Raw genomic sequence first — 57,671 nt, forward strand, 5'->3', positions numbered from 1 at the left:
TAATGCTAGCGATCCTTCTTTATAAAAGAAGAAATCTTTATTTCATCATCCATTTGTTCAGTTTTCAAAGAACTTGTCTGTTCTCGTTCGTTCAACGAGTCAGGAATTAGATCATACCATGTGAGTTGCTTTCTTGTCAAATCTTTTTTTGATTATCTTTTCAGCAACCTCGCTTCAAGAAATGTTATTCTCAAAGCAACGTCTAATAATATATCATGCCTAAAGTTATTTAGCAAGCATTTATTTATATCTATTTTATTTCCTACGATACAACAGATAATAAGGCAGCCACCCCGCCCCAGAGCGGAATGACTGCACTCATTGCAAAACTATTTATTCTTGTTCCAGCAGTCTGATAAATTCATCCTCATCTTCTATGGTGTCAATTCCGAGCTGTTGGGCCTTAGCCAGCTTACTCCCAGCCTTTTCACCAGCTATGACTAGATCCGTCTTTTTCGATACAGACCCCGCAACTTTGGCTCCAAGCGCCTCCAGCTTGGATACAGCTTCTTCACGCGTAAGCTGATGCAAGGTACCTGTAAGCACGACCGTTTTGCTACTGAAAAAGCTGTCTGTCTTCTTCTCCTGTGGAGCTTCAGGGGCTTGAGCTTTCACCCCTAGAGACAGCATCTTTTCAATTCCCGCCTGAGTAAATGGATCGGCAAAGAAAGCCACAATGCTTTCGGCTACAATCCCGCCTACATCCGGTAGTTCTATCAGTTCTTCCACCGTAGCGGACATCGTCTTGTGCAAATCACGGTAATGTTCAGCCAACATACGTGTTGTCGCTTTACCGGTATTCGGTATACCCAGAGCATAAAGGAAAGAAGCCAAATCTCTCTCTTTACTCTTTTCTAGTGCCGCCAAGAGGTTACTGGCCTTTTTCTCACCAAACCGCTCCAGCTTCACAAGATCATCATATTGGAGTGTATACAGATCCGCAGGCTCGCGCACTTCCAGTTCGTCATGTAGCTGTATGGCCGTTTTGTCACTGAATGTCTCAATATCCATAGCATCACGTGAAGCAAAATGGGAAATACGAGCCACAATTTGTGGTTTACACCCCAGCTTATTGTCGCAAAACAAATGGGCACCTCGCTGCTGCAACGGAAACCCGCAGGCTGGACAATGATCTGGTACGACAATTTCCTCACCGTCGTTCTCAGACGTTACCTTTCCTAATATCTCCGGAATGACATCGTTTGAGCGACGGATAAACACACGTGCCCCCAAAGCAAACTTCAGGTTTTTGCGCTCAATGTCACCAGCATTGTTCAGTGTACAATTTTGTACAGTGACTCCCGCCAGCTCTACCGGCTCTACCCTTGCAAGTGGGGTGATTTTACCGGTTCGTCCTACATTCCACTCAACCGAGTTAAGCACCGTTGTCGTTTCCTCAGCTTCGAACTTATATGCCACCGCCCAGCGTGGGAATTTATCGGTATACCCGAGAGCCTCACGTGTGCGCATATCTGTAATTTTCAATACTGCCCCATCAATGAGATAATCCAATCCGGCACGAGATTCTTCAATCTCAATCAGTTGCTCCATTACATCTTCAAAATTATCAAAGTAAGTCAGGTAAGGGTTTACCTTAAAATGATTTTCACGCAGGAAAGTCATCATTTCCTGGTGGCTGTCAAATTGGATACGGTCTGCATATCCCACATTGTAGAAAAATGCATTCAATCGTCGTTCAGCTGTCACTTTGGGATTCAAGTTACGCAAAGCGCCAGCTGCGGCGTTGCGTGCATTTTTAAGAGGGTCCACGGCAGTCTCATTATATTTGGACAATACAGAGAGATTCATTATCCCTTCTCCCTGTACTTCAATTGTTCCATTTCGAAAAGGAATTGTAAGTGGTACGGATTTAATCGTCTTCACCTGTGCCAGTATTCCCTCACCCACAACGCCATTACCGCGGGTGGAAGCCTGTACCAGCTGTCCATCTGTATACGTCAGGTTCAGCGTCAGTCCATCAAATTTAAGTTCTATTGCATAGCCTGGAGATGGCAAAGGTTGCTCCGGGTTCTTGGTATTGTAATCATTGACCAGTTTAACAACACGCGCGTTCCATGCACGCAGCTGTTCCATATTCTGAGCTTTATCAAGGCTCCATAATGGGGCAAGGTGGCGATGCGGTGTGAAACCTTTGAGTAACTCCCCACCCACACGCTGTGTCGGCGAATCCGGCAGCACAAGACCGCTCGTCTGTTCAAGCGCTACCAGCTCGTCATAAAGCACATCATATTCTTTGTCGCTGATCTTGGGTTCATCCAGTGTGTAGTAATGATAGTTATATGTGTTCAGTTCAGCAACAAGCTGCTCCATCCTGTGCATTGGGTTCATGCAGGCGTATCCCTCCGGGAACTTCATCAGGGCAGAGGCCTAAGCCAAGCTGCCACTCATGAGGTTCGAGATTTAATGATGTTTGAGATTTATTCTACTTTTGTAATTGGTGCAAAGCCAGCCAGCAGTCGTTTAACCCCTACTGGAGCCGGGAAAGCAATTTGAAGCTCCATATCATTACCCGTCCCTTTTACAGCGACAATGGTTCCAATCCCCCATTTGCCATGCTGTACCTTGTCTCCAGCCGCAAAAATGGAGGGGCCTCCTGCCGAAGCAGCCGGAGTTGCTTTCGCAGATGAAGATGTCGTTACTGTTACGCGGGGTGACGCGGAAGCGGACGAACCACTGCGGCTCATCGTATCAAACGAGCGTTCTCCACCAAAGTTGCTGCCACTACCTTTATTCAGTCCGCGCCCACCATAAGATCCGCCTACATTGCCTGAACGGCGGTAGCGGTCACGTTTAATGATCGTATCCTCTTTTAACTCGTCCGGAATCTCTTCGAGAAAGCGGGAAGGCGGGTTAGCTGTGGTGCGGCCAAACAGAGTGCGCATCTGTGCGCATGTAAGGAACAGTTGCTCCTCTGCACGGGTAATCCCGACATACGCCAATCTGCGCTCTTCCTCCAGCTCTTCGTTATCCAGAAAAGCACGACTATGAGGGAATACTCCCTCCTCCATACCGACAATAAATACGATAGGAAACTCCAGTCCTTTGGCGCTATGCATGGTCATCAATACAACCGCATCGCTTTGCTCTTCTTCATCGTCATTCATGGAATCAATATCGGCAATCAGAGCAAGGTCGGTCAGGAAGGAGACGAGTGACTTGTCTTCCGCTCCTTTTTCAAATTCCATGGTTACCGACAGGAACTCATCAATATTCTCCAAACGCGAGCGTGACTCAAGTGTATTCTCGTTTTGCAGTTCCAATCGATATTGGGTGGTTTCCAACATTTTTTCTGTTAACTCGGTAACCGACAGGTAGTCTACCATCCGACTTAAACCTTCGATCATATCGTAAAACTCTACCAACGCATTGCGCGTACGTCCTGCAAAGCCCAAATCGTCTACAACTTGAAGGACACGGAAAATCGAAACTCCACGTTCCGCTGCAGCTGCCTGCAATTTACCGACGGTCGTGTCTCCGATGCTTCGTTTTGGCACATTAATGATTCGGATCAAGCTGATGTCGTCGTCAGGATTGGAGAGTAGGCGAAGATACGCCAGCAAATCCTTAATTTCTTTACGATCATAGAACTTGATACCGCCCACGATCTGGTAAGGAATATCCGATTTAATCAAAATTTCCTCGACAACCCGAGACTGAGCATTCGTACGGTATAAAATGGCATGATGGCTATAGGTTTTGCCCGCATTAATATTCTTATGAATTTCTGAGGCGATAAAGTAGCCCTCATCATGCTCGGAGTCAGCACGGTAAACTTTAATCTTGGCTCCGCCTTCTTTGTCAGTCCATAGTTTCTTCGGCTTGCGGCCTGTATTTTGACCAATAACTTCGTTGGCAGCATTGAGAATATTTGAGGTGGACCGGTAGTTCTGCTCCAGCAAAATGGTGCGCGCTTCCGGGTAGTCCTCTTCAAAATTCAAAATGTTGCTAATATCCGCCCCCCGCCACCGATAGATGGATTGGTCACTGTCACCTACTACGCAAATCCGGTGATGCTTGTCGGCCAGCATTTTGCACAGCATGTACTGCGCACGGTTCGTATCCTGATATTCATCAACATGAATGTATTGAAATTTCTTCTGGTAGAAATCCAGTACCTCAGGTACTTCTTTAAATAGCTGAATCGTTGCCATGATCAAATCATCAAAATCAAGAGAGTTGTTGTTTTTGAGCCGTTGTTGGTACTTGGTATATACCTTCGCCACAATCCCCTCAAAATAGTCACCAATCTTGCGCTCATACATTTCGGGAGTGACCAGTTCATTTTTAGCCGTACTCATCATAGACTGAACCGCTTTGGGTTCAAACTTTTTGGTGTCTATATTCAGATCCTTCATGCAGCTCCGAATGACAGACAATTGATCCGTAGAATCCAAAATGCTGAAATTGGAGGTGAAGCCAATCCGCTCGATATCCCGACGTAAAATACGCACACACATCGAGTGGAAGGTGGATACCCAAACATCTCTTCCCTGTGGGCCAATCAGCTTGGATACGCGATCTTGCATTTCACGTGCAGCCTTGTTCGTAAAGGTAATCGCCAAAATGCCCCATGGAGCCGTCTTGCGGGTCGCGATGAGGTAAGCTATTCGGTGCGTGAGCACCCGTGTTTTACCACTGCCTGCGCCAGCCATAATCAGCAGCGGACCATCTACCGCCTCCACAGCCTGACGCTGAGGCGGATTAAGGCGAGCTACCGCCTCATGTATATCTATTGATTGCATGCGTGCATGCTCCTTTCCCTGAGCTTCCATAAATTCACGTTCTATACTTCCAATTTCACAGCTATCGTCTCCAGCGCCTTCGCCAAGTCACGATAAATGATGTTACCTACTACAATGGTGTCACAAACCGCAGCCGCTTGTAACGCGGTAGATTTATCCACGATTCCTCCCCCGTATAGGACACGAGAGCGCTCCGTACTGCGATGTATTTTTTGCACCAGCTCCATATCCCCAAAAGCACCGCTATATTCCACATATACAATCGGCAGATGCATGAGCTTGTCAGCAATCTGTGCATATGAGGCGGCAGATGAAGCACCCAGCGAAGCATCTGCTCCGGTAAGCTTAGCGACCGTGGAATCACCGTTCAAAACAATATATCCTTCCGCCACAAGCAAATCCCACGGGATCACATAACCAAGCTGTTCAATCGCACGTTGGTGCTGCCCTAGAATCCAATTACTGTCAGTGGTATTCAGTACCATGGGAATCATATATAGATCAAACCCTGGCACTACAGCCTCCAGATCGGACACCTCAAGCACACACGGCACCTCATAACGCCGAACCCGTGACAGCAAATCCACCGTATTTTCATAGGTTACACCCGATGAACCTCCTACCATAATGGCGTCCGTACCAGACATACACACGGCGTCAAGTGCCTCATCATCCAGTTCCTTGTCAGGATCAAGCTTAAACACATGCTTCCATGATTGAATTGAATCTGCCAACACACATTCCTCCATCATCCATTGCTTTTGTCATGATCCAGTCGAGCCGAATTCCAATATCCAAAAGCGTTCTATGCTAAGTCTATGACAGTGCTTAAAAGGTGTCAATGTTCGTATCAAATGGGAACACCCCGTTCAGACAGCTCATGGTCGTAGCGCATACAACCAACTGCGTTTACTAAGTTCTTTTTCCGTTAAAATATCTGTATAGAAACCTCGCACACCCATCTGTTCATACTCAGCCGCATCCTTCAACACATTAATGGTATTCACGTAGCACACTGCTCCTGCCTGGCGCAAACTTTCCACTAAAGCACCACTCACCCGATTCTCTGGTAAAGTTACTGCCGTTATATCATTTTGCTGTACAAATCGAATGATCTGGTCATCTTTATCCTCTGTGGCGTAGAGCGTATAAATAACGGATGGATAGGGATAAATACTCCGCAACGTTTGCAGCATTTCTTCATTGTAAATTTGAGGAACAATACGGGACAAAAGCTCGGGGTTTTTCTCCTGTGCCTGACGGGTCAGTTGTGCAAACAACTGTTTGATTTGGGCAGGGTCCTGTTCTTTCGTATCGGTCACAATATAAGCATCCGGGTATGTTTCCAATAGATCCAATACATCCTTCCAATCTACTGGAGTATAGGAACCGTGTATGGGTGTGTTTTTAAATTGATGATAGCTCCAAGGTTTTCCGCCCTGTTCTGTAGCAACTGCGTGTTCCTGTTGCATTTGCTCTGTAAAGGATTCTGTCCATTCATGGCGCGCCACCAAATGTCCGTCCGAAGTAAACATCAGGTCGACCTCGAATACGCGGCTGCCTTTTTTATAATTTTCCACAAACGCTTCACGCGCATTAGTATAGGCCAAACCATCAACGGCTCCCATGGCATGCGAAATCACACGGTGCGTGGTAAAGCCAGTATGTTCTTCTGTAGATTGCCCTTTGTAAGCCAGTAAAAATGTGCCGATTAACATTAAAAGAATGACCGTAGCAATCAATCGTTTCATAGGGTGTCACATCCTTTTCGTACAGGTCAATACCCCACATACGCATACTCAAAACAACTGCCAGACGCAAAAACACCCTCCGGCTAAACCGAAGGGTGACTCTGGATTAATACGCGTTCTTGAAACCATTGCGAATCGTACGGAAAATAATTTTAATATCGAATAAGAGCGACCAGTTCTCAATATAGAAAATGTCATGCTTAATCCGTTCCTCAATAGATGTATCTCCACGCAACCCGTTGCTCTGTGCCCAGCCTGTGATTCCAGGACGAACATGATGCTTCACCATGTATTTTGGAATTTCCTCACGGAACTGATCCACATAATAGGGTCGTTCTGGGCGTGGACCAACGACACTCATATCACCCAGCAGAACGTTGAAAAATTGCGGCAACTCGTCGAGACTCGTTTTACGAATAAAAGTACCAAAACGTGTGCGTCTTGGGTCATTAGCAGTCGTCCAGCCCGTATCTTCAGTTCCAGGGGGCAGCACCTTCATCGAACGAAATTTGTACATTCGGAAGGTGCGACGGTTCAAGCCTACCCGCTCCTGCTTAAAAATGATTGGCCCTCTGGATGTAATCATCACACCAATCGCCACCCCTAGCATGATCGGAGAGGTCAGGAGAATCGCGAATAAAGAGAATAAAATATCGAACAGACGCTTAAACAATCGATTCCCCGCCACATCCAGTGGAATATCCCGTACATTGATCATCGGCATACCTGCAAAGTTGTCAAAGTACGGGCGAGCCGGCAAATAATCGAAAAAGTCGGGGATTATAAGCGTGCGCACTCCAGCTTTTTCACACATGTTGATAATCTTGGGGTACTTATCATGAGCATCCAGCGGCAGCGCCAGAATGACCTCGTCAATCATCAGACGCGACAGCGTAGCCTCCAATTGATCTAAGCCTCCAAGAATCGGGCGAAAATGTGCCTCTTCCTCTTCACTCCAATGCCGCTTATCATCCAGAAAACCCACTACCTCGTATCCCAGATCAGGATACTGTCCAAGGTTATGATAAAATCGTTGGCCTAGAGTACCCGCCCCGAGAATAAGCATGAATTGCTTGTTGTACCCTTTTTGACGGAGAGCTTTAAGAACTTGCTTCAAAAAAAATCGGTAAAACAAAATAAGCAGCACGTTTCCAACCATATAGATTGCCAAATAGGACCGCGAAATGTCGATTTGCTTCACGAAGAACATCACACTCAATAGCACGAACAGGCCAACGATATGAATCTGGGTGACGCGGAATACGTCGTCTGCAAACCGTTTTTTGCGTTTGGGCGAATAGAGCGAAAATAACATCCCCAACACTACAGCAATCAGGCCGTAGATTAAGCTCCAGCCTCCATATACTTGAATAGGAAGCGGTTCTTTATAGGTGATCCATTCACTTTCAAATTTGAAAAACCAAGCGATCAGAAAGGACAACTGAATGACCGCGAAATCCGCCACAATATATAATTGGGTTAGAAAACGCTGATTTCTGCGTATCATGCTTTCACCTCAGTACGAGATTGTTCCCCGCCGTCTGGCTTGACCGGTGCGGACAACTTATTTTTTAGAAAGGCCATTCCAAATTTCACGGTAATTCCCGCATATACAGCCATATTGGTGATCCAACTGTATTGCTGTTTATAATGCTTACGATGAAATACCCACATTGCTCTATGAAACTCATAAATAATTTTCAAAGGACGACGGCGCGCGCTGCCCCCTTTGATATGAATAATATATGTGCGCGGGTAGTAGTAAATGCCCCACCCAGCTTGCTTAATCCGGTAACACCAGTCAATATCCTCACCATACATAAAAAAGGTTTCGTCCAAACCCCCGACCTGGTCAATCGTCTCCCGGCGCACCAGCATAAAAGCACCTACCAGTACATCTACAGGATACTCATCGTCCGGGCTTAGATGCCCAAGTTGATATTGATTGTACTTCGGGTTATCCGGGTAACGCTTCGACCAGCCGAAAGCGTAGTAAAAAGAAGCTGACGGCGTTGGAAATCCTCGCTTACAAGCCTTGTCTAATGATCCATCCGGCAAGATGACCTTGCAACCCGATGCCCCCATCTCCGGATGCGTATCCATAAACTGAATCATTGTATCCAGCGTGTCCGGTTGCACCAACGTATCGGAGTTCAATAACAATACATAACGCCCGCTGGCTACTTCCATCCCCTGGTTGTTCGCCTTGGCAAAACCTGTATTATTCTTATTGGCTATCAACGTAATCTCCGGGTATGCAGCACGAATAGCCTCAACAGATCCGTCACTGGAGTGATTATCAATAACAATCACTTCATATCGGTACTGCGACTTTGACGCATACACCGATTGCAAACAATCCAGCGTCAATTGACACGTATTATAGTTGACGACCAGTATGCTTACATCCATATTTAAAACGCTCCTGACAAATTCAGTAATCTATTCTACTATCGCCTATTATAGCATACCGCGCAGACCACGGGGCGCAAAAAAGCACATAACTTGTAACCTTACATAGTTAGTAGAATTTCACAAAATTCGATTCCTGTCGCTCCAAAGTGCAAATATAGACAAACGAAACCATTTCGATCTATATATTGTTCATTGGGAGTCGTTTATTAGATTTTTGTAAAATCCTCGGTTGAGGTCTAAAATTCATCGTGGTAAGATATACATGGAAAAAGGGCTGGTGCCAGCCAGCCCCTGCGCAACCAACGCTCCAAGAGCGGACGGTTTTGGAACAATCAGGCCGAAAATAGACCCTTCCTTGCGGGGGCGGTCTATTTTCGTTTGTTAAACTCTAACAGTGTGACGATTAACGCCCCGAACGTCAGCATTAAACTGAGCGCCTCAAACACTGTCACAGGCTTCACCCCCCTCCTCGGGAGAGTTAGCCGACCGCCCTTGCCAGCTCTATCGGTTGCACGTTTCAATTATACTATATTTTTCCATAAAGGAACACGCATTCGATGGTATTTTATCTAGTATTCATTTGCACCTTTGACTATTTGACGCTCATATATGGAAAAAAGTTTCAATATTTTTCTTTCCATACCTCTATAACTTCCTCATTATGAAAACCAACTTATAAATCCAGTTGTCCAACCGTGACTGCCTATAAAATGGAGACTGCCAAATATATTTCATACGAGAAAATACGCTCTTTTGGTAGCTGTCCAGGAATTGATCCATATCTTTATACATTTGAGGAGACATGTCTTGTCCATAAAGTTGAATAAATTGCTGGGCTTGTTTGCTTAAAATATAGCGATTTTTTCCTTTTATAAATCTACTTAGTCTTTTCCTCCACTTGCTAACCCAGCCATCGGTAGAACCTCCTAGCACATTGTTTTGATGCTGCCGATACCAAATGGACGGCTCGGGGTCAAAAACAACCTCACCAAAAGAGGAGGTGCATAAATAAATCCACCAGTCATGCATAATAATGTTATCCAAAGAAGTCGGAATTCTTTTTTTCACGAGCTTGAGTGTTTCTGTATTGATCACCATGGTACAACCTACACACACATTCTCAATGAGAGCATTATAGAAGGATACAGGTCGTGGGATGTCAGCTGGCCATACTTTAAGTGGTTCCAATGATTGAGAGACCATTTGTGTAGCAGAACAGTACATCAGCGGCCGGCTTCCATCCTGATCCCTCAGATGAGCCGCAGCCTGAGCAAGTTTGTTCGGCATCCACACATCATCCTGATCACAAAAAGCGTAATAGTCGAATGCCTCAGACGATCTTTGAATCAAATCAAAAAAGCTTTTAATAACCCCTACATTGCTCTCGAGGCATAAAATAATCTGTTGAGGATAACGTTGCTTCAGCACTCTCAACTTGGCAACCGTATCATCTGTCGAGCCATCATCACGAATTAGAATCTGAACTTCTACGTCTTTTTGATTGATGAGACTTTCTATTTGCTCATCTAAATAAGCTGCTCCATTATATGTAGACAATAAAATTTGTATGTTAGGTCTGTTCAGAGTAATGACCTCCTTCTTTTAAAATGTGTAATAGAGGGACAATAGGTTCCATCTGCTTATACATTATAATGCTCAGCGTCCTTAATCAACATAGGCTTTAATATAATAAAATCTCCCAATCATGAACTGATGGGAGATTGTTGATATTTATAATAAGGTTTTTAATTACTCGGATTTACTAAGACACTCCTGCAAAAAATCACGCAATCCCTCACGCCAGTCGCGCAAATCATTTAACCCGTTGGTTCGGATCGCTATATGCTCCATAACAGAGTTGCGTGGCCGCGCTGCCGGTCTGGGGAATTGCTCTGTGCTGCACGGCTCCAATTTCGCTGTGATCTTGGCATCTAATATTTCCGCCGCATCCTGTAAAATAGCTTGCGTAAATTCATACCAGGTACAGGAGCCACTATTGGATGCATGGTATACGCCATACTTCTCCGTTTGAATCAATTCCGTCAAGAAACGTGCCAAATCCACTGTATAGGTAGGTGAACCCTTCTGATCATTCACCACCTGCAGGAGCGGCTTCTCCTGACCAAGCTTCAGCATCGTTTTGACAAAATTGTTCCCGTGCAATCCATAAACCCAAGATGTACGAACAATAAAATACCTAGAGGAAAGTGTTTGGGTCAATACCTCTCCCGCCCGTTTGGACTTTCCGTAGATACTCTGCGGATTGGTATTATCGTACTCATGATATGGCTGCTTTGCCTTTCCATCGAAAACATAATCTGTGCTGATATAAACCAGCTTGGCTCCAACCTTTTCCGTAGCCAGTGCCATATTACGTGTACCTGCCGCGTTGACTTGATAAGCCCCGTCTACATCAGTCTCTGCTGCATCCACAGCTGTATACGCTGCACAGTGGATTACGGCGTCAGGTTGATATTGTCCTACAACCTTCACGGTCTGCTGCAAATCCGTGATATCCAATTGTTCCCGATCGTAACCCAGGACATCATGTCCTTGCTCCTGAAAAACCTTTACTACGTCTTTACCAAGTTGGCCGGATGCTCCAGTAACCAATACCTTCATTCTACGCATCCCCCAAGCGGGAACCGTACTGCTTTGCATAGTATTGTTGGTATTCGCCAGATTGAATGCGAGTCCACCATTCTTCGTTGTCTAAATACCAGCGAATCGTTTCCTTAATGCCGGTTTCAAAAGAGTGCTTTGGCTTCCAGCCCAACTCATTCATCGTCTTCGTTGGATCAATGCCATAACGGCGGTCATGACCTGGACGATCCTGCACATACGAAATCAGAGATTCTGGCTTGCCCAGCTCCTCCAATACCGTTTTGACGATATGCACATTTGTCCGCTCGTTATTTCCCCCGATATTGTATACTTCACCCAGTTTACCCTGATGAATGACCAGATCAATTGCACTGCAATGATCCTCTACATACAACCAGTCGCGAATGTTCAAGCCATCCCCGTATACAGGTAGCTGTTGATCGCTCAGTGCACGTGAGATCATTAGCGGGATCAATTTTTCAGGAAACTGGTATGGACCATAGTTGTTAGAACAACGCGTGATATTCACTGGTAAACCGAAGGTTTCATGATATGCACGAACTAGCAGATCGCCACCTGCCTTGGATGCAGAATAAGGACTATTAGGCTGCAACGGAGTTTCCTCCGTAAACAATCCTGTTTCTCCCAGAGAACCGTACACCTCATCTGTTGATACCTGTACAAACTTGGTCACGTTATATTTCTTGGCTGCGTCCAGTAGCACTTGCGTACCCAATACGTTTGTTTTCACAAACACTTCCGGTTCCAAAATACTCCGATCCACATGTGACTCCGCTGCAAAATTAACTACCACATCGATTCCCTGCTCCATCAACTGATCAATCGCTTGTGCGTCGGTAATATCTATTTTGATGAAGCTATGTTTGGGATTATTTTCAATGGATTTCAAATTTTCCAGGTTACCTGCATAGGTAAGAGCATCTATATTTACAATTTCGTAATCTGGATGGTGTTTTAGCATATACAATACAAAGTTACTGCCTATAAATCCGGCCCCGCCGGTGACAAGAAGTTTCATACAGACCTCCTAAATCTTATTATTCCTCTAATCAAAATTAATGTCTGCGTCAGCCAGTGCTGGATGCTTCTGATCCTTCTCCGAAAGAATAGCATGAGAAGTTGGCCAATCAATCCCTAGTGCAGGATCATTCCACATAATTCCACGATCATTTTTAGGTGAATAATACTCGTCTACCTTATACAGCACTTGCGTATTAGGAACAAGCGTACAGAACCCATGAGCAAACCCCTTAGGCACCAGTAGCTGACGTCTATTATGCTCGCTTAAGATGACTCCGACCCATTGACCGAACGTCGGAGAACTTTTACGAATATCCAAAATCACATCGTAGATAGCTCCAGAAAGCACACGAATGAGTTTGGTCTGCGCTTTAGGATTAAGTTGGTAATGCAAGCCACGAATCACACCGGCTTCTGCAGACAAGGATTGGTTATCCTGAATAAAAGCATGATCTATTCCGTTTTCTTTCATGATCTGTTCATTGTAACTTTCCATAAAAAAACCACGGTGATCACCATGAACCACGGGTTCAATGATTTTTGCACCTGAAAGTACTTCCTTTATTATCATTCACGAAACCTCCAACATCTTGAGTATATACTTTCATTTATGATTACTATAAGATTAATAAGCACACTATATTGGGAGGGAATATGCTTTTGAATTTATCGAGAGTTAATAAAAATTTTGTTTGGTCCTATTTGGTTTTGATGTGGCTACTTATCCCGATTCTAATACTGTTTAAAGTCGATTCTTACTATATTTCCATATTATTCGGTCTAAATATTGCGCAGTCGTTTGTCATAGGTGCTACATACATTTTACACATTAGTGGTATCTTAACATATGCCAAGAAAGAAATAATGGTGCAATACCTAGCTTTTGGCGGTTATCTAGTTGGGATAATATTCATTTACGCATTCCTTCAAAGGGAGCATTTCATTTATTATTGGGACTTTTCAGCCTATTGGAATACGTCCATACAATTTAATAACCTTTTAAGTACAGATTTTATAGCAGCATCTAAACAAATCTATGCAAGCATTTTAAGAGACGATTATTCCGTTTTCCCAACAGTCTTTCTCTCTTTACCATTAAAGTTCTTAGGTACAAGCTACATGAGCTATGTCTTGGCAATCTATACCTGCTTCTTGTATCCTTCTTGTTTGATACTTTTCTTATTATGTATCAAGATTGCTGATCAAATCCAGTTAAACACAAAGTTGAACGTTTTTATGATCTTTGTACTTACATTTACCTTTCCAATTATGATAGCTCCTATGTTAGGTGGATATCTGGATTCTATAGGACTCATTTTTATTTGCTTGTCCCTTGTTATCTTATTTAATAATGATTTTGAACGCTTAAATTTAAAAGCAGTTTTACTCTTAGCAGCTTGCTTGGTATTACTAACATTCACAAGAAGATGGTATGGGTTTTGGATCGTATCTCTTTTTGGCTCGATCAGTATCGCTTTTTTGTTCAAATGGATTCTAGAAAAAGAGTTTCGCTTCAAACAGCTCTTGCAGGTTATTTTAAATTTTTTCATTATAGGATCTTCAAGCGCGTTATTTCTTATTATATTCTTCAATGAATTTATTCAAAGAGCCCTAACCAATAACTTCAAAAACGCCTACTCAGCTTATTATTTTGGTGACGTCTTAAGTAACTTACAGAATTTATTTTATCATTATGGTGCCTTCATTTTTCTGATAGCTCTTGTTGGTTGCATAGGCTTGTTATTTATTAGTACAACTAGGTATATATCAATCTTTCTAGTTACGAACTTATTTATTACGTACTTTCTTTTTACAAGAATTCAAAGCTTAGCTTCTCAGCATTATTATCTTCTTACAGTGAACGTATTAATTCTATTTATTTGTGGCGTTATTCTTATTCTAAACTATTTGTCCAAGATAAAGTATGCAAAAAGTGTTTTCTTAGTTATTATAGTTTATTTAGTCGCTTGTAATTTCTTGGTAACGTTCACTAATGTAAATGCACGACCTGTTACCTATTTTTCTTCTTTATTCAGTGACTTTAAACAAACACCTAGAGTAAGAACGGATATACCTGTTTTAAAACAATTAACGGCTTATCTTAAGGAAATCTCATCAGAGCAGCATAAAGTATATGTTCTGTCTAGCTCTGGAATTCTTAATGATGACATACTCAGACAGATTGAAATGCCTGACAATAGCAACGCTCTTCCATTTATGAATCTGACCCATCACGTTGATTTAAGAGATGGCTTTCCAGTGTCGTTTTTTGAGTCCGATTATGTCGTGATCGCATCACCTACACAATACCATTTAGGTGAAAGTGGTCAAAAAGTTGTAGGTATTCTCGCAGAAGAGGTAATGAACGGATCTCTTAAAAATAATTATATACCTTTAAAGAGCTATACTCTTGATAATAACGTAAAAACCATAGTCTTGAAAAAGACATCATCCATCACGAAAGAAAAAATTGAACTTATACGTTCACAATTCAAAAAAATATACCCTGATAATCCAGATCTATTCTAATTCAATACAGATGTCGATGCATACACAAAAGCCCTCGAAAAAAATCGGGGGCTTTTGTGTAAAGCAGTTTGCCGATTAGCTGGGGTAAAATCAGTTAATGCGAGCAAAATAAAATTTATTAAACTGATTCTAATGTTCAGTACTTAGATATAAGATGTCGCTAGTTCTATGATAATACTAAGAAAAAAGCTCATAATTCATTTCACTTACTAATTTGTTAGCAAGCATCAATGAACTATGTGTTCCCGCATCAGTCCACCAATTCTCTAAAATATCAAATGTAAGTTGGTTTCGTTGAATATAAGCGTTATTAACATCTGTTATTTCATATTCTCCTCTTGCTGAAGGAGTCAAGGTCTTGATGATATTGAATACCGAGTGGTTGAACATATAAATGCCCGTAACTGCATAATCACTCTTAGGAATCTCCGGCTTTTCTTCAATATTTACAATGTTATCGCCTTGTAATTCTGGTACCCCATAGCGGTTAGCATCAGGCACTTTATGAAGTAGTAATTTCGCTCCTGATTCTTGAAGTTTGAATTTTTCAACAAAAGATGATATATCATCTTTAAAAACATTGTCCCCCAAAATAACAACCATCTTGTCATTGCCAACAAAGTGCTCAGCTAAAAGCAAAGCCTGGGCAATCCCCCCGGCTTCATCTTGCACTTTGTAAGTCAGAGTAACTCCAAGGTCGACACCACTTCCTAAGAGATTAACTACATCTCCCATATGTTCTTTTCCGGTAACGATTAAAATATCATTTATATTCGCCTTTTTGAGCTTATCAATAGAGTAATATATCATCGGATATTTACCAATTGGCAATAAATGTTTGTTTGTAACTTTAGTAAGGGGGTATAATCTAGATCCAGTCCCTCCAGCTAGTATAATCCCTTTCATATCTAAGTTCCTCCTATTGAAGCTCTTTTATAAGCAGCTCCATAATGGTTTTTGCACGAGCTTCCCAATTATTATGGACTACGAAGTCCTCCAGTTGCTCTTGATCATAAAAAGGGCGTTGCAGGGTATCTATATCCTTTAGATATTTTCTTATTTCCTCTAAACTATTATATAGATAAATCCCTTCCTGATTTAAAAGCCTTGTTTCTTCGCTATCCACCGCTAATATCACTTTATTAAAACTCAAATACTCATAAACTTTTACTGGATTGATCGTATCAATTCTATCCGAATTCCTCAAAAAGGGGTATAAACAAATATCAAAAGCATCAATAATCGCACCAATTTCTGATTTAGGGACAGTCTCATAATATTTAATCCTATTATGCTGTTCAAAATTATAATTCAGGTTATTTCTCCCAACCAAACATACAACAAATTTCTCATCAAATTCAGTAATAGCCCTAACCGCTTCCACATCAAACCAGTGGTCAATCGCCCCTACATATCCAAAAATGTAGTAGCCTTCGTGCTTTAACCATTTTAACTCGCTAACAACCAAGCTAGCTACATTTATATTTAGTATAGCTGTATCAACAGCATTTTTCACCAAATAAGATTGTCTACACAATGTTTGAGAATGCTTATGCAAATGGTTACTTGTAGAAATAACAAGATCCGCCTTGGCAAGTAATTCAAGTTCCCACTTTTCGAGTAATTTCTTCATCAATGCATTGTTAGTTAGAAATACATAGTCGTCCATTCGATCAAACACAATCTTCTTATTATTATTTGATTTAATAAGAGGATAAAAGACTGGACTTCCCAACCAAATGATATCTGCACTGGAAACTAAATCTTCCAACTGTCTCTTTTCAAACCATTGATTCATATGAAATACGTCTAAGCTTTCAAAGCTTCGGGGTAATCTCAGACTGCCCGAAGGCCTGAATATTTGAAGGCTATCATTTATGGTTTGATTTCTTTTTTTATAATCTGAGTTCTGCCTTACAATACTATTAAGTATACTAATGGATGGTTCTACAAAGGTGATGTGAACCCCCGGCATTTTAGCAAACTCTTCGGCCAAATGTTGCGGACGTTGTTTTAAATCATCCCAATAGATCGGGGAGAAATATAAAATTTTCAATTTAACCGCTCCATACTAATAAAGGCGCCCCTTATTTTTATAAAAGAGGCGCCTTTAAAGTTTTATTAATTATCTATACGATCCTGCCAACTGTTTTCGCGAATTCATATCGTTTTCCTTCATTTGTATTAACTCTTCATACGCTTCAACTGTGTATTGTTTATACAGAATATCAATTTCAACGTCTCGATTTTTAGTCGGAATCTTCTGCAAATGATCTAATTCAGCTTTAACAATTTCGAGGTGATTCTTATCTGCCTCAATATCCGATTCCATCGGCGCATACAGATCCTTTTGCAATTGGTAATTGGTTAAAATACTGTTTCGCATTGTCTTTCTGACATGCTCAACAGTATATCGGGAGGTGTCCACATCATGAATGACCTTCATCTTAGGATTAAGACCAACCTTATAGCCGATTTCTCTCATAGCAAAAGATACAACAATTTCTTCTCCTCCAGCGTAATTGTTTCCTTTACGCCCATAGGCGCTTCTAAAGCCCCCAATTCGCATTAGCGCAGCATGTCTAACCGCAAAGTTGGCTCCATAAGGGAACTCCCACTGAAAATTAGAATCGATAATTTCGTCGCCTTCCACAATAAGCTGACTCCAGTATGCTTCAGTACCTGGTTTAACCACTTCAGGCCGTTCCTCGTGTAAATTGAGTATGATATTCCCACCCATGACCCCGATATCGGGACGATCTGAGAATCCTCTGATGGTTTCCTCAAGCAAGTTGGAGTTTGCGATAGCGTCATCATCAATATAGAGTATGACCTCCCCCTCTGCCCCAAATAAACCAACATTACGTGCAAAGGAAAGACCTTTTAATGGAGCCTCCATATATCGCAGGAAGGATTGGTCAATATTATAGGTTGCTCTGAACTCACGAACCAAATAATGAATCTCCTCATTCAGATAATCATTATTTACAACAATAATTTCATAGTCCGCTTTATCCAACGACTGTTCTATGACAGATTTAATCGCATTTGAAAGTTTCTCGCTCCGCTGGTACGTGCAAATAATAACGGATAATCCCTTATTATAAACGGGTTCACTTTCAATTACCGCCTCAATACGGTACAAGTGATCGTTCTTAACCTTCGTATTTATAAGAGAGAACAGAACTTCCGTATCCTGCGCAAAAAAGTCATAGTTGCTATCTGTTTCACTATTCATTTTATCTTTTATTTTCAGATCCCAAGGATAGTCAGCTACAAATGTATCTGTTGTATGCTCTGATTTATCTATAAGCAGTGCATACGTAGACGTTGAAGCATTAAAATCAATAAATTCAAAATCATGGACTTCACCTGTTTTTATATACAAATAGCAAATAGGCGTTGCCAAATTAAGACCAACAATCGTATTCACTTCATCTCTTCCAACCACAGTATGTCCTTTAGTCAGAACATAGTTCTTAAACTCACCAGTTTCAGTAGCATCTCCCTCAATGATCCACACTAATGGGGTCAGATAAAAATCTCTTCTAAAATCATCAAGTACCATGAGTTTATATCTGTTAGAGGTGATGCCCAGTTCTTGATCTAAAGCGGTCAGTGACTTATCGTGCCAGCGATAATCATATATAGGCTCATCGAACGTCACATGTTTGAGCTCAAATAGAGAGTTCACTCTCATCCAGTAATCATAATCTTCAAGGGTATGCTTATAACTAGAATAGTCACCCAATAACTGGGTTACCTTGGCCCTATACATAAAAGCTGCACCAATCGTATTGTTAGGATATACGTTTAACTCCAATGCAGACTTAGGCAGCATAACATTGCCACTGAACTGTGGTTCTTCATACCAGCCATGGTTGGAAATCACTTGACCGGCAGAGTCGATTAACCTCATGTTCGCATACACCATACCAATATTTTCATCACGTTTAAGATCAGCTACCATCTTCTCCAGGAAATTTTCAGGGAGGATATTATCTGCACTTGTCCACGTATGATATTCACCCTTGGCTAGCTTAAAACCTCTAGATAATGTTCTTGGTATCTTACGATTTTCCTGATGAACTACTCTGATACGATGATCTGCTTTAGCATACTTATCAATAATTTCTGCCGTTGAGTCTTTTGAACCATCGTTAATAATAATGAGTTCAAAATACTTGTAAGATTGCTGCAGAATACTATCAATAGCTTTTGATACATAATCCTCACCGTTATATACAGGAAGGACAACCGATATAAGATCCTTCTCAAACTCAATCTCGAACTTATCAAGAGCCAGAGAAAATGAGTTGTCTTTAGATACTTTATAATTGTAAAATTTATACTCATACCAGGTTAATAACTGATTGTAATTCCCTTCATCTTTGCGTAGATCAATCGGCTGATCCCCCGCGTTAGTTCTTTTAAGCTTATGCGACACTTTAGATTTTATCTTTTTCAGTAAAATAGTGGTGCCATAACTTTTCCATACTCTATATCCCTTAAGAACATATATCATTTTGGACTTGTGTAAGATATGTTTAAGTTTATTCGCCATTTTCCACCTTTTAGAGTTATAAATATTATGAATCTCTGTAGACAGTCTTCCATTATATTCTTCCAACTCACTGAACTGGGTGTTCAGTTCATTATATTGACCAAATAGTTGTCTATATTGATGATTTAATATATCCAAGTTGTTTTTTTCATTATTATAATCCTGTGTAAGTTGAACATATTGCTGTTCTAATTCATCTTTCTTTTCAGACAGAGATTTAAAATCTGCTGACATGCTGCTTATTACATTTTCCTGATGATCTCGTGTTTGAATCAATGTGTTAATCTGATCCATATGCTCAACAATGTGTTGTTTTTGCTGCTCTATTTCTTGGCTTTGAGTTTGATTATGAGTTTGTAATTCATTAAATTCATTTTTCAGGCGTGTATGCCCTGCTCTATAAGCATGGTCCACGTCATCTTTTAGAAATCTGTTAATTACATCCATACACTTATCTATCGTCTCTCTTCCTTTAACCGGAAACATCTCTAGAGTAAATTTCCTTCTTTGTTGTATTAGTTGTTCATCTAAGATTGCATTAAGTAAAGTTTGTTTAATATTGCCGTTATCGCTCACAAAAGGAACAATGTTTTGCTGAACTATTTGCTCTTCCAAAGGTAAAATCCCCTCGAAAGATTCTGTTTGGGGATGTTGGAATATTACAATTGGAGTGTCCGTAAACAGCGCATCAAATATAGCTCCAGAGCCGTCAGACAATATCACATCAGCTTCCTCTATTAAATGAACAAGAGAAGCCTTGTGATCAAGCACATCAGGGATATGCGACTTAACTAGACTAACCCGTTCATGCTCCAAAAAAGAAGTGCCATGATGCAATTTCACCTTCATATTAAAGGTATCTGACATTTCTTCAATATGGTTCATAACAAGCTCAATAGACGACTCATTCCCATACGTAGGCAAATAAAGCAAATTATATTTATCCGTTTCGCGCTTCTTCCTTTGAAATTTGGCGTATTTAATCATTCCTACGATTTCTGTCTGAGTGTACGCTGCCAGAACCGAGGAATCATACAGCCCATTACAAAAGATAAAATCGAAATTCCGACTCCATGTATCTAAATTCCAGTTTGGTTTAGCCATTCCATACTGGTATCTAAACTTATAATCGGACTTAACTTCCAAATAATAAGGGAGATAAGGATAGAAAGCTATTTTATATGCCTTGTCAGGTACAGAGCTTGTTAGAGTCACTTTTATACCGTTGTTCTTCAAATAATGATAGGTATCTAAGGACATGTCGCCCCAATCTTCTTCTTCAATGTGAGGGACATAAATATCACAAACGATCTGCTTTCTTTCACACTCCTCAATTAAAGGCTTAATCGTTTCATATAAAACTAGATTGTGAATGACAAAAGCTATAGATCTGTTCATATTCACTGCAAAACCTCTTCCTTTCAGGCAAAAATCTTATACTTATTTTCTTAATTTCAGTAATGTCTCATTCAGTAAAGTCGATGATGTACTCTTCGTATAGGGAAAATATATAATTTTCACTCCAACTTCCTTAAACTGCAACTCATACTGGTCCCAACGTTCATTTTGAAACCAATCATCACCAACGAACATTACGTCATATTTTAATTTTTGCCAAACCTCAAATTTATCCATGGAGTCCTGAGGAATTACAGTATCAACAAAGCTGATGTTTCTGACAATCTCAATTCTTTCCTCAAAAGGAATTACTGCTTTTTTGTACTTATATGAAACTAACTCATCTGTTGTCACACCAACAATGAGTTTATCACAGAGTGATTTAGCATTTCTCAGCAAATTCAAATGCCCAATATGAAATAAATCGAAGACTCCGGAAGTATAGCCGATAATCATAAGATTTCTCCTAACGTAGTTAAATTGAAGTTAAACCATTTGTCGAATGTCGTCTTCCCTTCAATTTTCTCAGAAGATAGGACTCTTTCAAGTTGAACAGGAAAACCCACCTTTTTTCTGTTTACAATCTCTGCAGGGACAATATCTTTAAAAATTCTCTTGAGAGGAGCCTTAACAACCCCATCCTTCATTTTGTACAGAGAGTCTACACCTGCAAGCCTTTCAATTAATCTATAGTCCAAGAAAGGAGATCTTGCTTCTACGGAATTTAACATTGAGGCACTATCCAGCCTTTTAAGTAACCCTCTCAAATGGGCTTGCTGGAAGAATGCAGCTACGATTTTTTGAGGTGACTTTAACTTCATGAAAGGTGCCAAAGCGTCTTCTACAATCTCTATATCATCTTCAGATCCGTAGGTGTAGAGTTCACTAAAGGCTCGGATATCAAAGTCTGTAGCGCTACTAGCCCATCTGAAAATACGGTCATACCCAAAAAAAAGCTCATCAGCGCCTTCTCCGCTTAATATGACTGTATTTTTAGCAGATGCTTGCTGAGTCATATGATACAGTAACACTTCGTTGGGCACAGACAGAGGCTCTTTTTTTACAGTTATAAGCTCTCGAGCTAATGATAAAAAGTGATCAGGTTCAAACAATATCGGATGATGAATGGTATTGTATCTTGTTGCTGCGATTTCAGACCACTGAAACTCATTATAATCTTCAAAACCAACAGTCCAAGTATGCTCTACTTTGGCAAGTGCAGTAATAATCGTGCTGTCCAATCCCCCGCTTAGGTAACTTCCAATTTCAACATCTGCGATCTTACGGTACTCTACTGCAGAGCGAATTAGAAACTCAAGTTCCTCATCGGAAGGAGGTTCTTTTTCAGAGTAATCAATTTCCCAATATTTAATAAATTCGCCATTCTCGTAATAATATCCTGGTGGAAACTCTTTTATTTCATTATAGATAGTACGATCATTAAAAAAGCATCTCATCTTTTTATATTGTCTTACGGCTTCTTGATCTATAGAAATGTTGTGGACTAATGGGAGCAATGGAGCAATTTCAGAACTGAAAATGAACTCTTCCCCATATCTGTTGTAATAAAGCGGTTTTACTCCCATACGATCTCGTGCTACAAAAAATGATTTCTGCTGGACGTCTAAAACAATAAAACTGAACATTCCATTAAGCCAATTCAACATTTGGGGACCATATTGAATATAAAGCTTCAATAAAAGTTCAGTATCTGAGTTTGTTCTCATTTGAATTGAATAATTGGAGGCTAATTCTTTATAATTATAAATCTCTCCGTTAAATATAATCACATATCTTCCGTCATCAGAGAAAAAAGGCTGATCACTTCTCCGATCCAAATCTAAGATACTTAATCTGTTATGCCCCAGCATAAAGTTTTCACTCTGATATACACAAAGTGGGGCCGTAGGCCCCCGGTGTTTCATTATATTTAATGAATTAAGAAATACTTCTTTATTTATGGCTACATTAGAAAACAAAATCCCACACATTTTATCACCAGCCTTAATTAATGACTTGCAAATCTATTGTGTTATCTACAAATATTAATCCTGGTACGTAATTATTCTCTGGCTTAGGAACCTCAAAAACAGCTGCTATACTTACGCTATCCAGATAAAGAGGCTCAAAAGGCTTAGGCTTCAAACCAATAGAAATGGTGTATTTACCACTTTCAGATAATAGATTACGGAAATTAAAGTTAACCTCCAGAATGCCCCCCGCTTGCATTTTCGGAACTAATTTTGCTTTATTATAGATATTCATGCCAAACACATCGACACCAGTATGGTTTCTAACCATGTAGCCAATGGTTCCCTCAGAATCTATATCTTTATAATATTGTGCCAATAAACGCAAAGTAACCATTTCTCCAAAAGGGACCTGGTTAACAACTTCTCCATTGACTAACAAGTCTGCTCTTATAAAGCGCGCATCTCCCGTTCCAGAACGAAACTCATTAGCACGTTTTGCAAAAGCAGGGTCCTCTTCTAATAGCAACAGCGAACTTTTCTTATCTGTTTCAGAATTAACAAATACATCCAAAGATTGAACACGTTTCATATCTGCAATTTCCTGGTTAACAATGTTTTCATAAATTTGTGCTACACGTTTCACTGGACCAATTTCGACCATGTGTCCTTTATCAATCAGCAGCGCTGTATCACAAAAACTTTTAATGGTATCCATGGAATGTGAGACAAATAAAACCGTACTTTTTTTGGAGAGCTCTTTCATTTTGGTAATACATTTTGCCTGAAAGTAAATATCTCCAACAGACAAGGCCTCATCCACAATCAAAATATCTGGATCAACATTGATAGCTACTGCAAAGGCTAAACGGGCAAACATACCACTGGAGTACATTTTGACTGGTTGATTAATGAAGTCCCCGATATCCGCAAAGGATACAATAGATTCAAGTTTACCATCCATCTCTATTTTGCTGTACCCCATAAGGGTTCCGTTCAAATATATGTTTTCCATTCCTGTTAAATCCGGATTAAAACCCGCGCCCAATTCCAAAAGAGCAGCAACTTTCCCATTCACTTTAATGCTTCCGTTGGTGGGAGTAATCACGCCTGTGATCATCTTTAAAAGAGTCGATTTTCCAGAACCATTTTTACCAATAATACCAATCGCTTGTCCTTTATTTATGGAAAAGGACAGGTCACTGATGGCCTTAAATTCAGAATGATACTTTTTTTTAAAGGGATGAACAGCCTCTTTTAATCGCTCATTGGGATTATCATATATTTTATATATTTTAGTGACGTTATTAACTTCCACAGCAACTGATTCTGTTTGATTCATCATTTTCTCCTCACAATACATCTGCAAAATGAGATTTCATTTTCTTGAAAATTTTGATTCCTATAGTACCTGCGATAATCACAATAGCCCAAAAGTAGATCGTCATTGATGGATGCTCCCAGAACCATTTGTGATCAATAAAAGTATCCCGATATCCCTCGACGATATAAAAAACAGGATTTAGTTTAAAGAAAAACTGATACTTATCTTCAACAATATTTAAATTCCAGAAGATCGGCGTAAGCCAAAAGAATAGCTGAATAAATACCGCAACAACTTGACCAACATCCTTTACAAAAACAACTAATGTCGCTGTTATGTAAGAAATGGACAAGGAAAGAAAGATCGTGGCTAATAAATAATAAAGGATTTGAATGTTATAAATCGTAAATTCTACATTGTATATTTTAAACATAATGAAAAGAACAATAATAAAAAATACATGTACAAAAAGAGCAGACAAAATTTTCACCATCGGCAGCAAACCAACTCGGAAAACAATCTTCTTTACCAAATAATTGTTTTCTATAATACTATTGGTTGCAGTTGCTAAGCTTTCAGAAAAGAATAACCAAGGCACCATTCCTGTTAATAACCAAAGTATAAAGGGAGTATCTCCAATAGGTACATTTTTAAAACCAACCTGAAATACGACCCAATAAACAAGTATAGATACCATAGGATGTATAAAAGCCCAGAGTACCCCCATGAATGAACCAAGGTATCTAGATTTAATATCTTTTTTAGACAATTCCCAGAGTAACTTTAAATTTTTCGAAAAGTTTTGAGTTAAATTCATACGAGTGTGTCACGACCTTAAACATGGTTTGGTAAGTCTCTTACAATACAATAATGTTAAAATTTGACAGGATTATTCTTGCGATATGGCTCTAACAGCTACGATATGCTAAAATGTTGACGTATCTACAAGAAAAGGAGATTGTAAACCTTGTCGAATCCAGTATACGGGAAACAGGCCAAAACGTCGACCCGTGACGATAAAAGGCCGGCTATGTTTTGGGTGTTAATTGTTGGCATGATTCTGTTTTTAGCTTGGGCTCCCTTCCAGGCTGCACTTTTTAATGGGCAAATGCTCGATTTTGAAAAGCCTCTCTATTGGGCTGTTATCATCGCCTCGATTCTGTTGATCCTGGCAATCGTATCTTATTATAAGAAATTCAAGCTGGAAGAGCAAAGGGATTGGCTGGCTGTATTAGTACTGCTGCTTCCCCTGTCTTATGTGCTTTCACTGACTTCAGCAGCTTCGCATTACCTGGCCATGAATATGGTGGTGGTACAGTGCATATATGCCGCTCTGTTTATCATCTCAATCTATCTACTACAAGATCGCTTAGGCAATAAGATTATTCACAACCTGATTATGACTGTTGCTTATGTCATTGTAGGCTTTGGCTTTATTAACTGGTTTGGACAGTGGGTACTTGCCGGCAAGATGGTAGGCTGGTTTACCCAATATGTGTATCAATATCGTTATACCAATGCAGTTATGACAGATACAAATGGTCTCCGGCTGACATCAGTGTTTCAATATGCGAATACATATGCCGCCTTTCTAATGGCTTTCCTATTCGCTGCCGTTTTTTGTTTAATGAAATCAAAATCATGGTATGGCAAGGCTACTCATGGTTTCATGTTGGTGCCCATCCTGGTCTCGCTGTTCCTGACCTTGTCACGGGGCGGTCTGGTTATGTTGCCAGTCGTTTTCGTGCTGCTTTTGCTTTTCTTTAAACCAGCACGCCAAATTATATGGATTTTACATTGCGCCATTGCTGGTGTAGCGTCAATATCTATCTTGGCGCCAATTACAAATATGGGTTTACAACTCAACAAGACCTACAACGGCGGAGAGGCTGCGAAGGCTTGGGGGTTACTTATTGGTGTCTCCCTGGCTGTAGCTGTCGTACTGTGGCTTGTTGAACGTTATCTGGCACCGAAGTTGGAAAATGCCCTCAAAGGATGGGCCTCCCGCAAGTTATCCAACCTGTGGCTACCTGTTGGATCAGTTGTGGTGATTGGCTTGCTGGCTTTTCTGTTTATTGGAACTGGCCTGCGCAGCGTACTACCAGAAAACGTCCAGGTCCGGTTTGAAAATATCAATTTCCGGCAGCATAGTGTACTGGAACGTCTTGTATTCTATCAGGATGCTGCCAAATTGATTAAAGATCATCCTGTTATTGGCACCGGCGGCGGCGGTTGGGCTACTTTATACGAGAAATACCAAGATTATCCTTACACAAGCCGTCAGGCCCATAACTTCTTCATGCAGTATCTGGTTGAAGTTGGTATTCTCGGTTTTGTAATTTTCATGTCATTTATCTTATATATTTTCTATAAATATATCCGTAGCTATATGAGACAAGATGATGAAGAACGGGATTCTCACTTCCTGTATCTCATTTTGGCACTCTCAATCTTACTTCATAGCTTGCTAGACTTTAATCTGAGTTACGTGTTCATGGGCATACTGGTATTTGTGAGTCTCGGTGGTATGGCCGCTGCTATGGACAGCAAGCCGCTTAAACGCCTGTCCATGAGTGCTTCCGGATTCCGAATCATGTATAGTGCAGTCATCGGCATTCTAAGCATTGTGGTGCTTTTTGCAGGTCTCCGCTTTGTGCAATCGGCCAATGCTGCCACATCTGCCAAACAGATCATGGCGGTCAGCACATCTTTTGAGGAAATCCAAAGTGCCATTAATAAGGATCTTGAACTTCGTCCTACGCACCCAGATTCGGTTATAAGATTGGCTGCACTCTACAAGAATGTGTATGATCAAACGAAAAAAGAGGAATTTTATAACGCTGCAATAGAGGTACTTAATACGGGCCTGAAGGCAGAACCGTATAATAAAATCATGTATAACTCCAAAGTTAACCTTTTAAAAGCAAAAGGTGAGCATGAGCAAGCCTTCAGTATTTTGGAAAATAACATTTCCAACTTTGTCTGGGACAATGACTGGTACAATATGTTGATTACCCAAGCTTACACTATTGGTAATAAGGCACATGAGCAGAAAGACACAGCCAAGGAACAGAAATATTTCCAAGCAGGTCTCGCTGCTTATCAGAAGGTTCTGGATGGGGTAGCTCATATTAAGACGGTTCCACCTGAAATTGAGTTGACACGTACTTTTGAAGTAACTCCGGGTATTGCGCTCAGTACTGGAAAAATTGAGTTCATGTCAGGTAAGCCTGCTGAGGCTGCAAGCATCCTCAAAAACGGCTTGAAAGACGACCTGAGCGACGCTACAAATCGTGAGATTGCTCGATATTATATCGTCGCTCTGCAAAAGCAAGGGCAGGATGACAAAGCATTGTACGATAAACTAATAAAAGCTGATCCGAAGGAAAAAGAGCAAATTGCTCAGTTAAAATCGGAGAAATAGCAGAAAAAAAGAGACTATCAGATGATGTTATATCATCCGGTAGTCTCTTTTTTATTTTGATAAGGTGAGGTTAGGTGAGCTGTCTATTTTTGTTGGTCAATCTTTTCAATAACCTGTCTCATATAAGCCAGTACTTCATCCTTGATTTCGTTATGCTGCAGAGCATAATGAATAGTAGTTTCAATGAATCCCAATTTCTCGCCAACATCATGGCGATTCCCGTCAAACTCGTAGGCCAGGATCGGATTCTTTTCTCCCAGCTTGGACAATGCGTCCGTCAATTGAATCTCCCCGCCTACTCCCGCAGATTGCTGGCCCAGGATATCAAAAATATCAGGCGTCAAGATATAACGTCCCATAATCGCCAAGTTGGAGGTTGCTTCTTCCTTCTTTGGCTTTTCTACCAATCGTTCCGCCTCAGAGATTTTGGAAGTAAGTGCATGACCTTCAACTATGCCGTAACGATGTACCTCGTTCCAATCCACTTGTTTTACACCTACAACAGAACGCTGATACTCATCGAACACGTCTATCATCTGTTTGAGGCACGGATTCTCAGACTCAACGATGTCATCCCCTAAAAGGACGGCAAAAGGTTCGTCACCGATAAACTTACGTGCACACCAGATAGCGTGCCCCAACCCTTTGGGTTCCTTTTGACGAATATAGTGGATATCTGCCATCTCCGATGGTTTACGCACTTCATTGAGCAGATCCCATTTTTCCTTCGCAGTCAAATTATGCTCCAGCTCAAAGGAGTAGTCAAAATGATCCTCAATCGCCCTTTTGCCTTTACCAGTAACGATAATGATATCCTCTATACCAGATGCAACAGCCTCTTCAATAATATATTGAATTGTTGGTTTGTCTACAATGGGAAGCATCTCTTTAGGCATCGCTTTCGTAGCAGGAAGGAACCGGGTTCCTAATCCCGCAGCAGGAATAATCGCTTTACGGATTTTCATAGGTTAAAACTCCTTTTCAACAAAACTCACTAAATTATTCAATAATTCGATTAACGTTTGTAAATTGCTAATAGTTTATTATAGCACTTAGTCATTGCAATGTTATATACTTTAAGTAAACCATATTATAAACTAAAAAAGATAGAAATTTGAGTACCAGATATGCCAAAATTTGAGGAGAGAGTTCTTTGGATTCAATAATCAGTAACCCTGTTTTAACGTTAGTTATTCCCTGTTATAACGAAGAAGAAGTACTGCCTGAAACTATAAGCAGACTTACGGTCATTCTTGAGGAGTTGGCAGAGAGTCAGCTCATTTCTAAACATAGTAAAATGTTGTTTGTTGATGATGGTAGCCGTGATAAAACATGGGACATCATAGCATCATATAATCTAAAAAATCCTTTTGTCAGTGGTCTCAAATTGGCGAAAAATGCTGGCCATCAAAACGCTCTATTATCTGGGTTAATGGAAGCTAAAGAGACATCTGATTGTGTAATATCCGTTGACGCCGACCTGCAGGATGATCTCAATGCCATCCGAGAATTTATAATAAAATTCAAAGAAGGTTATGACATCGTATATGGGGTTCGAAAAAGTAGAACCACCGACACATTCTTCAAGCGTTCAACAGCCCAAGGCTTTTATCGTGTTATGAGTAAAATGGGAGTCAATATTGTATACAATCATGCGGATTACCGTTTAATGAGCAAAAGAGTTCTCCAGGAATTAAGCAACTTTAAAGAGGTCAATCTCTTTTTACGTGGTCTAGTTCCGTTAATAGGTTATAAGTCTACTGAAGTTTATTACGATCGACATGAACGCTTTGCAGGAGAATCCAAATATCCTTTAAAGAAAATGCTCGCTTTTGCTTTTGACGGAATCACTTCATTTAGTATAACCCCAATCCGGCTTATCTCAGCTGTAGGTTTTGCAATGTTTGGGATAAGCTTATTAATAGCTGTGTATACCATTATTAGTAAGCTCCTTGGAACCACTGTCTGGGGCTGGTCTTCTTTAATGTTGTCCATCTGGTTTATAGGTGGTCTACAACTTGTAGCACTGGGGCTCATTGGCGAATATATCGGTAAAATATATAAAGAGGTAAAACAAAGACCCAAATATATTATTGAGACCCTATTAGATTCCCAAAGTACCCTAGATACTGAAAACACAAAAAAAGTGAAAAATAGTGAAAGGGAAGCTGTGGCTGTCCAATAAACAGATGCGAACAGGTGACTAATTTGACTTTATTTCAGAATAGCTTTTTCCGTTTTCTTGTCGTAGGTGTCCTAAATACAATATGCGGCATGTCCGTCATGTTCTTGCTCTTTAATACTTTAGGGACTAACTACTGGTTATCGACCTTTATTGGTAATTCTGTAGGTGCTACTGTAAGCTATTTCTTAAACAAAAGATTTACTTTCAAAAACAATGCAAGCCATGGACAAACCATTTGGAAGTTTGTCTTTATCATATTGATATGCTATTTGCTATCGTATTGTCTCAGCTATCTAATCAGCCACTTCCTGATCTCAAGTCTGAGTATTAAAAACAATGCAATTTTAGGCAATCTGTCCATCTTAATCGGGAATATCTTTTATACTTTAATTAATTATGTCGGGCAAAAGTTCATTGTTTTCTCCAAAAAAACGAAAGCCCAAAAAGTATAACGATACGAGATTCATAGTAGTTCAGATGAACTTATTGATAAAAATAGGGTATGTGCTCTCAACGCACATACCCTATTTTTTCTTTTTCTACGTTCAAATATCAAAATAAATAACTGTGATAACCTATAGCATCCTTTTACTTCACCAGCTGCCCACGTGTAACACCCAACTGATTCGTTGCTTTAAGCGTCTTCCATACTTGTGTTCCGCTGATTTCTCCGCGCAGGGCACGGTTATAGAGATCAATAACCTCATGCACTTGCTCCGGTGTCTCCTCCAAAAATTCCACGCGGTAACGGGACACGCCCAGCTCCAGGAAGTTGGACAGGTATTCGGCGCCGGATTGCTCAATCGCGTTGTACACCGTGTTGCGGCAGCCTTCGTCCACACGGACCGGATGAGACATACCAATTCGATCACGCAGGGATGCGCGATGGTCCTCACAAGGACGTCCACAGTTAGTGTAGTCGGTGCCTTCACTCATAAAGGTACAGTATACGCAATGTTCAGTATGGAACATTGGCATATGCTGCTGGATCACGATCTCCAGCTTATCGGTACGCGTACGTCTGAGCATATCAACCATTTGCTGAATGTTCAGATCGTACGAAGGCGTAACCAAGTCGCAGCCGGAATCCAGGAACAGATCAGCCGCTTTATGATTGGCTATATTCAGCGAGAAGTCACCAATCAATTGCGGGTGATGTGCTTCCGGGTTCTCCAACCGATGTCGCAAGTAGAAATAGAGTGCCCCTGGATTGCGTACCAACACAGCATCCGGCTTCAGGCGCAGGATGTTGTTGTGGTAGCCATTTTCACCCGGCATGTGGATACGCGGGGTCGCTAGTGCAATTCGGCGGCCTACAGCATGCACAGCCTCTACGGCTGCCGGGAATTGCTTGATGAACTCGAAATCGGCGTAAATGAATTCCACGCCGGCCTCAAGCGCAGCCTCCACCTGAGGGAGGCTACGGCACAGCGCGGTCAGCTCTGCCTGACCGCGTGCCACAGACGATGCCGGAGTCGATGCATCGTCATACACCTCGACCGTCCGCTTCGTGTACACGGGCGGTTTGGGGCGCTCGCCCGCGAGCAGTTCCACCGCCTGACGGCGGATACCGTTCAGCTCGCGCATCGGCACGATGACGTCCCCATGCAGATGGACGTCCAGCTCTTCCAGCTGGAACACCGTTCCGCCCAGTCGGCCGAACTGCTCTTCGAGCAGTTCGTGCGTCATCGGACGCTTCTGGGCAATCTCCAGTTCCAGCTCAGAGTCCACGCGGACCGTTGTGCCCTTCTGCACGTCGGTCCACCACGTCGACAGCGGTTGCCCCGGGGAGCCGCTGACCCGCACATGTACCGGGAAGACACGGTACGGCTTGTCCGTGTCATACGACTGGCGCAATCGCTTGTCCAGCGCCGGGTCGTTGGTCTTCCAAATGCGGTCGCCCACGTGTACACGGCGCAGATCCACATCATTGCGTCCCGCTACGATGTCAATGATCCAGCCTTCTCCGGCTTCGCCTTCAATCTTCACGCCCTTGCGACGGATATCGTATACGCGTCCGCCTTCTTCTTTTTGCGTGGGATCTCCCGCATCGAATACAATACCATCGCCACGCTTGAGCGGTGCATCAATACGGCAAACTACGCCATCACGAAGGATTTGTTCCACTCGCCCAAGATACACACCCCGGCTTTTCGGGAACGTACCGTCAACCAGCTTCTTGTTATTGGTTCCTTCGAGAAAACCGTGCGTAAAGCCGCGTGAAAAGCTCTGCTGCAGCTCGCGAATATCTTCTTTGCTGGTCTTGGACGTATCGCCATCAAAATACTTATCAATGGCCTTGCGGTACTTGCTGACCACATTCGCCACATATTCAGGTGTTTTCAGTCGCCCTTCAATTTTAAAAGAAACAACACCCGCGTCGATCAGTTCAGGCATCAAATCGATCGCTGCTAGATCCTTAGGTGAAAGCAGATACGTCACATCTGCCATTGGTTTCTGCTCTCCATCCACCATCAGATCGTAAGGCAAACGACATGCCTGTGCACATTCACCGCGGTTAGCAGAGCGGCCGCCCCACATTTCTGAAGTCAGGCATTGGCCAGAATAAGATACGCATAACGCTCCATGTACGAATACCTCCATTGGAAGTCTCGCCTGGTCGCCTATTTTTTGGATCTGTTTCAGGTTATTTTCGCGTCCAAGCACGACCCGTTCCATATTGTACGGCTTTGTAAACTCTACCGCTTCCGGCGAGGTAATCGTCATTTGGGTAGAACCATGGATCGGGAAATCTGGTGAAATGTCGCGGATCATTTTCACCAAGCCCATATCCTGGACAATTAAGGCATCGACTCCAGCATCAATACAGGCATCGACCAGCTCCTTAGCGTCCTCCAACTCGTTTTCAAATACCAATATATTGAATGTTAAAAAACCTTTAACCCCATAGCTATGCAAAAACGCCATAATTTCAGGCAGTTCCTCCATGCGGAAATTATTCGCCCGTGCCCGTGCGTTGAACTTTTCCACCCCGAAAAAGATCGCATCAGCCCCGTTTGCCACCGCCGCACGCATACAATCCCAGTCACCGGCTGGTGCCAGAAGCTCAACATCTTCTCTTCGTACTACTGATTTCATCTTTGTCCTCCCTATATGGAGAAATAACTGATTAACCTTGAGCTAAACGTTATTTTCCAGAGCAGCGATGCTGCTTATTTTATAGCCCTATGAATTATCATCCTATCCGATCATCCCTACTCTGAACCACTAGCTCGAGGGATAAATGGCATCCAACTCAAAAAATCCGCATCACGAACATTTGCGGCATAATCATTCTTATCTTGTAACTAATCTAGTGTACCAGACTGCGCCCCAAGCTTCTACACTTTCCAAGCGATTCCTCGTAAAAATCTCTTACTAAAACATAAAAAACACCCCCATTCCCGTCAAACGGTACTTTGGAGGTGAAGAATCATATAAAACAAGAGGAACAACGAAGTAAACAGTGCTATTCAGCAGGAAGCCAAATGGAGATGGAGACTAGGCAACTTAGACGCGCTAGTAGGCCTAAGCCTTTTAGAAAAAGGCATCCTTGTGGTGATACCAGCGTACTAGCCATGAATCCGAGAAAAGGCGTTTGCAGGTCTAAGTACCGTAAATAGCTGCCTTCGCTCTTCCCTGCTTACCTCACTCTTTAAAAAGATTGGAAATCTTATGGCGGGCGCCAGCGAAGCGGGCCATTTGAATCCGAAGAAGCGTCAGCGTTCGCCTTTGACCTGGGATTCTTACATATTAAATCACTTATACAATCCAAGAATCCCGGGTCAACAGCGATCGTAGGATCAAATGGCACGCGTAGCCTCTTCCCACCATACCTCGCGAATCTTTTACCCACACCCTCTACTTCACAAAATTAAACGAATTTAACGTCGAATCCAGTGCGTTAGACTGTACAGCCGTGTTGTTCGCATCATTCAATGTCGTTGTCACAGTATACGTTTTTCCATCACGTTCCAAAACCAATTGGTGGCCTGTGTAGCCAATGCCTTCCTCTATACGATGGAATGTAAAGGACACTGCCGGAACACCAGCAAACGTTACGTCCTTAACCTCCTCGACTTTGAGGTTTTTGTAGTTCTTTGCTTGCTTATCGTAGAAGTCCTTGAGCTGGGATACCGTTAGTTCAAATGACTGGTCGTTGTCGATTTTGACGGAAAAACGTCCTCCAGTAAACTGGTACTCTACATCGCCCAATTCAAATTGATCGCTAATCGCGGTCCAATATCGTGGGATATTCACCGTATATTCATAGGCTTTTGACGTCTTTTTGACCGTTTTCGTTTTATCCGTCAAATAGTCGTCTTCTTCCAACTGTCCAAAGTTACTCGCTACGGTTTGAAAATCGATTTGAAGCGAGGAAATGAGCGCGTTGAACTGATCATTTCCTTTGCTTACTTTTTCAGGCACTGCGTATTCAGCCAAATAGCGGTATCCATTTTGCTGAATCAGCACGTTGTACTCCTTGACCCATCCATCGCCAAAATTATAACGGTACTCCTGTACTAACCCTTGAACGCCTGCAACCTCCAGCGGATACGTCTTCTGTGCCTCATAAGCCGTGGACACAAAGGAATCGCTCAGCCATTTTTGCAGCTGCTGGCCCCAGTTCTCCAACTTTCCATCCGCTGGAGCTGAGGTTATTTTCACGCGGAAGCTCGATCCATCATTACTTTCATATTGCATCCGTTGATCGTCCATTTTCCAGCCTGCGGGTATGCTGAGTGACACACCGTAGTCTGGATTCCCGGCCTCGCGTGTGCCTCCTACAACAGTAGACAAGTCTTTAATACTTTTATCCTGCGCATTAAAGGAGGTCTTGAAGGAATTTAAAAGTCCTGCATACTGGGCCAGATCTTTATAATTCGTTGCTTTAGCATCGGAAAAATAAACTACATACAATCGTCCGTTGTCATAGTACTGACGATTTTCCCACAATACGCCGTCCCCATCCTTCGTAATGACACGAGCATAAGGTACCTTCGCTTTCGGGAAGGATTTTCGATCGATCACAGTTTCTCCCGTTTCCTTGGCTGCCTGCACTAATTGTTGCAACAGATCGTCCGCATTCAGTGGAACCGGCTGTGACGCTGTGTGCACCTCCATATAGTAGGCACTGTTCTCATCCATAAAAGTGGAGATACTCTCATCTCCACCTCCCTGACCGATGACGAGCCCTGTTGGATAGTTCATAGACCAGTCATAGTAACTGTTCCCGATCTGCGTCTTGCCCTCATCATTATCAATGTTCGGTGTCTCTTCAGCTACCGTGCCCGCCTCTTCTTGTGCTTTCATCCGAATAATGATTCCGGCACCATTCTTCTCCAACTTACCGCCAAGCCCTTCTGCTACTTGACGCAGAGGCACCATGAGGATACCTGATGACATTTCCGGTGGAGCTGGAAGTGTTACCTTGTGACCTCTCACCCATGCTGTACGGCTACCAATGGTTAGCGAAACAACATGAGTTCCGCTGGTGATTTTAACCACATTATCTTCAGCCAATCGGATTTTGCTGTTAAATGCCTTTTTAAACACACCAGCCGGAACCATCAGTGCACCACTTTTGGAATAGGGCTTCGTGATATTTGCATTTTGGCCGTTTACGACGGCTGTATTGCTGCCGCTTTGCAGACGCAATTCCAGCATGTTTTTATCTTGATCTGCTGCAACTGCTGGCAAAGCAGAAAGCAGAAGGGACAATGCGACAGCGCCGACCCCCAGCTTACGCATCATTTTTCTTTGAATATGCTTCACAGTAAATCTCCCTTTAGCTTTATTTTATAGATTCAAGAGCCGTTATTGTCACTTTCCAGTAGTTGCCCCTTGAGCTGGCTCCGATGTTTCCTTAGAAAGCGCTATGCCACCATCTTCAGCGGCTTCCGAACCGTTCGAATCTTCACCATCTTCCCCAGACTGAATGGACTCATAGATTTCACCATTATCCTGTGTCAGTACCAGCTTGCGCTTCACAATATCACCGTCCGACTGCATAAGCACATTCACCGTTTGACCCGGTTGATAGTTTTTAAGTAGCTCATTGACGTCAATGGCCGAAGCTACACGCTTACCGTTAATACTATACAGCTCATCGCCTTCCTTGATTTTGGCCTGAACGGCATTGGCTGAAGTAATTTTCGTAACTTTCAAAGGATCCTCGGTAGGTAATCCGACGATAGCTGACCAGCTCTCTTCCAGCCCTAGACCAAGACTGGCGCGCCGAACCTCTCCGTATTTGAAAAATTGGCCGATGACATATTTCACTGTATCCGACGGAATCGAAAAGCCCATATTTTCAATACCGACCGCCGAGAATTTCATCGTATTGATCCCGATGACCTCACCCTTGAGATTGACCAGCGGACCGCCGCTGTTACCAGGATTGATCGCGGTATCGCTTTGGATCAAACGATAAGCAGCGTTGACACCACGATTCAGCCCGCTAACGACACCCGAGGTTGCCGAATTGCGAAGTGAAAAGGATATAGGCGTACCAATAGCCACTACCTGCTCACCTACCTGTAGACTGTTCGTTGAAGCTGCCAAGGTAGCGGGTTTGAGGCCGCTTGCCTTGATTTTGACTAATGCCAAATCACTGATCGGATCGCTGTAGCTGTCGGTGATTCCGTAAGATTTTCCGTCCGAGGTTACAACCACGGCATCACCTAATCCTTCGATAACATGCGCATTCGTCACAATCCATCCATCTGTACGAATGATGACACCCGTGCCGTGAGCCAGATTGTAGCGATCTCCTCCCGCTACGGTCTCTCCCGTGGCTGAACGGCCAATGATACCGACCACAGAAGGAGATACATTTTTAACAACCTGCGGCACACGATCGGCCGATAACGTATATGTACCATTTGCGCTGTTATATGCGCCGCTGGTTCCTAATGCTTTATTCATATCGCTTACGTTAACATAGACCCCACCATTAATGACTTTGGCCTTTAACGCAGTTCCACTGCTAGCTGCACCTGCCGTTCCAGAAACACATAGAGCGCTGCCCAAAGCCAGAACAACTGCCCTTTTCCCCATCTTACGCATATACTCACCATTTCCTCTCTTACATGACCCTGTTCTATCAGTTAGTCCAAATCTACCATAGAGGGGACACGTATACAATCGCTTTAAGCCCTATCTTTTTCTAAAAGGCTCCGTTTGCTACATCCCTGTCCTCTCATGCTATTTATATTATAAATTTTCCAAATCCTTATATCAAAAAAATAAGCAAAAACGATAAATAATCGTTATACCAATTAGGTCATTCCTTCGTTTACGGGCATAACCAACTATGATACCATCACATTATATCTTAGTTTTATTGTCGGAAATAAAGAATAAAATCATGAGTCCTCTATCCAAAACACTAAAGTATAAATAAACACTTGAAGGAGGTTAAAAGAATGGCCTACGAACCAATCTGGAACGCTCATCCCGATAAGCTTAACAAATTCGAGTTGGTCAAACTGGAAAAGGACGGTCTTGACGTTATCCGTACCATTATCGAAAACTATGCCAACGATGGCTATGACTCGATCTCTGCGGACGATATGGACCGTTTCAAATGGGCTGGGGTATATCAGCAAAAGCCCAAGGATGGTCATTTCATGATGCGGGTCCGCATCAACACAGGGATCATGACTTCAGCACAGGCACATGCATTGGCGGACATATCCGCGCTATATGGACGCGGTCTTGTGGATGTCACCACTCGCCAGGCGATTCAATTTCACTGGCTGACGGTCGAAAGCTTGCCCGATATTTTCGAAAGACTGGAAAAAGTCAATTTGTATTCCTTTGAAGCCTGTGGAGACTGCCCGCGTACCATTGTCGGTAATCCGCTGGCTGGCATCGATCCCAATGAATTGGTGGATACCCAGGAGATTGTAGATGAAGTAAATCGTTTTTTCTTATTAAACCGAGACTTCTCCAATCTGCCGCGTAAGTACAAAATGTCTATCTCCGGTAATACGTACAACAATGCACAGGCTGAAATTAACGACCTGTCCTTCACTCCGGCCACCAAGATCCTCGATGGAAAAGAAGTGATTGGCTTCCATGTGATGGTTGGTGGAGGTTTGTCCGCCAAGCCGCATATGGCACAGTCTCTGGATTTGTTTGTTCGTCCTGAGGAAGTACTGAAGGTTGCTATTGCTGTCACCACCATTTTCCGTGATTACGGCTATCGGGAAAAGCGGCACCATGCCCGTTTGAAATTCCTCGTTGCCGATTGGGGCCCGGACAAATTTCTGGCTAAGCTCACCGAGTACATCGGTGAAATGCCCGGACGAGGCGAGGACAAAACAATTGGCTGGCAAGCCGCCTATTTTGACGGTGTGCATCCTCAAGCCCAAAAAGGCCTGAACTATGTCGGTCTGAACGTGCCTGTCGGTCGCCTTAGTGCTGACGAGTTGCATGAACTGGCCGAACTGGCTGACCGCTATGGCGATGGGCAGATTCGTACCACGATGTCGCAAAATATTTTGCTGAGCGGCGTGCCGAATGAGCAAGTGGATGAACTACTGGAAGCCCCCGTGCTGCAACGCCTGACACCACAGCCCAAGCATTTTATGAGCCGTACGGTATCGTGCACAGGAAATGAGTTTTGCAATCTGGCGATTGTGGAAACCAAAAAACGGGCGGTTGACGTCGCCGAGTATTTGGATCAGCACGTGCAATTGGATGAAAAGGTGCGCATTCATTTTATCGGTTGCCCGAATTCCTGCGGTCAAAAGCATATTGCGGACATTGGTCTGCAAGGCTCGCTCATAAAGACACCGGAAGGCTTGGTCGACGCGTTCGACATCGCTGTCGGCGGAGCGCTTGGAGCAGGCGCCCAGTTTAACAAAGCGCTCAAAGGTCGCGTACGCGGGGATCAGGTTGGACCTGTACTGGCAGAGCTCATTCTGTTCTACAAAGAAAACAGGAGCGCTGGCGAAAGCTTTTACGCATATGTACAGCGTGTAGGGATTCCGACTTTTCAGGAAAAGCTGTCTGCTATTTTACAGTCCAGCCACGTTGCATCCTAAATATAGAGTCTATTAACAGCCTGCTTGTATGACATATACAAGCAGGCTGTTTCTTATCCTCATGGAGCCCCGCAATATTGTTTCCCTCACTTTCATAAAAAAAGACACCGGATTACTCCGGTATCAATATTTTCGCAAAATCGAGTACTGTTGGCTTATGAGCGCCTGTTGTAGATGTCACCACCGCGTAGCCTGAAGGTATCTTATATATCAATCCCGTATCATACCGGATGCCGAAGGAATTATCCTCCTTATAATGAGTCCTCGTTTCCCACACCTTCGTACCGTTTCCTTTCAAGCCTGTAATGGTGATGCCATGCATCTTCGTGGTTTTACCCAGTGGATCATATTGATCACTGAACTGGACATACAACTGCTCCTCAGGCAGATACACCCGATCAGCCGCATAGTCCTCTGTATTACTAAATAATTGCAGACCATTACTTAGCACCTGTGTACGCTTGCTGTTTCCTTTAAGCCCTGTTACAGCAATATGACCACTCGGCAACTCACGTACTGCGGCAATTTCTTTACCTGATCCTAAGTCCAGATGGATGTCACGGATATCGCGACCATATACATCTGCTTGTACCCCAACGGGACCATCTGAGCTGTTCAAAAGCGCATAATATCCATTGTGACTGCCGACGAGCCAACCCGAGGTCACTCCGGCCGTCGTTCGATTCCATTGTATATCGCCAGTTTCAGTGTATTTGAGTACAGTGAAGGACTGCTCCGCAAGGTTTAGATAGGAGACCAGGAAACTGCCATCCTCCAGTGGCTCCAAACCAACCTGAGAATCCTGCCCATAAGATATCAAGCCATCTGTGGGTAATGTTTTGGACCACAAGGTGTTTCCATCCTCGTCCAATCGTGAAGCCTGCACATCTCGTATTCCGTTCGGTTTTGTATAATCAATCAGAAACAGCAATCCCCCATCCGGCGTCTCCCGCTGGACTCCACTGCTGCTTGTTCCGGGTTGTACGTTCAGATCCTGTTGATGTTTCCATACAGCCTCCACAGAACTGTCCAGCTTGCCATATGTGACGTGTACTACACTTGCTTCTGTATCGTCCTCGACGTTCAGCATAAAGAACCCACCATTCGCTGCGGGTTGAATGTAATTGTGAGCGTTTCCTAAATCCTTAATACTACCAATTGCCGCACTTGTTTCGATTTCGGCTTGTTTGGGCGCAAACGCCTCGGACACCTCGGAGGCATAGGACGGTGCAGCACTATATCCCATCAAACATGCCGCCAAAGCAGCTCCTGCTGCCCATGTATACACACGTGTACGTAAAACTCTACTTTGCTTAACCTTCAAGCGTTCCAGCTCCCTTCATGACTTCCTCAGAGATGTTGTATGAACCTCTTAGATGTGATAAAACTACAGACGGTTTCGCTTCAACTTGTAATGGTTGTCACGCGGGCACGGAACTTCGTATGATGCTATATAATCATGAGTTATATATTTACCTCTTCAAGCCCGAGCCTAAACATCCAAAACTCCAAAATTTAGAGACCACTCAGAGACTTTCTGTCGATGAATATACGTATATACTTATTATTCCAGCGCTTGGTAAACTATGTGTCACATGCTTTAACGCAGGAATTTGATAAAAGTTTTCTTTTTTTACAAAAAAATAAAACCCTGCCAAGACGAAGGCAACAATACACTAGTTCGTATTCTGCCTTCCTGCCTGTGCAGGGGTTTTAAAACTATGCTAAAGGTATCTATAGATCGACTGTCTGAAGCGCTTGACTACGCTCTGTATCCCGTTCAAGGATCGGCTTTAAGTATCGACCTGTATAGGATTCTTCGACTTTCACGAGCTGCTCCGGTGTCCCGGTAGCCAAGATCGTTCCACCGCCACTTCCGCCTTCCGGTCCCAAATCAATTAGATAATCGGCTGTTTTAATCACATCCAGATTATGCTCAATGACCAGCACCGTCTCTCCTGAATCAACCAAACGATGCAGCACCGTCAATAATCGGTCAATATCGTGAACATGCAGGCCGGTTGTCGGCTCGTCCAAAATATAAATGGTTTTGCCCGTACTGCGACGATACAATTCGGAGGCTAGCTTCACACGCTGTGCTTCACCGCCAGACAAGGTAGTCGCAGGCTGACCCAGCTTGATATACCCCAAACCTACATCCATCAGTGTCTGGATCTTGCGATGAATCTTCGGAATATTTACAAAAAACTCCGTTGCATCCTCTACCGTCATCTCCAGCACATCGGCAATACTTTTCCCTTTGTATTTAACCTCTAGGGTCTCCCGGTTATAACGCTTGCCTTTACACACTTCGCATGGAACATACACATCCGGCAGAAAATGCATCTCAATCTTGATGATGCCATCGCCTCTACAAGCTTCACAACGACCTCCCTTAACGTTAAAGCTAAAGCGGCCTTTCTTGTAGCCTCGTACTTTGGCCTCGTTCGTCTGCGAGAATAAGTCACGGATATCATCAAATACACCAGTATACGTTGCAGGATTGGAACGCGGTGTACGACCAATTGGCGATTGATCGATCTCAACAACCTTTTCGATATGTTCTAGTCCGCGAATTTCTTTATGCTGCCCTGGACGTACTCTCGCACGGTTCAGATCACGCGCCAACGTTTTGTACAAAATTTCATTGACCAGCGTCGATTTTCCAGAACCAGATACACCAGTAACAGCTGAGAAAACACCCAACGGAATTTTGACATTCACATTTTTGAGATTGTTCTCCTTGGCTCCGCGAATCTCCAGCCATTTATCAGCAGGCTTGCGCCGCTCGGTATTGACCGGAATGAACTTGCGTCCGCTCAAATACTGCCCGGTTAAGGAATTCGGGTCTTCCATGACTTCCTGCGGAGTCCCCTGCGACATGATCATCCCACCATGGATTCCAGCTCCTGGCCCGATATCAATGATATAGTCCGCCGCCATCATCGTATCTTCGTCATGCTCCACCACAATCAACGTATTGCCAAGATTACGCATATGCTCCAAAGCACTAATCAGACGGTCATTATCTCGCTGATGCAATCCTATACTAGGCTCGTCCAAAATATAAAGCACACCCATCAGACTGGACCCGATCTGTGTCGCCAGTCGGATACGCTGTGCCTCACCGCCTGACAACGTGCCTGCCGCACGGCTTAAAGTCAGGTATTCCAGACCAACGTTAACGAGGAATCCCAGGCGGCTGTTAATTTCTTTTAAAATGAGATTGGCAATCGACTTCTCCTTCTCACTCAGCTCCAGTGTATGGAAAAAGTTTGAGGCTTCACCGATAGACAAAGCTGTCACAAAAGCTATATTACGCTCTTGAATGGTTACCGACAGGCTTTCTTTTTTCAGTCGGTGTCCCTTACAAGTGTTACATGGCTTTGCACTCATAAAGCCTTCAATAAATTCACGTATACCCTCAGAAGCCGTATCACGATAACGACGCTCCAGATTGGGGATAATCCCCTCAAAGGTCACATAGGCTTCCTTACGTTGACCAAAATCATTCTCATAGCGGAAACGGATCTTCTGCTCTCCCGTTCCATGTAAAATGAGGTTCATTTGCTCTGTCGTCAATTGACTAACAGGAATGTCCTGTGGAATACCGTAGTGCTCGCATACTGACTGTAAAAATTGAGGATAATAAGTGGAAGTTCCACCACTCCAAGCCTGAAAAGCCCCATCCTCGACACTTTTTTCAGGATCGGGAATGAGCAAATCAGGGTCAACCACCATTTTAACTCCTAACCCATCACAATCCGGACAAGCTCCGAACGGACTATTAAAGGAAAACATTCTTGGAGACAGTTCATCTATGCTGAATCCACAAATAGGGCATGCAAAGTTGGAGCTGAACCGCAACTCCTCTTGCCCCATAATGTCTACAAGCAACTGCCCACCTGAAAGATTTAGTGCCGTCTCAATAGAGTCGGATAGACGCGCACGCACATCTTCCTTGACTACGATGCGGTCTACGACCACTTCAATCGAGTGCTTCTTATTCTTTTCCAGCTCAATCTTCTCAGACAATTCACGTAGTTCTCCATTCACACGTACCCGTACAAAGCCCTGCTTGGCTATATCCGTGAACAGTGTTTTATGCTCACCTTTGCGGCCGGATACCAATGGAGCCAGAATCTGCAGTCTTGTCTTTTCAGGATACTGCAAAATGCGGTCCACCATCTGTTCAACGGTCTGTGAAGTGATTTCAATGCCATGTTCAGGACAATGAGGATGACCCACCCGGGCAAACAACAACCGCAGATAGTCATAGATTTCCGTAACCGTTCCGACGGTAGAACGCGGATTCCGACTTGTCGTTTTTTGGTCAATGGAAATGGCAGGAGACAGACCGTCAATCGAATCAACGTCTGGTTTCTCCATTTGCCCGAGGAATTGACGGGCATACGCAGATAAAGATTCCACATACCGCCGTTGCCCTTCCGCATAGATCGTATCGAAAGCCAGTGACGATTTACCTGAGCCGCTAAGCCCTGTCAGGACGACGAACTTGTCCCGTGGAATCGTCACGTCAATATTTTTGAGATTATGCGCGCGTGCGCCTTTGATGATGATGCTTTCATTCGCCAAATGTTTCATCTCCTTAGCCGTAGTTCACGTCATGCTATATCGCATTGGATTATCCCATGGAAGTGATATATCGCAAAGAGAACGACCACATAGGCCGCCCTCACTATTTTTAAAAGCAAAGCAATCAAACATTTTATTTTCATATGTTTTGCTTCTAGCTTATTCTCAATGTTTAATCAGCTCGCAACTCCAGCAAAGCATCACGCAGCTCGGCTGCCCGCTCGAACTGTAGGTTCTTAGCGGCGTCTTTCATCTCTGCTTCCAGACGCTGAATGAGTGATTGACGCTCCTTCTTGGAAAGTTTACCCGTCTCATTAGGAAGGTAATCATTCTTTGACTCTGCCACCTTGGTTGCTTCAATAACATCACGAATCTTTTTACGGATGGTTTGCGGGGTAATCCCATGTTCTTCATTATACTGAATTTGAATCGCACGACGACGTTCCGTTTCCTTTAGCGCTTTATCCATAGAATCGGTAATTTTATCGCCGTACATAATAACACGACCGTCACTGTTCCGTGCTGCCCGTCCGATCGTCTGAATCAGAGAGCGCTCAGAACGCAGAAAGCCTTCTTTGTCCGCATCCAAAATCGCGACCAGCGATACTTCCGGCAAATCAAGACCTTCCCGCAACAGGTTGATCCCAATTAGCACGTCGAAGGTCCCTAGACGAAGATCCCGCAAAATAGCCATCCGCTCCAACGTCTTAATCTCGGAGTGCATATACCGAACCTTGATGCCTACTTCTTTTAAATAGTCAGTCAAATCTTCAGACATCTTCTTCGTAAGTGTGGTCACCAGTACCCGTTCCTCACGTTCCATGCGAAGCCGTATTTCATTAATGAGATCGTCAATCTGCCCCTTGCTCGGACGCACCTCAATAATCGGATCAAGAAGCCCGGTAGGACGGATAATCTGCTGTACCATCGTTTCGCATTTTTCCATCTCATAGGGTCCTGGAGTAGCCGATACATAGACGATTTGACTTACCTTGTCCTCGAACTCTTCAAACTTCAACGGACGATTATCCAATGCAGATGGCAAACGAAAACCATGTTCTACCAGTACATTCTTACGTGCTTGGTCACCGTTATACATGGCACGAATCTGCGGCAACGTAACATGGGACTCGTCAATGACGATCAGCATATCATCCGGGAAATAATCCATCAGCGTATATGGTGTTGCTCCTCGCTCACGGAATGTCAGTGGACCTGAATAATTCTCGACGCCGGAACAAAAACCAACCTCTTTCATCATCTCGATATCATAGCGGGTACGTTGTTCCAAACGTTGTGCCTCTAACAGCTTCCCTTGCTCCTTCAACTCCGCTAACCGCTCTTCAAGCTCACGTTCAATGTTGACCAATGCTACCTTCATCGTATCCTCATGAGTAACGAAGTGAGATGCTGGGAAAATGGCAATATGATCACGTTCACCGATCAATTCACCCGTAAGCACATTAATCTCGGTAATTCGTTCAATTTCATCCCCGAACAGTTCTACACGTATAGCGTGTTCCCCTTGGGAAGCCGGGAATATCTCGACAACATCCCCCCGTACACGGAAAGTACCCCGCACGAAGTTGATATCGTTCCGCTGATATTGAATATCGACCAAGCGGGACAAAATCTGATTGCGGGGTTTCTCCATGCCGACTCTAAGCGAAAGCAGCAAGCTTGAATATTCTTTCGGGGAACCCAAACCATAAATGCAGGAGACACTCGCTACAATAATAACGTCACGACGCTCAAACAGAGAGCTTGTCGCTGAGTGGCGAAGTTTATCAATCTCCTCATTGATGCTGGAATCCTTCTCAATATACGTATCGGAAGACGGAATGTATGCTTCCGGTTGATAGTAATCATAGTAGCTGACAAAATAATCGACTGAGTTATTCGGAAAGAACTCTTTAAACTCACTCGCCAGTTGAGCAGCCAAAGTCTTATTATGTGCAATAACCAGCGTAGGCCGATTCAACTTGGCAATGGTCTGTGCGATGGTAAACGTCTTACCTGTTCCCGTAGCACCCAATAGCGTTTGATGCTTCTTTCCTTCTGCAATTCCCTCTACCAATTCAAAAATGGCCTGAGGTTGATCGCCTTGAGGTTGGAATTCCGACTGAATTTCAAAAGTCTTATCGCTAACAACGATATCACTCATTGCCCTGCATCACCCTTATCGTCTAAAATGGAAACATCATGATTTTACACCAGTCGAGCTTTAACGTCTTTACCTGTAACTCTATGTCGATATTTCCCGAGCAATGATACTTGGGAAATATGGTTGGATAAGAATGTTTGTTCCCGTATTATACCTCTTTCTTACCGTGGATGCAAACGATAAGTCTTGAATAGGAGTGAATTAAATTTTGGATATCACCATCGTATTGGGCATCATCGCCGGAATCATAGCATTAATCGGTGGCTTCTTATGGGAAGGCGGCGAATTTACAGGGCTGCTTCAAGGTACATCGGCTCTAATTGTATTTGGGGGAACTTTCGCCGCAGTTGTGATCAGCTACCCAGCTTCCAAGCTGAAGACGATCCCCACCGCTCTACGGATGGCATTTAGCCGTGAGGACAATCCTACGAAGCAATATATAGAAGATTTGGTTTCCATGGCGGCCACCTCACGCCGATCCGGTGTGCTTGCGCTAGAGCGTACTTCATCAGAGCATCCGAATGCATTTTTGCGTGAAGGTCTTCAGTTGGTCATCGACGGCACCGAGCAGGAGCAGATCAAACAGATTTTAGAGCTTGAGTTAGATGCCATTGAACACAAACATGAAGGGTACGCCAAAATATTTGAATCCGCAGGCGGTTATGCCCCTACGATGGGGATTATCGGTACTGTCATGGGCCTGATCCATGTACTGGGCAGCCTGACCGAGCCTACTGCGCTTGGTCCGTCTATTGCTGTTGCTTTTATCGCAACACTATACGGCGTTGCTAGCGCCAACCTGATCTTCCTGCCCATCGCATCCAAAATAAGAGCAGCCAGTGAGAGTGAAATTATCACTATGGATTTGCTGCTGCAAGGTATTCTGGCTATTCAAAACGGAGAGAATCCAAAGCTTGTACGCAAAAAGTTGGAGTTCTTTATCCGCTCAGAGCAAAATATAGATCGCAAACCGCCTCGTCGCTCGCTCACAGAGGACGCTTCTCCAAAGGAGGACTTCCATGAGAGCGCGCGGTAAGCGCCGTGGGGGTCAAGGAGGCGGCGGAGACCATCGTGACCGCTGGATGATTACCTATGCCGATCTGATCACCCTGCTGCTCATATTTTTCGTTGTGATGTATGCCATGAGTAGTCTGGATGCTAAAAAATACGATGTCGTTGTTCAATCCCTCCAGGATACGTTCCACAAAGGAGATTCTATTTTGGAGCAAGGCTCGGGCATTACAGGTACTGCCGATCGTTACACCAGCAAGAATCCACCCACGACCAAGCAACCGGCAGCCGATAAAAAGGAGGCTGGATCGACTAAGCTCACCGAACGTGAACAAGCATTTCGCACGCAGGAAAAAGAGCTGCAAAATTTAATGGGTGTCATTCAAGAATATATTACTGATAACAAACTGGAAAACCAGATTTTTGTGTCAGATCAGCCGCGTGGTATTGTCATTACGCTGAATGACCGCTTTTTATTCGATCAAGGTAGAGCTGCACTCAAACAAGGCTCTGCCAACACGCTATCCAAGTTGGCCAGTCTGTTTCGAGATTTGAAAACACCAATTAGCATTGAGGGCCATACGGACAACATTCCGTTTACGCGCTCCTCGAACTCATCGACGTATAAGGATAACTGGGAGCTTTCCGGCGCACGGGCACTATCTGTACTCCGATTCTTTCTCGACAGAGAGCAACTTTCACCCTCAGGATTTCAGTATGCGGGTTATGCAGATACCCGGCCGGTTGGTGACAATAGCACCGAAGCTGGACGACAAAAAAACCGCCGTGTCGAAATCACCGTACTACGCCAGCTTCAACAGTAAAACCCAAAAACCTCCTGAGTCACGCAATAACGTGAATCGGGAGGTTTTTTTGATACATATTCATCATTAATACATGGCTTCCGCTCTGATGTAGACGCAGAACAATAAACCGTACGAACAACATGTATAAGAGCGGCGTACGAGATGCAATAGAGATTATTTTGTTTATTCTATATCCCACTATGTATTAGAAGCCCTGGTGAAGTTAGGTTTTATCTTGTCATGATACTTGAAGATTAATAAGATAGGACAAGCTCGTGTTGCTTCTCTTGTATTTGTGAACTTTGGGGTATGCTCTGTTGTCTGCGATAGCTATATTTCCAGTCACTGTATTTATTAAGGAGTCGATCCAACTCCATGGACTTGATTAACACCCGCCGATCCTTCAATCCCACCTCATTCGCCAAATCATTTAGTTCCTTCCGCTTTTCTTCGATGCATTCCTCCAATTGTTTCCATTTCACATCAATAAACCTCCTGTTCGGTGTGGTATTTACATTAGTTTACAAGCTGATACCTTCCCTACAGGTTAAAAATATAATAAAACCCAATTCATCCCTTTAACGGGATGAATCAAAAAAACAGCCTTACCGAGGCTGTTTTTTGATAACTATTAACCGCCCATCCCATGGCCAAACAAAACAATGTTATGAGAGTATTCTAAAAAGCTAAAGAGCCCTATAATTAGAATGAACCTCAGGTTTTTTATTCGCACTTATCAAGACCTCCTCCATGATACTTTCATATTCTGATATTTGGTCTTTTGTTGCCTGCGCTCTAAATTTCCCAAATATTGCTGTGCAGATCATAAACTTTTCTTTGTTATTGATTTGAAGACATTTTCTCAAGCATTTTAAAACATAATAAATACCATTTTCATAGGAATGGCTATTAAACATATATATTGTTAGTTGATAACAAAAATCAGCATACGTATGATAACTAAATGATGGTTCATAATAACTGGTTTCCATAGATAATTCATCATTAAATGAGTTTAATTCGCGGGAAAACTGTTGGAGGATATTTTCAATTAAAAAACCATGCTTGTTAGCCGACTCTACTATCGTTAATAACCCTAATAAAATTTCTGGTGGGTTATTTTTTAAAAATTGAATATATATTGGCAAACTACCTGTATCGCCCATAAGAATTTTCAAGTTAAGTTGATTAGCATTTGCCCAAAGGGTGAACTTTTGTACTTCTTTTTGTCCAATCTCTCCTAAATTCTCAAACCAACTCAAATCGGCATAGCCAGAAATATACTTCATTGCTTCCTCATACTTCTCTTGTTTTTCCAGAGCATTACCCTTTATTAAGTAACCTTGACCATAGTAGACCACTAAATGTCTCTCAGTTTTCAATGTAACATTCTTTTTATTAGTTTCTCTGCTCTTACAAACAATAGTTGCAAGCGCTCTTAATTCATCTGCATAACGCTCTGTTTCTTTCCATTGATGCAAGTTGAAATAAAGATTTGACAGTTTAAGCAGACCATCTAAATGATATTCTAAGGGTACCCGATTTCTAAAGGGTACAAATCTTAGTGCGGCCTCCAAATTTCTTTCCATACTTTCACTAACAGAGATTGAAAAAATTCTATAATGACTGATTGCCAATCTCTCAGAATGTTGGTACTTTTCATTTTCAATAACACATTCATAGAAAGGAATAGCTTCCTTTAGCTTTCCTTCCTCATACAACTCTTCTGCTAAAGTGAAAATTGTAGGAATATGATTAAGATCCTCCATTAATCGAGATAGTACTTTCTCCACACACCTCAGATTCCCTACTTCAACACAACGAATCAGGAACGGCTTGACCCTTTTCCAATGAGGTCTTCCATCATAAAAACATTCATCCACATACAGGTCATACAACCAGCCTTCTGGATAATTAAATGCTTTGGTAATCAAGTCCATTTGTCTTACCGAGATAGGTTTAGGCGGATTGCCATTAAGCATAGCACTAAATATGCCCCGGTTAAGCCCCGTAGCTTGTCCAAAACTATTAAAAGTGTAGCCACCAAGTTTTAGTTCTTTCTCAATTTCCGAACGGATCGTGGTTGCATTTTCCAATAAAAACACCCCCGGCGTATTCAGATGATTTTAAAAATCACCCTCCTCGACAATCAATTACAATATACTAGAAATTATATGAATAAATTGGATGGTGGTCAACCCCTTTTCTACACTGTTTTATTATATTATGGAATTTGATGTTTATTAAATAGTTCTCACAAGAACTAAATATATAACAATTTAGGCAATTCAATTACCTCCACGCCTGATCTGGCTTTGTCTACACTCATACTATAGGAGTGTGGAGGTCTATGGAAACGACGAAACTTATAGGAACGAAAATTCGCCAATTTCGAAAATTGCGTGGTATTACACAAGAACAGTTAGCAGAAGCATCCGATTCAACAGGTTCCTATATCGGCAAGTTGGAGCGCGGTGAGGTCAATGTGCAGATCAAAACACTGGAGAAAATAGCAGAGGCGCTGAACACGAACGTATTTGCATTTTTTGACTATAATCCATATGAAGAACTCAAAAGCCAGCCCTGGATTTGGGAATGCATTCATATACTTTCCCAGCAGAATGAAGCAGGGCAAAATAAAGCTTATCGCATATTGAAGGAACTGTTCTCTTCTTCACAAAGCGAGCCTTTGGAGAGTAGCTCCGACACCCCTGATACACATGAGGAATAGTAAATTTCACTCAATTAACATGCACGAAAAATTAAAAGAGCTATGTGATCTTCTACTCTAGGTAGAGAAACATAGCCCTTTTTTTGCTCTAAGAGGTCATTTGCCTCATACTAATTTCCACTGCTTGTATCACTTTTTTATATTCTGTTCGTTGTTCTTCGGTCGAGTGATCCTTATATTTCTCAAATAATAGCGTGATGGACTTGATATAGTAATTCTTATCGTTTAACTCTGAGGAGGCTTTTAAACTAATCAGCATACTGTCTATTGCCTCGGTATAGCTTCCTTTACTGAAATAGTATCGACTAAGCTCAAGAAAAAAACGAGAATATGTCAGCAGATCATTATTTGTTTGATAATACGAAATATTTGTATGTAGCTCCCTAAATTCATTAATATTCTCAGCAAAAAGAACCAGAGTTTCGTCTACTGAGTAACGGTAATGATTGGCCGATTCTATAATAGTCAATAGCCCAAGTAATATTTCCTGAGGATTATTTCTAATAAGTTCAACATAGGCAGGCAAACTAGCCGTATCCCCCATCAGAATTTCTAAATTCAAACGGTTTGCTATTCCCCATATTTCGAATTTCTGTGCCTCTATCATTCCAATCTCATCCAGACCTTCAAATCCAGTTAGATTTTCATAGTAAGGTATGAACTTCATAGCTGCTTCATATAGCCCTTGTTTTTCGAAGGAGTTTCCCTGCATTAAATAGGCTTGACCATAATAAACGATTAGATGTCTTTCTGTATTTAAACGTATAACTCGCGATTCTTCGCCCTCGCTTGAGCTTGATGCCAATAAATGCTTGTGACTAGTACCTCAAGTTCCTTCGCATAGTGTATAGCCGCCTCATAATCATAAAATTGGAAATATGCATTAGTCAATTTTAACAACGCGTCTAATTGGTAATTCTCGGGAAGATTCCTCCGAAACGGTGCAAACTTTATAGTTGCTTGACGATTATTATCCAAGTCAGTATTCAGAGAATAACAAAACAAACGATACTGGCAGATTGCCAACCGCTCCGAGTGGTAATATTTTTCATTTTCAATTACACACTCATAAAAGGGAGTAGACTCCTTTTTCTTTCCTGCTTCGTGTAGTTCTTCTGCAAGCTCAAATATCGTCGGTACATAGGACAAGTCCTCGGTTAGTCTTGACAGTACCTTTTGAATACAGTCTTCCCTCCCTAACTCTACACAACGTAATAAAAAAGGCTTAATCCGTTTCCAGTGTCCTTTTCCCTCATAAAAGCATTCATCTATGTATAACTCATACAGCCAGCCTTCGGGATATCCCAATGCCTTGGTAATCAAGTCCATCTGCCGAACCGAGATCGGCTTGGGTGGGTTGCTGTTAAGTATAGTGCTAAATATACCACGGTTAATTCCAGATACTTTACTGAAGCTGCTAAATGTATGCCCCCTTTGCTTTAGTTCTGTCTCTATCTTCGAGCGGATCGTAGGTGTATGTTCCATGCTAATCCCCCTCTTTAGCTTGAAGAATTATATTTTTCGTCTCTCCTAACATTATAAGGTAATTTTAGTTCGTGATTTCTTAAACCTGAATATAATAATCAAACATATCTCTTGGAGTATTTTTGTACAAAAAAATGAGCAGGTAGGATACTAAATCCCCCTGCTCATTTCAGCGATGGTATTTATATCATTTTAATTAGCTGCCGGTTCGGTTCCCCAAACAAGTACGCCATTATGATACAACGTAGCTTTCGTATGATCGGCGAATGAAGTTTGCGTGCCTTTATACGAGTAATCGTCACTTTCGTTATAGTTCGACCAGTCTGTCTTATGAATACGGGTTTGAATTTCGCCCGTGCTTCCTCCAGGTGCTAACACGCCTGCATCCGGGTTGAAGCTGACTTCCAAATAATAATCAGCGCCGGTGACGGCCTTATCCATTTTAACCAGTTTACCATTCAGCTTTGAGCAGCTCAGCATTGCATAGTCGCAGTTGAATGTCTGCTCACGGTCGCCGTCGATCGTGTAGTAGTAGCGAATTTTCAACTCGTTGATCGGTACGGAGGTTGTACCTTTGTTTACAATTTGGAAATGCGGGTTCAAGTGATTGTCGTTCACATTTGTATCCGCTGTGCGATACTGGAGCACCAATCCCGTTGTCGGCTGCTGAGTATCCGCTTTGGGCGCTGCGCTAGCCGTGTTGGAAACCGTTTGTCCTGCATCATTCTTCGCTACGACTTGGTAATAGTACGTCGTGTCTGCTGTTACGGCTGTGTCGGTGTAGCTGCTTCCGTATACATCGCTCGCTACTGTGGCGAACGCGCCGTTTTCAGCCGTCGAACGCTTCACTTCATAGCTTGCTGCATTCGCTGATGCTGTCCAGCTCAGCTTTACTTTCGCCGTTTCGCCCGCTGCGTTCAGCGTGAAGCTGCCCGGTACTGATGGTTGCTCGGTAATGCCATACGTTTTTAAGTTGGTTGGGAGCTTTTCAAGCGTAATGACGTTCGGATGATTATACACTTTTTTCAGATGTTCAAGACTGTTTTGTTTGCCGTCTCTTAGGAAATCCCCATACCATGTAGCGAACCAGCTCCAATGGGCTTGATACGCCTTCATCAGATCAGGGTCCGGGATAGGCCCGTTTTCGCTCATGGCAACTAGCTTTTTGTCCTTGCCCAATGTAACAAGGTCTTCATATTTTGCAATTTGTGGGCTGTAGTCGCCTGCTTGCGGATAAGAGTCGAAGCTCAAAATATCCACATACTCATCTCCCGGATACCAGTCGGGAGCAACAGAGTTCCAGACCCAGATCAGATTGTTCAATTTGTGCACATTAGTCAAACGATCGTGCATCAAAATATACAATTTTTTAACAGGATCAGGACCTTTAGCGCCCCACCAGAACCATTTGCCTTCCGCTTCGTGCAAAGGACGGAACAGAACAGGAACTTTCGCATCCTGCAACTTCTTCAATTGCCCTGCAATCACATCGATGTCGCGAATAAGCAATTTATAATCTTCGGACTCTGGATGATTCATCGCATATTCTATATCGAATGTAGTCGAATCGGCATAGAAGCCTCTCCACCATTCTTTTCCCTGCGTATCGATCAGACCTTTCGGCGCGTTCCAGTGCCATGCAAAGGTAACGATGCCCCCTTGCTTATCCCATTCAATCGCCTTTTCCGTCTCTGTGGAACTAAGACCGTGTTCCGCTCTACTTGGGGAATAGTCAATCAGGTCAAGTGCCGCAATAGCCGGCTTTTTACCTACATTCGCTTGAAGCCAATCAATTTCAGGCATATCCTCTTGACCGGAAAGCATATTCTTCCCGTATTGATCAACCAGATAGTTCATCAATGCTCTTGCTTCTACCGTCGCATTCGGATTGGTGAGCGTTTTGGTTACTGCATGTGGTGGACGGTCAGCAGCTGGCTCCAGCTTGACGTAGTCGATATCATACCAGCCCCAGCCTGTTTCAAAACCGATCGTATTCGCCCCTGCATTCAACAGAACCTTACCACCGGAGGTTTCTTTAAAATCAGCCGATTTCCAAAGTACCAGCTCGCCAGACGCTTTGCCGTTTAAAGAGAAGTTGGTGCGTTTGTCATCATGAGGCGAACGGTAGCCGATTGTAAGATTGTACAAGCCTGCCGCCTCTGCCTGGATCGTCATCGTCAGGGAATCCCCTGCATTGTGGAAATTAGTTACATAACCAGTACCGGAGAAGCCGGTCCCGCTGGATTCCACAATGGTTCCCTTCAGCGTGCCATCTTCGGCTTCATAGCGATCCTGTTCGTCTACAGGCGTTCGCGGAACCGCTTTCAAAACATTGGATTCGCTCGTTCCCGTCTTTGTTTTTGCGGTTATTTTATAATAGTAAGAAGTACCGTTCGTTACGTTCGTATCCGTATAAGACGTTTCGGCCAAGTTGGATGCTAAAGCGGCAAAAGGACCGTTTTCATACGTTGCCCGCTGTACGCTGTAACCTACAACTCCGCTGGAAGCGTCCCAGGATAAATCGACTTTCCCATCGCCAGCCTCAGCCCTCAGCGCAAAGCTTTCAGGATTTTCTACAGGCGTATCATTGCCGGCAGTCAACACGATGTGATAAGCCGTCAAAGGCGGTACTGTATAGGTAAAGCGGTTGCCTGAAATTTGCGTGATTGGCGCTGCTTCCTTAATTTGCGAGCTATTTTTGTCGAAACCCCATACTTTACCGGAACCGTAAGTCGTCTCGCCGGAAAGATCAAATTGGGCGTCGAATGCACTGTCCATGCTTTTATTCATGACAACGAGGTGCAGTTCTTTGTAGGATGCATCCGTTACGGAAGCATGCACCGAGCTATTAACAATATCCGACGTTTGCGCATGAACGCTGATATCACCGAAAGTAGAGCTTTTTCCGTCAAAATTGCGGTAAAGCTTGTAAGCGGCACTAACGTAGTTATTAGCACCATCCTTTAACTTCCAGTAGTTTGCCATATAGACGTCGTTTTTGCCCAAGATGCCCAGCACATCAGTCATAGCGATACCGCCGGAAATATCATTTTCGCCACCATAGCTATACTCAGTCAAAGCCAGCTTGGTTCCTGGGTAATACTTATCCACCGACTGCTTTAATCGAGGCAGTATAGGCAAGAATTCACTGTTCCATTGAGCAATCCAGCTATCTTCCTTGTAGGTCGGGTCCCACAAAGTACGAGGCGCTTGCATTCTGGCTTTCTTCGTTTCGTCGTTGCCTACCTCATTTGTAATTCGTATGCCCCCGCCCATCGCTTCAGGATACCAGTGTACATCAAAGACATCCAGCAATCTCTTGCCTTCGGCTTGCGAGCTGAGACGCATTTGATCCAGGTAATAGTCCACGAACCAGCTGTAGTTGCCTTTTACAGAGTTCCAATCAGGTGCAGTTTGAAGATCTTTATAGGCGCCAAAACCGTAAAGAACGGGCCCAAAAATTTCCGCACCCGCGTCAACCGCTTTAACAGCTTTGGATAAACTTACCGACCGGTCCACCAACTCTTTGGCTCCAACCTTTTCACCATGAATACGCGGATGCGTATGCGACCAGAGAGCGGGTTCATTGTCGAGCGCATATCCTTTCACGCCCGTTTTTGTTGAAGCAACGCCGTACTTTTTCACTAAAAAGTTGACGAATTCATCCGCATAAACCTGATTGTCATTCAGATCAGGCTGTAGTTGGAACGGCGCATTTTTAGCGTTTACGACCTCATTCCACCGAGCGGAAGGAGCCTTTTCGCTTTCCTGCACACTTCCGTTTCCATCCTTGGCCACATAACCGGCCATCGGCAGTGTGACTAAAGAATATGTGCCCTGCTTCAGCGATTGATCGTGAAACGAGGTTGCCACCGCACCTGGCTTTTCACATTCGGCTTTTGTCAATCCGGCGTTGTCGCATAAATAGCTATCGCTGGACTGCATCCAGTCGCTTCCTGCATTGGACATATTGTTTTCCCAGTTATATCCGGTCATTCGATTGCCACCAAGTCGTCTGGCAGTCAGATTCTCATCGCCTGCCAACTCCTGATTCGTACCGTAAATATAAGGGCTAATAGGCTTACGATCCTTGGATGTATCGACTTTAATGGTAACAGTCTTTGCCGTTTGACCGTGAACTACAGTTGGAGTCGGTAGAGCACCCCCTACTATAATCGTGCATGCCATGACGACAGGCAGCCATTTGGAACGTTTGGACCAAATACTACTACTATTTTTCGCCTTCATGCCGCTTCCTCCCTTCAATTTAAAAAGAGCGGCACCCATACGAATGCCCCTCCTTGAGGCTTTAAGGCCCCTTCCCTGTCCCCAAACGAGCTTATCGTTCCGTTGCAGCGTCATATCCATGCTTGAAATGTTCCAGCCGAAAACAACACCCTCTTTCTTTGAAACTGGATTTATAATATTACCTTAACACAAAGGTATATTGACATTTTTAACTATTGTTTTAATTAGCTAGTATTAATTTCTTAAATAACCATATAGCTTGAGGTATCACAATAGCTCTTGCTCATCCACACTCGTCTTCCCTAGCGCACTTTATCCTTTTGAATAAGCTTATAATAGATGCGTGCAGGCTCTGATTCTCCAGTGGATAAAATGTATTCTGCTAAAGGTGCGCACAGTTTTTGGAGATAAAAGGAGTATAGCAGCTCGGCCGTGTCAAAATGAATTTTCAACACTTGCTTCATCAAGCCTTCGAATTTGGAGTAATCCAGTTCTTCCGGAGTAATATCAAACGGGTACTCAGGAAAGGTTTTTTTCTGAATTTCAACAAACTGCTCCCTAAGCTTCGGTTGATTGCCTGAACGGGCAGCCGAGAAATTCATCATAAAAAAAGATACAAAATCCGTCTCACGGTCACTTAACTCATAGTACTCACACCAACGCATGAATATCAGCGGTTTTACCATATATAAATCTCCTTTAACAAAAGTTCAGATTTATCATGAATCTTACAAAAATCTAGCGGGTTCCATCTTATGTAATATATAGGTTAAGCCCCATTTTAAAATATGATTCCTTAAATGAATTTTGCTTTTTAACATATCCCCTTCTTATATATCCATAAAAGTGCACAACAAAAAAAGACTGTTTCAGCATTTTAATGACGCTGACCAAGTCTTCTCATAATTATCCGTATATTCACATTCGTATTTATTCTAATCCTCTACATAGCTGCAAGGTTACAGGCTGCAAGTGAACACATAAGCGGGAGGGACATTGCAGTTTACCTTTTTAATCTGAATGTCAGCAAAAAAGGTGCGAAAAAAATTGTGTTTGACCTTGCTGTACTGGAACGTAATAAATTTGCCTTCCTGGCCCAAAACCTCAGCCGTTTGTCCCAAAATGAGGCTGGATAATGCAGCGGGCAAGCTGGTGAAAGGGAGCCCTGACACGACATAATCCACTTTTGGGACCTCATACTGTCGTATATACTGCGCTACATGCTCAGCCGATCCATGAATAATGTGTACCCTCTCCAGGTGTCCGTACTTGCTTTGTAGCGTTTTGTAAAACGATTCATTAGCTTCAATCACTAAAAGTAGCGTTTCTGGACGCTTGTTCAAAATAAGCTCTTGCGTAAACACACCGGTTCCTGCACCATATTCAATAATGCACGATGCTTTGTCAAAGTAAATCGGTGTGGCAATTTGTTTGGCCAACTGTCTTGAGCTGGGTATAACAGCGCCTACGCTACGTGGATGCCTGATGTACTCTCGAATAAAGTGAATCGCGTTCATCTTTTTCTCTCCCTGCTTGACACACATGATAGGCATTCGGTTCATCAACACTTCTTATTACATATTCATTGTATACCGATCAGAATATTGAT

38 protein-coding genes and 1 pseudogene are annotated in these 57,671 nt (G+C 42.9%); 8 read left to right on the forward strand and 31 right to left on the reverse strand.

From position 1 onward, the window contains the following. Positions 1-333 precede the first annotated feature (333 nt). From ligA to rfbC, 11 genes are all read right to left on the reverse strand, one after another. Positions 334-2,349 (reverse strand): NAD-dependent DNA ligase LigA, encoded by a 2,016-nt coding sequence (gene ligA, locus MKX30_RS16385; RefSeq protein WP_279835315.1) that lies wholly within the window; start codon positions 2,347-2,349, stop codon positions 334-336. Positions 2,350-2,438: 89 nt separating this feature from the next. After that, complete coding sequence (gene pcrA, locus MKX30_RS16390) at positions 2,439-4,763, reverse strand: DNA helicase PcrA (protein WP_023990577.1); 2,325 nt, start codon at positions 4,761-4,763, stop codon at positions 2,439-2,441. Between the two features lie 41 nt (positions 4,764-4,804). After that, positions 4,805-5,515 carry a heptaprenylglyceryl phosphate synthase gene (locus MKX30_RS16395; RefSeq protein ID WP_341063014.1) on the reverse strand — a complete coding sequence of 237 codons (711 nt, stop codon included), beginning with the start codon at positions 5,513-5,515 and terminating at the stop codon, positions 4,805-4,807. A 126-nt stretch (positions 5,516-5,641) separates the two neighbouring features. Beyond that, positions 5,642-6,514, reverse strand: a complete 873-nt coding sequence (locus MKX30_RS16400) for a phosphatidylinositol-specific phospholipase C/glycerophosphodiester phosphodiesterase family protein (RefSeq protein WP_341063015.1) — start codon at positions 6,512-6,514, stop codon at positions 5,642-5,644. 106 nt (positions 6,515-6,620) lie between these two features. After that, complete coding sequence (locus MKX30_RS16405; protein ID WP_075154819.1) at positions 6,621-8,021, reverse strand: undecaprenyl-phosphate glucose phosphotransferase; 1,401 nt, start codon at positions 8,019-8,021, stop codon at positions 6,621-6,623. Beyond that, the gene (locus tag MKX30_RS16410) at positions 8,018-8,926 is read right to left on the reverse strand and encodes a glycosyltransferase family 2 protein (protein ID WP_340959090.1); all 909 of its coding nucleotides are present in this window, start codon (positions 8,924-8,926) and stop codon (positions 8,018-8,020) included. Before MKX30_RS16410 ends, MKX30_RS16405 begins: the two co-directional genes overlap by 4 nt. Positions 8,927-9,297: 371 nt before the next feature. Continuing rightward, positions 9,298-9,390: a putative holin-like toxin gene (locus MKX30_RS27415; RefSeq protein ID WP_219727884.1), complete on the reverse strand. Its 93-nt coding sequence runs from the start codon at positions 9,388-9,390 to the stop codon at positions 9,298-9,300. 184 nt (positions 9,391-9,574) lie between these two features. Next, complete coding sequence (locus MKX30_RS16415) at positions 9,575-10,486, reverse strand: glycosyltransferase family 2 protein (protein ID WP_445671564.1); 912 nt, start codon at positions 10,484-10,486, stop codon at positions 9,575-9,577. A gap of 192 nt (positions 10,487-10,678) precedes the next feature. Continuing rightward, the gene (gene rfbD, locus MKX30_RS16420; protein WP_068938835.1) at positions 10,679-11,551 is read right to left on the reverse strand and encodes a dTDP-4-dehydrorhamnose reductase; all 873 of its coding nucleotides are present in this window, start codon (positions 11,549-11,551) and stop codon (positions 10,679-10,681) included. Position 11,552: 1 nt separating this feature from the next. Further along, positions 11,553-12,572: a dTDP-glucose 4,6-dehydratase gene (rfbB, locus tag MKX30_RS16425; RefSeq protein WP_071558175.1), complete on the reverse strand. Its 1,020-nt coding sequence runs from the start codon at positions 12,570-12,572 to the stop codon at positions 11,553-11,555. Between the two features lie 27 nt (positions 12,573-12,599). Further along, entirely contained in the window at positions 12,600-13,145 is a 546-nt protein-coding gene (gene rfbC / locus MKX30_RS16430; protein WP_071558174.1) for a dTDP-4-dehydrorhamnose 3,5-epimerase, read from the reverse strand. Positions 13,146-13,228: 83 nt separating this feature from the next. Between rfbC and MKX30_RS16435 the strand changes: the two genes are divergently transcribed. Next, on the forward strand, positions 13,229-15,103 hold the full coding sequence (locus MKX30_RS16435; RefSeq protein WP_340857629.1) for a hypothetical protein: 1,875 nt from the start codon (positions 13,229-13,231) through the stop codon (positions 15,101-15,103). 177 nt (positions 15,104-15,280) lie between these two features. Here MKX30_RS16435 and MKX30_RS16440 read toward each other — a convergent pair whose 3' ends face one another. From MKX30_RS16440 to MKX30_RS16470, 7 genes are all read right to left on the reverse strand, one after another. Further along, a complete protein-coding gene (locus MKX30_RS16440) occupies positions 15,281-16,009 on the reverse strand; it encodes a sugar phosphate nucleotidyltransferase (RefSeq protein ID WP_028542099.1) in 729 nt (242 codons plus the stop codon). A gap of 13 nt (positions 16,010-16,022) precedes the next feature. Beyond that, entirely contained in the window at positions 16,023-17,159 is a 1,137-nt protein-coding gene (locus tag MKX30_RS16445) for a hypothetical protein (protein WP_028542100.1), read from the reverse strand. Positions 17,160-17,228: 69 nt separating this feature from the next. Next, positions 17,229-21,065 (reverse strand): glycosyltransferase, encoded by a 3,837-nt coding sequence (locus MKX30_RS16450; RefSeq protein WP_341063311.1) that lies wholly within the window; start codon positions 21,063-21,065, stop codon positions 17,229-17,231. 42 nt (positions 21,066-21,107) lie between these two features. Further along, positions 21,108-21,521 (reverse strand): adenylyltransferase/cytidyltransferase family protein, encoded by a 414-nt coding sequence (locus MKX30_RS16455; RefSeq protein ID WP_013312205.1) that lies wholly within the window; start codon positions 21,519-21,521, stop codon positions 21,108-21,110. Beyond that, positions 21,518-23,056 carry an asparagine synthase (glutamine-hydrolyzing) gene (gene asnB / locus MKX30_RS16460; RefSeq protein WP_341063016.1) on the reverse strand — a complete coding sequence of 513 codons (1,539 nt, stop codon included), beginning with the start codon at positions 23,054-23,056 and terminating at the stop codon, positions 21,518-21,520. Before asnB ends, MKX30_RS16455 begins: the two co-directional genes overlap by 4 nt. A 13-nt stretch (positions 23,057-23,069) precedes the next feature. Continuing rightward, entirely contained in the window at positions 23,070-24,377 is a 1,308-nt protein-coding gene (locus MKX30_RS16465; protein WP_028542103.1) for an ABC transporter ATP-binding protein, read from the reverse strand. Positions 24,378-24,387: 10 nt separating this feature from the next. After that, a complete protein-coding gene (locus tag MKX30_RS16470) occupies positions 24,388-25,176 on the reverse strand; it encodes an ABC transporter permease (RefSeq protein ID WP_028542104.1) in 789 nt (262 codons plus the stop codon). Between the two features lie 150 nt (positions 25,177-25,326). Here MKX30_RS16470 and MKX30_RS16475 point away from each other — a divergent pair, with 150 nt between their 5' ends. Then, positions 25,327-27,783 (forward strand): O-antigen ligase family protein, encoded by a 2,457-nt coding sequence (locus MKX30_RS16475; RefSeq protein WP_053326210.1) that lies wholly within the window; start codon positions 25,327-25,329, stop codon positions 27,781-27,783. Between the two features lie 83 nt (positions 27,784-27,866). On the opposite strand, the gene galU is transcribed toward MKX30_RS16475, so the two are convergent. Beyond that, positions 27,867-28,748: a UTP--glucose-1-phosphate uridylyltransferase GalU gene (gene galU / locus MKX30_RS16480; protein ID WP_028542106.1), complete on the reverse strand. Its 882-nt coding sequence runs from the start codon at positions 28,746-28,748 to the stop codon at positions 27,867-27,869. 188 nt (positions 28,749-28,936) lie between these two features. On the opposite strand from galU, the gene MKX30_RS16485 reads away from it, so the two are divergent. Both MKX30_RS16485 and MKX30_RS16490 read left to right on the forward strand, forming a co-directional pair. Beyond that, a complete protein-coding gene (locus MKX30_RS16485) occupies positions 28,937-29,968 on the forward strand; it encodes a glycosyltransferase family 2 protein (RefSeq protein ID WP_076294076.1) in 1,032 nt (343 codons plus the stop codon). A gap of 14 nt (positions 29,969-29,982) precedes the next feature. Beyond that, complete coding sequence (locus MKX30_RS16490) at positions 29,983-30,420, forward strand: GtrA family protein (protein ID WP_223821961.1); 438 nt, start codon at positions 29,983-29,985, stop codon at positions 30,418-30,420. Positions 30,421-30,556: 136 nt separating this feature from the next. Here the strand turns inward: MKX30_RS16490 and MKX30_RS16495 are convergent, their stop codons facing one another. The 3 genes from MKX30_RS16495 to MKX30_RS16505 all read right to left on the reverse strand — a co-directional run bounded on the left by MKX30_RS16495 (position 30,557) and on the right by MKX30_RS16505 (position 37,036). Beyond that, positions 30,557-33,067: a U32 family peptidase gene (locus MKX30_RS16495; RefSeq protein WP_341063017.1), complete on the reverse strand. Its 2,511-nt coding sequence runs from the start codon at positions 33,065-33,067 to the stop codon at positions 30,557-30,559. Between the two features lie 762 nt (positions 33,068-33,829). After that, the gene (locus MKX30_RS16500; protein WP_341063018.1) at positions 33,830-35,743 is read right to left on the reverse strand and encodes a stalk domain-containing protein; all 1,914 of its coding nucleotides are present in this window, start codon (positions 35,741-35,743) and stop codon (positions 33,830-33,832) included. Positions 35,744-35,791: 48 nt separating this feature from the next. Then, on the reverse strand, positions 35,792-37,036 hold the full coding sequence (locus tag MKX30_RS16505) for a S1C family serine protease (RefSeq protein ID WP_023990600.1): 1,245 nt from the start codon (positions 37,034-37,036) through the stop codon (positions 35,792-35,794). Between the two features lie 359 nt (positions 37,037-37,395). Here MKX30_RS16505 and MKX30_RS16510 point away from each other — a divergent pair, with 359 nt between their 5' ends. After that, a complete protein-coding gene (locus MKX30_RS16510; RefSeq protein WP_053326214.1) occupies positions 37,396-39,021 on the forward strand; it encodes a nitrite/sulfite reductase in 1,626 nt (541 codons plus the stop codon). A 112-nt stretch (positions 39,022-39,133) separates the two neighbouring features. Here the strand turns inward: MKX30_RS16510 and MKX30_RS16515 are convergent, their stop codons facing one another. The 3 genes from MKX30_RS16515 to uvrB all read right to left on the reverse strand — a co-directional run bounded on the left by MKX30_RS16515 (position 39,134) and on the right by uvrB (position 45,781). After that, positions 39,134-40,345, reverse strand: coding sequence for a hypothetical protein (locus tag MKX30_RS16515; protein ID WP_053326215.1), 1,212 nt, complete (start codon positions 40,343-40,345; stop codon positions 39,134-39,136). Between the two features lie 410 nt (positions 40,346-40,755). Continuing rightward, on the reverse strand, positions 40,756-43,617 hold the full coding sequence (gene uvrA / locus MKX30_RS16520; RefSeq protein WP_023990603.1) for an excinuclease ABC subunit UvrA: 2,862 nt from the start codon (positions 43,615-43,617) through the stop codon (positions 40,756-40,758). A 172-nt stretch (positions 43,618-43,789) separates the two neighbouring features. Then, positions 43,790-45,781 carry an excinuclease ABC subunit UvrB gene (uvrB, locus tag MKX30_RS16525; protein ID WP_023990604.1) on the reverse strand — a complete coding sequence of 664 codons (1,992 nt, stop codon included), beginning with the start codon at positions 45,779-45,781 and terminating at the stop codon, positions 43,790-43,792. 208 nt (positions 45,782-45,989) lie between these two features. On the opposite strand from uvrB, the gene MKX30_RS16530 reads away from it, so the two are divergent. Both MKX30_RS16530 and MKX30_RS16535 read left to right on the forward strand, forming a co-directional pair. Beyond that, complete coding sequence (locus MKX30_RS16530; RefSeq protein WP_023990605.1) at positions 45,990-46,817, forward strand: flagellar motor protein; 828 nt, start codon at positions 45,990-45,992, stop codon at positions 46,815-46,817. Continuing rightward, positions 46,801-47,616 carry a flagellar motor protein MotB gene (locus MKX30_RS16535; RefSeq protein ID WP_013312222.1) on the forward strand — a complete coding sequence of 272 codons (816 nt, stop codon included), beginning with the start codon at positions 46,801-46,803 and terminating at the stop codon, positions 47,614-47,616. The genes MKX30_RS16530 and MKX30_RS16535 overlap by 17 nt, the downstream gene beginning before the upstream one ends. Positions 47,617-47,852: 236 nt before the next feature. On the opposite strand, the gene MKX30_RS16540 is transcribed toward MKX30_RS16535, so the two are convergent. Together MKX30_RS16540 and MKX30_RS16545 are read right to left on the reverse strand one after the other, a co-directional pair. After that, positions 47,853-48,080, reverse strand: a complete 228-nt coding sequence (locus MKX30_RS16540; protein ID WP_023990607.1) for an aspartyl-phosphate phosphatase Spo0E family protein — start codon at positions 48,078-48,080, stop codon at positions 47,853-47,855. A 204-nt stretch (positions 48,081-48,284) separates the two neighbouring features. After that, positions 48,285-49,694, reverse strand: coding sequence for a DNA-binding protein (locus MKX30_RS16545; RefSeq protein WP_028542115.1), 1,410 nt, complete (start codon positions 49,692-49,694; stop codon positions 48,285-48,287). A gap of 254 nt (positions 49,695-49,948) precedes the next feature. On the opposite strand from MKX30_RS16545, the gene MKX30_RS16550 reads away from it, so the two are divergent. Continuing rightward, the gene (locus MKX30_RS16550) at positions 49,949-50,329 is read left to right on the forward strand and encodes a helix-turn-helix domain-containing protein (RefSeq protein WP_341063019.1); all 381 of its coding nucleotides are present in this window, start codon (positions 49,949-49,951) and stop codon (positions 50,327-50,329) included. Between the two features lie 88 nt (positions 50,330-50,417). Here the strand turns inward: MKX30_RS16550 and MKX30_RS16555 are convergent. The 4 genes and pseudogenes from MKX30_RS16555 to MKX30_RS16570 all read right to left on the reverse strand — a co-directional run bounded on the left by MKX30_RS16555 (position 50,418) and on the right by MKX30_RS16570 (position 57,579). Continuing rightward, positions 50,418-51,814: pseudogene (locus MKX30_RS16555) on the reverse strand (DNA-binding protein). Between the two features lie 192 nt (positions 51,815-52,006). Next, the gene (locus tag MKX30_RS16560) at positions 52,007-56,062 is read right to left on the reverse strand and encodes a glycosyl hydrolase (RefSeq protein WP_341063313.1); all 4,056 of its coding nucleotides are present in this window, start codon (positions 56,060-56,062) and stop codon (positions 52,007-52,009) included. Positions 56,063-56,364: 302 nt separating this feature from the next. Beyond that, positions 56,365-56,748, reverse strand: a complete 384-nt coding sequence (locus MKX30_RS16565; RefSeq protein WP_023990615.1) for a hypothetical protein — start codon at positions 56,746-56,748, stop codon at positions 56,365-56,367. A 273-nt stretch (positions 56,749-57,021) separates the two neighbouring features. Then, positions 57,022-57,579 (reverse strand): class I SAM-dependent methyltransferase, encoded by a 558-nt coding sequence (locus tag MKX30_RS16570; RefSeq protein ID WP_023990616.1) that lies wholly within the window; start codon positions 57,577-57,579, stop codon positions 57,022-57,024. Positions 57,580-57,671 lie beyond the last annotated feature (92 nt).

Origin of the sequence: Paenibacillus sp. FSL P2-0173, from assembly GCF_038008045.1 — a bacterium.
Classification (GTDB): domain Bacteria; phylum Bacillota; class Bacilli; order Paenibacillales; family Paenibacillaceae; genus Paenibacillus; species Paenibacillus polymyxa_B.

Coding starts and splice junctions, on each gene's coding strand:
- ligA (WP_279835315.1), bottom strand. CDS start 2,349: ATGAACCCAATGCACAGGATGGAGCAGCTTGTTGCTGAACTGAACACA.
- pcrA (WP_023990577.1), bottom strand. CDS start 4,763: ATGCAATCAATAGATATACATGAGGCGGTAGCTCGCCTTAATCCGCCT.
- MKX30_RS16395 (WP_341063014.1), bottom strand. CDS start 5,515: ATGATGGAGGAATGTGTGTTGGCAGATTCAATTCAATCATGGAAGCAT.
- MKX30_RS16400 (WP_341063015.1), bottom strand. CDS start 6,514: ATGAAACGATTGATTGCTACGGTCATTCTTTTAATGTTAATCGGCACA.
- MKX30_RS16405 (WP_075154819.1), bottom strand. CDS start 8,021: ATGATACGCAGAAATCAGCGTTTTCTAACCCAATTATATATTGTGGCG.
- MKX30_RS16410 (WP_340959090.1), bottom strand. CDS start 8,926: ATGGATGTAAGCATACTGGTCGTCAACTATAATACGTGTCAATTGACG.
- rfbD (WP_068938835.1), bottom strand. CDS start 11,551: ATGAAGGTATTGGTTACTGGAGCATCCGGCCAACTTGGTAAAGACGTA.
- rfbB (WP_071558175.1), bottom strand. CDS start 12,572: ATGAAACTTCTTGTCACCGGCGGGGCCGGATTTATAGGCAGTAACTTT.
- rfbC (WP_071558174.1), bottom strand. CDS start 13,145: ATGATAATAAAGGAAGTACTTTCAGGTGCAAAAATCATTGAACCCGTG.
- MKX30_RS16435 (WP_340857629.1), top strand. CDS start 13,229: ATGCTTTTGAATTTATCGAGAGTTAATAAAAATTTTGTTTGGTCCTAT.
- MKX30_RS16440 (WP_028542099.1), bottom strand. CDS start 16,009: ATGAAAGGGATTATACTAGCTGGAGGGACTGGATCTAGATTATACCCC.
- MKX30_RS16450 (WP_341063311.1), bottom strand. CDS start 21,065: ATGAACAGATCTATAGCTTTTGTCATTCACAATCTAGTTTTATATGAA.
- MKX30_RS16455 (WP_013312205.1), bottom strand. CDS start 21,521: ATGATTATCGGCTATACTTCCGGAGTCTTCGATTTATTTCATATTGGG.
- asnB (WP_341063016.1), bottom strand. CDS start 23,056: ATGTGTGGGATTTTGTTTTCTAATGTAGCCATAAATAAAGAAGTATTT.
- MKX30_RS16465 (WP_028542103.1), bottom strand. CDS start 24,377: ATGAATCAAACAGAATCAGTTGCTGTGGAAGTTAATAACGTCACTAAA.
- MKX30_RS16470 (WP_028542104.1), bottom strand. CDS start 25,176: ATGAATTTAACTCAAAACTTTTCGAAAAATTTAAAGTTACTCTGGGAA.
- galU (WP_028542106.1), bottom strand. CDS start 28,748: ATGAAAATCCGTAAAGCGATTATTCCTGCTGCGGGATTAGGAACCCGG.
- MKX30_RS16495 (WP_341063017.1), bottom strand. CDS start 33,067: ATGAAATCAGTAGTACGAAGAGAAGATGTTGAGCTTCTGGCACCAGCC.
- MKX30_RS16505 (WP_023990600.1), bottom strand. CDS start 37,036: ATGCGTAAGATGGGGAAAAGGGCAGTTGTTCTGGCTTTGGGCAGCGCT.
- MKX30_RS16510 (WP_053326214.1), top strand. CDS start 37,396: ATGGCCTACGAACCAATCTGGAACGCTCATCCCGATAAGCTTAACAAA.
- uvrB (WP_023990604.1), bottom strand. CDS start 45,781: ATGAGTGATATCGTTGTTAGCGATAAGACTTTTGAAATTCAGTCGGAA.
- MKX30_RS16535 (WP_013312222.1), top strand. CDS start 46,801: ATGAGAGCGCGCGGTAAGCGCCGTGGGGGTCAAGGAGGCGGCGGAGAC.
- MKX30_RS16550 (WP_341063019.1), top strand. CDS start 49,949: ATGGAAACGACGAAACTTATAGGAACGAAAATTCGCCAATTTCGAAAA.
- MKX30_RS16560 (WP_341063313.1), bottom strand. CDS start 56,062: ATGAAGGCGAAAAATAGTAGTAGTATTTGGTCCAAACGTTCCAAATGG.
- MKX30_RS16565 (WP_023990615.1), bottom strand. CDS start 56,748: ATGGTAAAACCGCTGATATTCATGCGTTGGTGTGAGTACTATGAGTTA.
- MKX30_RS16570 (WP_023990616.1), bottom strand. CDS start 57,579: ATGAACGCGATTCACTTTATTCGAGAGTACATCAGGCATCCACGTAGC.